We start from the raw sequence: 54635 nt of genomic DNA on the forward strand, positions 1-54635 counted from the left end.
CGCGCACCAGACCTGCCTTGCCCATCTCGCCCGCGACGTCGCCTACGTCGTCGAGACCAGCGATGATCCCGTACCCTGGCGTTTGCAGCTCTGGCTGCGATCCGTGTTCGCCCTGGCCGAGCACGGCACCGATCTGGCCACCTCGACGCTGGCCGCCAAGCGCCGGAGCCTGGATCGCCAGCTCGGCACCATCCTTGCCACGCCGAGCGGCTGCGACCTGACCCGCAACCTGCAGGCCAAGATCGGTCGGGCTCGCCATCAGCTCTTCGTCTTCCTCGCGCGCCCCGGCGCCGTCGAACCGACCAACAACGGCTCCGAGCGGCTGCTGCGCCCGTCCGTGGTCCAGCGGAAGGTCACCAACGGCTACCGCGCGATGTGGGCCGCCGAGGGCGAAGCCGACATCCGCACCGTCGTCGATACCGCCCGCCTCACAGGCAGCGGCCCCTTCAGCACCATCCTCAAAACCGTCGGCGCCTGAACCCTGCGGTCACACGGGTGGGTAATTACAATGAGAGCGCCGGTAATTCCATCACGCAAATTGCATCGCTACGATTGAGAGAGGATACCATTGAGAATTGCTTGATCAAATCCAAATGGTTGCGAGTCATAAATGATTTGAGCAAAGATCATTTCTGCCAAGCTCCATCAATGATTATAACTGACAAAGAAGTCTGCAATCATTCTTTCGATAGAAAGATTTCAAAGGCGCTGGCGTGATATTCCAGACCTTGAGATTCTTATGCTGTTAAGCCCTCAGAATCTGGGTATGAGAGCAGCCTTTGCGCAAGAAGCACGGCGGTGGGCGCATCGACCGCCGAAGCATCGGCACCGACCCGTTCGACGTATTCGGGATGCTCAAGGAAAACCGGTCCACCGACCATGACGCCGATTGAGGGGTTGAGCGACGCCCGTCGCACCGCACGGATCGAGGCAGCGAGTTGATCGAGGTGGCTCTCCCGACTCAGTGTTAGGCCCACTACGCCGAACAGTTCCGAACCTACGAGGTCGGCGATTTCCTCGGGACTGGAGGCAAGGCCGCTGGCTACATGCCAGCCGGCCTTACGCATGAACTGCTCGACAATCGCTAGGCCGAAGGTGTGGAGTTCGCCCGGTGCCCCCATCAGGAGGATACGGCGCTCGCTATCGTAGGGCGCGATGCCTCCATCCGTGCGGAACGTAGCCAAAAGGAACTGGAGTTGGGCGAGGCCGGCCGTGACCTCGATGAAGTCGCACAGGTCGTCATCCCACATGCGTCCCAGCAAGGCCGCCGAGGGCGCCAGCAGGTCAAGGAACAGGTCGTCGACGCAATAGCCCTTCCTCGTCAAGGCGGAGAAGGCACCCATGAGAGCAGTGACATCGTGCCCGAGGATCAGGTCCGTGAAACCCGCGACCGCTTCCGTATCCAGCTTCGGCAGGACGTCCGAACGGACCTGTCTCTCGCCGCGATCAAGCAACATCAGCCGGGGGATGATGTCCGTCTGGACGATGCGGCCGAGCGCCAGGGTTCGCTGTCGTGCCTCGTCAGCGGATCGTCGTCGTGCATAGTTCTCGCGGACATACGCAGCTTCAGCGATTCCCGCCGTGATAAGACCGGCCCACTCCCGGTGGGGTGATCCTTGATCCAGCATTGCCTCATCCCCATGGTCCGGGGTGGAATCCCCGTTTGGTGTTGACCGTCGTGCAGCGCGTTCAATGCGACAACAGAGACCCAAATGCCCGAGTTGTAAAGCAAGCGCCCTTCCCGTCGCGCTTGGCCGGTTTTTCGGCTCCTGGCAAGCGACGATGTTTCTGAGCGAACCAACTCAAGGAATGTACGATGTCCACAAAATGGCAGCATTCCTAACGTTGAGCGATAGCCGAAGCTGGCACGATCCAATCGTAAAGCGGACCGGCAGGTATCGACCCAACCTATATGGCCGCTGCGAGCAACCAACTGAAAGCCGTTAACGCGGTTAGCAGCCAAAGCCCTTGCGTGTATTGATGATCCTGACAGGTAAGAGACAACGAGCCGCCCGTATCCCACTCGCGGTCGCTGCGGCGACGATCGGCAATCCACGCACCCGGTGCCTTTCGCAACGCGCGTCGCGCAAACGCGTTCTGGCGACGTGTATGCGGATAGATCACGTCACCACAACGCCAATGACGGATCGGCTTGAGCCTACCCGTTGCTGGCCCGATCAGCTTCGCCCAAGCGAATCCAGCGGCCCCGAATCGAGTTGCTTGAGAATCCGCGTCAGTGCCGCGACATTGTTCTTGTCTTCAGTGCTTTCAAGCGCGTCCTGTAGTACCAGGCGAATGTCCTCGGCTTCGACCCTCTCCATGTCCCAATTCGGATAGAGACGCTCTCGCTGTTCCTCGCTTTGGTCCAGCGAGACGATGTCGTAATGGCGCGGATCGCCATGCAGGCTCGCGATCAGCTTCTTTACCCGGGCGGGCGGCCCCTCGATCCACTGGAAGAAGACGCCGCTGCCGAAAACCAGCACCCCGGTGATGCCGTGGGCGGGATTGTAGCGCTGGGCCGACTCGACGATGCGGCCGACCTCGGCGTCGTCGACGCCGTCGGCGGCGCGGCTGCAGTAGACGAAATGATAAAGCGCGGGCAACCCGGCTTCGTCCAACTGAGCGCCGCGGAAAAAGCCGTATTCGTCGAACATGGATGGGCTCGCTTCATTTATGCTAGGCAGGCCGTTCCGCCCGTGGCGTGAGCGGCAGGATAGCTCAACTGACCTGATTTGTAATCGAATCCGGTCGTTCAGGCCGTCGCGCGGACACTGAAGGTGCTGCTACTCGACGAGCCCACCAGCGCGCTCGCCCTCGGTCCGACCAATTCGGTGACGGCCATGGTGCATGCCCTCGGCACCATGCACGTGCCGTATGTGGACCCGCATTTCCGAGGTCGTCCAGTCCGTCACGCTGGCCGGCCAGTCCCCATCCCACGCCCAAGCGGCGATAGGGTAGTGACGATCTGCATCCTCACCATCATCGAACGCAACCTCATCGCTTTCCGACGGCTGTCGCGGAGGCAAGCGAAGGTGGACGGCTGCGGTGATCTCTTCCGACTGTAGGCCCAATCGCATCTGCTCGACGACTTGCATGGTTCGCGAGATGGGTCCTTCGACGCCGACGCGGTTGGGTTCCGTCGCCGCTGGAACTGGAGCGTCTACCCAACGCTCGCCGAACATCGCTTCCCCGAGGGATTGAAAGAACGCAGTGAGCGGTGTCGCCCCGAATCCGAGCTTCGCGTTGGGCTGGTCACGTTGGTTGCGGACGAGCTTCTTTGTGATCCGAATTGTCCGATCCCCCAAACATGAGCCTTCGTGTCCTGGCCCGCATGAGGATGTCGTGGCGGCGCTTAGTTGTGAAGCGCGTCTTTAAGGCAACCTGATCGCGCGCAGCGAGGGGCGACGCACAACCGGCTATAAGCGACACCCCAAACGGCACCCCAGTTCCAAAACGAGAAAAGCCGCCCAGAGGCAGCTTGTCATAAATCATTGATTCACTTTGATAAATTGGAGCGGGCGAAGGGATTCGAACCCTCGACCCCAACCTTGGCAACGCTAGGGCCCTGATCCATGATGCCGTCTTAGCGGCACGGCGCGCCTAGGGAAACCCTCTTTCCCCGTTCGATGCCGATCGCTCCCGTGTCGGCCCAAACCAACCCAGACACGGGGTTTCCAACCCGTTTCCGGCCCGGGCCCGGGACCGTCCGGAGAGCCGTTGCGTGGACGATATTCCGGAGAGCCGGCTGGAGCGGGTCGCGATGATGGAGGGCATCCTCATCGAGCACGCGACGGGCCGGTCCAGCGACGGCCACGTCTACGAGTACCTGCGCCGGGAATTCCTCGCCGACGACGAGATGAAGGCCCTGCTGCCGGCCTACGTGCGGACGTCCCGCACGCTCGACGTGTTCTGGCCCTTCATCAAGGAGAAGCTCGGTCGGTACCAGGAGCGACGCGCCTTCATCCGCGAATCCTTCACGCCGTTGATCGACCACCTCGAAGGCCACAACCGCGCCCCCGGGGACGCCGTCGTCACGGACGCGCTGGCGAGCTTCGATGCCGACGGGGTCCATGTCGTATGGGCCAAGGCCCTGGCGCGTCGGACATCCGATCCGGAGGGCGCCATCACCGTCGCCCGCACGCTGCTGGAGACCGTCATCAAGCACATCCTCGACGACCGGAGCGTGGCCTACGCCGAGAAGGATGACCTGCCCAAGCTCTACGGAGCGGTCGCGAAGGCGCTGCGCCTGGCCCCGGACCAGCACACCGAGGAGCCGATCAAGGCCATCCTCGGCGGCGCGATGCATCTGGTGAACGGGCTCGGGACCCTGCGGAACCGGTTCTCGGACGCGCATGGCCGGGGCGTGCCGAAGGAGACGGGCGCTCCGGTGAAGCCCTCCCCCCGGCACGCAAGCCTCGCGGTGAACGCCGCCGGCGCGGTGGCGACCTTCCTCATTGAGACGCACCTCGAACGCGGGAAGGCCTGAGGCTCAGGCCGCCGCGGCGCGCTGCTGGTACTCGACGTGATGATGCCCGTAGACCTCCAAAACCATCTTGACGGACATGCCGAGGTACTCGCCGACCTCATGCGGAGGGATCCCCGCCCTGAGCATGAGGGTCGCCCTGGTGTGCCTCAGCACGTGCGGCGTCGGCAGGCCCACGTCGTCCTTGGGGTCCGGGTTGCCGATCCGCATGGTCCCGTCGATCTCGCGCCGGTCCAGCCCGGCCCGGGCCGCGGCGAGGGCGAACCCCTTGCTGACCCGCAGGATCCGGCGCCCGTTGTCGTGGACGACGACGTCGATGCCCCGCGCCAGGTCCGCCTCGCGCCACTCCCGGAACAGGGGCAGGAGCCGATCGTGGATCCGGCACGGGGGCTCGCGCTTCCGCGTCTTCGGCTCCATCGGGCCCGATCGGTGGAGCGTGACGGCCGGGATGTCGACCCAGCCGTGATCGAGCGCACGGCTCCAGCCGAGGCCGAGGATCGCCCCGGACCGGGTGCCCGAATAGAAGCCGATCTCGATGAAGCGCGCCTGGTGCTCGCCCTCGTCGTCGCCACGGCCTGCGACGGGCGTCCACACGGGATCCCGCGTGGCGAGGATCGTCGAGGTCCAATCGAATCCCTGCGCGGCCTTGAGCAGCCGTTGGTGCTCGGTCTCGGTCAGCCAATCCGGGTGCGCCTCGGCCGCCGGCGGCAGGGTGACGACCGGCCGGGACGTGAGGGTGTATTCCTTGTGCCAGACGCCGATTGCGGCCGAGAGCGTCTGGAGCTCGCGCCTGGCGGTCGACGGTGTGATGGACTTGACCTTCGCCGATCCCGGCGCCGTGTACGTCTCGGCGCAGCGGCTCTTCACGTAGCCGCGGCAGGCTTGCCCGCGAACCTGCGCAAGCGACAGGCCCTTCCAGTGGCGGAGCAGATGCGCGATGTGCTGCCCGGCGAGGACGGCGTTGCCGGTCCCCTCCTGGCGCAGGCCATAGAAGGAGAGGCACGCGGCGACGCTGACGAGCTTCGGGTTCGAGTTCGTCGGATCGTCCGGGTCCGGCGTCTCCGCCTTGGCCTCGGCCTCTATCCGCGACCGCTCCGCGAGGTAGACGGCGAACTCCGCTTCAGCCGCGCGGCGATCCTCTCGGCCATGTCGTGTTCGGCGCTTCCACGGCTTGCCGGCGATCGTGTCGTGGATCGCCCAGACGCCTCTGTCGAGGTCGAACTTGATGCGGGCGGGGTCCTTGGGGCGTGCCACGAGTTTCTCCAATCGGTCAGGTGCTGGCGTGTGGTCAGGATGGCGTGTCCGGGCTGCATCGATTTGAGGCGATGGGGCTCCGGGGCGCGCGTCGCTGCCCGCAGCTGCACGACGGAGAAAACGGGTAGCCCGACGTCGTTCGCGACCTCCGGCGCCCATACGGCGACGTCGAGCGGGATGAGCGTGTCGGGCTCGGCACGCCGCGCCTTGGCGCTCGCGCCTTCGGACCAATCGAAGGTTCCGAGGAGGAACTGGAATGTCATGACGGGATTCTGAATCACCCGCTGTGCAGTCGCAACGGCTAAGGAAGCGCTCGGTTAACAGCGATGCCGGTTATCCACCTGGGCTGACCTTCGAGGTCCAGGGAAACTTCAACCACATCGACAGCATCGCCTTGCCCGCCGCCCGGGGCCCTGGCAGTCTTGCCGCATCAGGAGACCACCCGTGAAAATATTGCGCCCTCCCCGCCCGTCCCGCTGACCCCCGGAGAGCCGCCGCGCCTCCGATTTGGAGGCCGCCATGCGTACCTTTTTCACCGCCGACACCCATTTCGCGCACAAGGGCATCCTCAGCCCGAAGATGAACCGTCCCCGCTCGTTCGCCTCGATCGAGGAGCACGATGAGCGCGCGATCGCCCATTGGAACGACAGGGTGCGCCCCGAGGACGAGGTCTGGCACCTCGGCGATTTCGGCTACAAGGGGAGCGCGAGCTACTACCAGTCCGTGTTCAGGCGGCTCCACGGAAGGAAGCATCTCGTCTGGGGCAACCACGACCACGAACGCACGAAGGTGCTGCCGTGGTACTCCCAGCAGGAGCGCGCCGAGCCGGTCGTCGAGGGCGTCCGAATCGTGCTCTCGCACTATGCCCAGCGGACGTGGAACAGGTTCCACCAGGGGGCGATCCACGCCTACGGGCACAGCCATGGCTCGCTGCCCGGGACCGCCCGCTCGCTCGATGTCGGCGTCGACGATTGGCAAATGCGGCCGGTGACGATGTCCGAAATTCTTGAGCGCCTCGCGGAGAACGCCGCCCTGGAGACGGGGCCCGCCGCCGTCGCCGCGCTGGCCGAGGCCGCGTGATGCGCGGGGAATACCCCTACTCCGAGCCGCCGGCGGGAGCGGTGACGTGCCTCCACTGCGGCCGCGTCTCGATCGGAATGACCCTCGCCGAGACCGAGGCGGCCGTCGCGGCGATGAACGCCCATCTCCGGCCGGGGGAGCCCCGCGTAGGGGTCGACTATTTCCGGTGTTGCCGACGCCCCCGTTATCGGCTCGCCAGGCTCGGGGACGTCCCGGACGGTGCCACGATCTCGGCCGTGCTCTTCGAGGGCCTGGTCGAAGGGTGAGCGGCCTTGCGCTTCTTCGAGTTGCCCGGGACGATGAGGCCGTCCTCGACGGCGTGAACAGCCTCCCACCCGTCGAGGGACATCATCAAGCTTGAATTCGGGCCCGGCATGATGTTTGGGCATGACCGCGTCCCGGGCTCGGCGACGCCGGCGGCCGAGAGAAGCCGGCGAGCGTTGGCCACGGAGAGGCTCCCGTAGCCGACATGAATGCCGACGGACCTGGACACCGCCTTGGGTGTCGTGTGCTCCATCGAGGATGCGAGCCGTTCCCACCCCTCGTCGGTGGCCAGGTCGACAGCATGGTGCCATTGCCCGAGCGATCGCCTGCCACGGTCCGGCACCCACTCGGCCGTCAGGCCCGTGACATGCTCGACGCGGCGTACGAACGGCAGGTCGGCGCACGCCGGGGTGCTGAGATGGAGCTGCCAGATCCTTGGGGCCATCGGCGCCTGGAATGGACCTCCGACCCGGTGGAGCGTAACCGGGAACGCGATCGAACGCGGGCTGAAGGGCGAGTTTGGATCCCTCAGCGCGCCTAGGCCGGCAATGAATTCGGTCGCGATCCCGGAGGCGACAAGCCGTTGCATCGCGTCCGGCGGCGCCGGAGCCTCCCCCTCCTCCACGAAGGCGACGGCATCCTGGATAGGGAACTGGTCGGGGTGGATGTCGAACAGGGACGGCACCCTCCGGCCGCGGGTCGGCATGGGGATCCGCTGGGGGCCGGGGTAGAAGTCGTCGTCGATCAGCGAGGCGAGCGCTGGGCCGGGATCGGGGATCACGTCCCAGATCGTCATGGGGACAGCCTTCGGGGCGGAACGAGCTTTCACGTCGACTCTCCCTGGATGCGGGCTGCGAGGGCCCGGGCCGCGTCGGCGTCCCGGGCGAGTTGGTCGGCCTTCTCGTCGAGCAGGCGCACGAGGGCTGGGCCGACCCACGCCGGGATCGGGCGCCCCTTGCGCTGATCCTCGTGGGGACCGGCGGCCCATCGGAAGATCACTCGCGGATCGATCGAATCCCGGGGGCCGTCCGGGTGGTGCGGCCCGAGCATGCGGGCCATCGGCCGCTTCCACTCCTCGCCGAGCAGGAGCCGACCGGCCGCGGCGAGGGCTTCTGGCGAGACGGTCACCGCTTCACCAGGATGGCGGCGACGCGATCCGGATGTTCGCGGTCGTAGATGTCGGTGCGCTGACCGGTCAGCGATGCGAGCCGTCTGTAGAGATCCTCGACGCCCCGGATCGTCTCGCACAGAGCGGCCGCGTCATCGCTGTCGCCGAGCAGCGCCTCGAATGGGCGCTGTCCCCAGCAGGCCCTGAGCAGGTCGCGGAGGCTCGCCAGATCTCCGAGCCGGGGATCATCGGCACCGTCCGGTCCATGCACCGCTTCGAGCAGCGGAGCCGGAGCGGCCGCGCAGGCCTGCTGCTGCTGGAAAGGCTGGGCGACCATCTCGGGAGCGGCCGGGGCGGCCTTGGGCTCACGGGCCTTCAGCGCATCGACCTCGTCGTCGGTCGCGTCCCGGTGGTAGACGTAGCGGACGGGCTCGCCCTCCATCCACGGGTCGAGCATGCCGTCGTCCTCGGGGGCGCGGAAGATCTTGCCGTGGGATTCGACGACGACGACCCGGTCGCCTCGGCGGAGCGTCGTGCCGACGGCCGGCACCCGGTCGGCGAGTTCGATGAAGCGGCGGGCCGCGAGGGCGGCGCGCTCGGCTCCGCGGGCCTCCTCGGCGACGCGGGCGGCCTCGGCGTTGGCGGCGGTGATCTGCGCGCACCATGCGTTGATGTCGGCGACACGAGCCCCGAGGGCGGCGTGCGAACGGGCCGGCACGTTCCAGACGCGGCGGGCCTCGTCCCAGCGTGCGCCCGAGATCGCGCGCAGGACCTCGACGACGCGCGGGTCGTAGGGCGTGCGCACGACGAATTCCCCATCGAACCCGGGGTAGGTCACGAACCTGACGGCACCGGCGGCGATCGCCTGGCACGCGGCCACCAGCGCCGGGCGGGCGGCATCGGCGGCCTCGCGACGGGCCTTCGCCTCGGCGGCGGCCTTCTCGGCAGCCTCGGCCCGATCGGCGGCGGCCTGCGCGTCGGCCTTGGCCTTCAGCGTCGCAGCGCGCTTGGCGGCGGTGGCGGCCTTCTTGGCGACGGCGGCCTCGTCGGCCTCCCTGCCACCGCCGACCACCCAGGCCTCGACCAGCGCGACGGTCGCGTCGAGGTCCTCGATTGGGGTGATGATCCGCTCCTCGACGACACGGGACGGGAGCTTGATGCGCTTCACGAGCAGGGTCGGCACCAAGGCGCCGTCGAGGACGATCCAGGCGTTCTTCTTCCCCGAGGTAGCGACGAGCAGGCGGCCGTTGAGCCGACGGTCGACGATCGGCGCGGGGGGCTCGGCACCGCGCAGGAGGATGGCCGTATTGGTGATGGTGATCTGGGAGGCGTTGGGGTCGAACATGATCGAGGTTTCCCTTCGTGGATAAGCCGGCGTCGCCAGCTAGACCATCAATGTATGGTCTAAAATGGTTAACGTCAAGCCTGGTCGGCCGCCCTCAGAGCGCCAGCCCCGCCAGCGCGGCCTCGTCCTCGGCCGGGATGCAGACCTTGGCGTCGGCGGGCAGCACGGCGGGGGCGACCGGCGGGGGCGGCCCCATCAGGTCCTGGAGGCAGACGAGGACGCCGGGGCTGGTCCCTCGTTCGATGCGGAGCAGCCGCGTGCGCACGTTGATCAGGGCGTTCGCGAGTTCCTTCTTCCACGACTTCAGGTCGGACCGGCACATCGCGAGGCGCTGGTGCGCATCGGCGATCATCGGTGCGACGGCGGCGATCGAACGGTCGTGGCAGATCTCCGGAAGGCGCTGCCGCAGGGCGTGTTGATCGCCCGCCACGAAATCCGGGTTGTTCTTCACCATCTCGGCCACGACGGCCGCGATGTCGGCGTCGGCCCTGTCCCGAGCGTTGCGATCCAGCGTGGCGCGGAGACGCCTGAGCCGCTGCTCCTCGGCGTAAACCGCAGCCTGTTGCTCGGGCGGCAGGCCGCGGATGCGGATCGTCTGCCAATCGCGGCCGGGTCTCGTATCGATGACGAAGGACGGCTCCTTCCGGACACGGCGCCACAGGGGCTGGCCGTCCGGTCCGGCTTCCGTCGTGATCAGCTCGAACACCGCGCCCCAGTGCAGGAGATTTCCCATGCCCTGCCAGTGCGCCAGGATCACGGTACCCTCGGGGATCGATCTCCAGCCGCCGCGCAGGTCCTTATGGCGCATGAGCACGGCCCACCGGGGGACCAGTGCCTCCGCGTCCAGTGCATCGTCACCGCCGAAGAGCGCCTGGAGGTCGGAGTCGACGTAGAAGGCCCAGCGATCGCCCTCGCTACGGTACGTCGGGACGATGAGGGCGCGATCGAATGCGGTCTTCATGGCAGCATGGGAGGCCTCCGTGTCGAAGGCCTTGTGCATCGTCGTGTAGTCGTCGGGCATGGGTCTCTCCTTAGGTCGGGGGAACGGGACGGGCCGTCGGCAGCCGGCGCGGCGGGGGCAACCCAACGCGGGGCTCGCTCCTGGCGACGCCCTCGTCGTGCGGGGCCGGCTCCGGCCCGGTGGGGGCCGCAGCGAGGGACTCGTAGACCTCGATCGCCTCCCTCATCGCGGCCGAGACCATGACGTCGGCCTCGGCGATCGCGTCGCGCAGGGCGATGCTGGGGTGCGCCGCGAGGTAGTCGCGGACGGCGAGGCGCGAGGCGATGAGCCTGTCGCGCAGGGCCTGCCCGCGCAGCGTGGAGATGTCGGCCATGGGGCTTCTCTCCTAGAACGGGATGCCGTCGGGGGGCGGATTTGCGCAGTGAGTGCAGAGCGTCTGTTCCGGGTTGGCCCAGCCGCATCCCTCACCGCACGCGTCGCATTCGCTGCAGCCGCAGCGCAGGCAGACCGGTCCGAGCGAGGCCGGGAGACGCCAGGACACTCCCTGCAAGGCGGCGGTGACGCCCGCGGGTAGATCCCCGTTGCATAGCTCTTCCATGCTCAAGTCGTGTTGCGCCTTTCCGGCGCGGCACACGACCGGTGCCGTCCACTCGGCAAAGGCGGCCATCGTGCCGCCCACCATGACGCCGAGGGCGAGCTCCCCGATCCGGTCCCTGTCGGCCTCGGGCAGCGACTTCCAGAGGACCGCGAGGTCCAGGCGCTCGACGGACACGACAGGGTGCTTCACGCTCGGCACCGGGAAGCCGAGTTCCTGCAGCTCGGCGACCTCGGCTGCCGAGCGGAAGTCGTCCTCATCGGGACGGTCTTCGAATTCACGATCCGGGACGTCCATGTCCATGCCGCCGCCCATCACGCAGCCCTCCTGAAGGTCGAAAAGCCGGCCGAGACGCGCGGCTGGTAGGTCGTGCTACACAGACGCGCGTGCCCGGGGCACCACGACGAACCGGGCTCGACGGCATGGCCGCAGCAGGACGGGTCGACCCTGGGATCGCCGGCGATGTAGCGGCAGGAGCTCGCCCCAATCTCCGTGATCGCCACCCGCCGGGATTCGGGCAGCGTCGACGGGCGCGGGGCCGGCCGGGGCAGCGGCGCGACGAGCACCGGGACGGCCCGCGGCTTCGGCGCCGGCCTGACCTTCGGGGCGACCGTGCGCGCACGATCGGGGCGCACCTGGCCCTTCGTCCCGGCGGGGAGCTGAGCGGGCAACTCCGGCCCCTGAAACGACAGCCCCATCCTGTGCATTTTCGCGATCACGGACTTTCGCGAGATCGCAACCCCGAACGCGGCGTTGATCGCGTCGGCGACGTGGGCCGCCGACGGGGTGGTTGACCACATGCTCGCGGCCAACTCGGCGGCGGCCGGTTGCCAGTGCCCACGCGGGAGGGCCCCGGGCTCGCGCTTGATACGCCTCGTCACGCGCGTGCCTCCGATGCAGAAGCCCCGAACGGGTTCAGCGCGTAAGACGGCTCCATGCGCAGCAGGCCGAGCGGCCCGAGCACCCTCGGGCCAGGCTGGCGGGTCCCGCGCAGGACCTCACAGACGGTGGTCTCCGACACCGAGTTGGCGCCCGCCCACGCCTTCTGTCCGCCCGCCTCGGAGACGGACGCCCGCAGCAGGGCACGCACCTCCTCGATCGTCAGCCGCTTGAAGTCACCTTCCATTCGCCAGTCCTCCCGTGTCGTGGACCGGTAGTATTGGCCGACCGTAGCCCCGGTTCAAGGTTTTGCGAACCGGCAAATGGGCTCATTTGCTTGCCAATTTGTCGCGAGACCGTCTTAAGACTAACCCATCCATTCGGACTAGGCCAAATGGCCGGTACTTTACATTGGTTCTCCGATCCGCTTACCTTGAAGGACACCAGCCCGCGCGAGGTCAAATCCATGCCGCCCCTGAATTTCGGCTACGTCTGGCGCGATCGCGGCGAGCACCGTCGCTACGGGACGGTCATGGCCCTCTTCACGCCGACCCTGCCGAACGAGGGCCCGCAGGCCTTCTCCGACGCGTGGAAGGCCCTGAAGCCGGCGCTGGATGCCGTCGGGTACTCGTGGACGAGCGTCATCGAGCGGGAGGGCATCCAGCCGTGCTGGTGGCGGATCCCCGACCTCGCCCCGATCGACGTGCCGGCCCTGCAGGCGCGGGTCGACGGGGCCATCGCGGCCGAGGTCGCCCACCGGGAGAGGAAGGAACGGGACCGGGAGGAGCGCTGGTCCCGCGAGGTCGGCCTCCACGCCGAGCGCGCCGCCCCGATTCGTTCGGCCCTGGAGCGCGTGGTCGCCGAGCATCCCTGGCAGCTCGGCAGGAAGCTGGGCGAGGCCCGCCAGCTGCTCGCGGAGGCCGAGTGGGGCGAGTGGGCCTGCCGCTACGGCGAGCGCTACCTCGGCAACGCGGCGGGCAACGCCGAGCGGGCTCGGGAGCGTCTGGCTCGTCCATGGCTTGCGCAGTGGTATGCCCGGGCCGAGGATCCGGACGTCATCGCCGCCGCGCACGAGGCCTGCCGAGTGCTGTCCGCGCTCGACAGCGACTGGGCCTCGACCCGGAATTCCGAGGGGTGGAGCCAGGCGACTTGCTGGGGCGGGCACCTTCTGTCGGACATGGAACACCTCGACCGCGGACAGGCCGCCCACGCGCTAGCCCTCCTGTTCGGACACCGTCTCCAGCTCGATGACGCCCTCGCCATCAGGTGCTTCGGCGAGGCCCCAGTTCGGAAGGCGCCCCGGCGCGCACGGTTCGCCGCTGGTCCCTTGCTGGCCGCTGCGGGATCCTGATGGCGGGACACACAAGGGAGACAGGCCATGGACAAGGCGAAGAAGGCGGCACTAGCGTTGGCCGCGATGCTCGACCGGTTCTACGCGCTGATCGCGGCGATCGTGCTGGGGATTCTCGGCCTGGTGGGGATCGCGCCGAGGCCGACGGCGGCCGGCCTCGCGCAGGCCGTCCTAGACCAGGAGCCGCCGCCCACGCCGGAGGCTGCGGCCGAGGAGGAGGCCACCCCGGATCTCGGCTGGCTCGTGAAGGACCACGCCGCCCAGCGCGTGGGGCGTCGGCCCGTCGGCATGCCCGCCCTGGCACCCCTGCCGGCCGTCGTCGCAGCATGGCTGGACGGGCAGGACCCCGTCCAGCTCAGGCGCCTGGCAGGCCACGACCTCGCGGCGCGGCTGATCCAGCAGCACGTGCTCTCGGGGACCGGCGGCTGCCTCCCGAGCCTAGGCTATGTCCTCAAGCCCACGCGGTCGACGCCTCAGGCCCATGTCCACCGCGCCGGCGAGGGAAGCGCGGGCAAGGGGTCGATGAGGGTCGATCTCAACGACGTCCTGCAGGACCTCGGATATGCCCCCGCGGGCCCTCGCTTTCGCTGACATAGACCGGACCTACGCGGAGCCCGCCGGGTCGACCCGGCGGGCTTTCTCATGCGTGGATCGCCCGCAGGAGACGGGCGAGCGCGGCCTCGGCGCGGTCAGCCCGAGCCGCGGCATGGGAGATCTCCGCGGCAAGGGCGGCCGTCTCCTGGCGGGCCCGGCGGGTCTCGGCCTGTGCCTGTGCCGCGATCCGGCGGACCCGGACGAGCTCGACCGCCAGAGCCTCGGCAGCCCCGAGGTCGTCGAGGCGACGGGCCTCTCGGCGGGCTGCATGCTGACGTGCGGCCCCGATGAGGATGCCGGCCGCTTGAAGCCCCCTGCCGGCGACGTCCCCGGTGATGTGCGCGACGTGGTGGCTCATGGCGTCTCTCCGGGCTGGGCGATCTCTCCCCCTCAGAAGGCGCCTGGGCTGCCGGTCCCGTCAAGAATCCATCGGCCTGATCCCGGCCTGAAAGTCGGCTTATCCCTGGGCGTCGGTTAACGCCACGCGTCGATGTCTATACTTTGGATGACCGTTCCGACGTTCCCCCGTTACTCCTACGGACTGTAACGCCGTTCCCAAGTGACTGCGTCACGCATTCAACGGGTGTGCAGGGGGCGCTTGGGCTTCTCGAACAGGCGCCGCCTCAGCGCCTCGGCGACGGCCGCCCCGTTGTACGGCGGGGCATCCGGGTCGGCGTCCTTCGCCCGCGTGGCACGGAGGACCAGATGCTCGCGGGTCAGGTGAAGGACGAGCTTCGGATCGATCGGGCGCGAGACGCTGTCCTCGCAGCGCAGCAGGATGCTGCGGAGGGCGTCGACGATTGCCCGGTCGAGCAGGCCGGGGTCCGGCTCGCCTGCCTCGCGACGGCGTTCGCGGACGAGGCGCTGCCGGCCGGCGTTCTCTCGACGCGTCCGGGCGATCCGCCCGGATGCCGTGCTTCGGGTGTAGCGGACCCCGAGCGCATTGCGGTCGGCGTCGGGAGTGGGGATGAAGCTGTTCATACCCGATGATGCCATGGCCCCAAGCAAGGCACGGCATGACATGTCACGGCCTTTTGGCGGCGCGTCACGGCCTGGACCTTGTGCCTTGCCCTGTGCACACGATTCGGCACGACCTCGGGTCTACGTCGGGTCGGACCCCTCTCAGACGTGGACGCCGACGATCGTCATCGCCAACCCCACGACGAGCGGGCGGTTTGACCCGTTGACCATGACGCTGACCGTGTCGCCGGCGGAGAGGAGGCCGCCTGGTCCGGAGGGTGTCGCGACGGGGTTGCCCGCCGCCCATACGAATGACCCGATCGTCCGGACCGGCGATCCCGGCGCTGACGCCTGCGCCAGGATCGTCACGGTCCGTGCCACGCCCGGGGCCGGGTCCGAACGCGCGACCGAGCCGGCCATGGCCATGGGGATCGTCAGGGGGGCGCCGACGTGGCGCGTCGAGAGGTCGGCGGAGTAGACGAGGTCGTGCGTTCGCTGCCGCAGGGACACCGCGACCCACGACGGATTACCGTCGCCGTCGACATGGTCCAGCGCGGTCCCTGCGGGGAGGTCCGTCCGGGCGGCCGTCTGGACGAACGTGACCCCGCCGTCCGAGCTGACGAGGACGGCGTCCCCCTTCGCATACGCGACGGTGGGATCGTACGTACCGCGGGGATTGACGCCTCCGGCGGCGCCCTTCGCGACGGAGAGCCAGAGCCCGGCGGCCAGGTCGTCGGCGAACGCGCCGGCCTGATGGTCGGACAGGGAGACGTAGCTCCCCCGGTCCTGCGAGACCATGTCCCGGGCACGGTAGGCCGCCCCGGTGACCCAGGGGCCGGCCGTCTCGAACCGGCCGAGCGGCAGGTTGCGGGGCTGCTCGTCGGTCCCGTCCGTGAGCGGCATCGTCACGCTCTGGCCGTCGACCGAGACGACCAGAGGGCCGAGATGGGTGACCGCCCGGGCGCGGGATTCGATGGCTCGCAAGGCGGTGTCGAGCGCGACGAAATTCCCGTCCAGCTGCGCGGGCGTCAGCGGATCGGGCGTGTCGGTGGAGAGGACGACGTAGCTCACGATGCCCTCGCGACGATGACGAACTGGGCGCCCGTGGTCTGGGCGCTAGCGACGTCCGGGGCGTTGACGAGGAGAAGGTCCCCGGCCGCGAACGCGGTCTCGGTCAGCGTCGCGGTCCCGACCGTGGAGCCCGCCTTGAACAGCACCGTTCCGATTTGCCCGCCGGATCCGGCGGCGTTGAGCCTGGTGATCCGGAACGTCATGTCGGCGCTCGGCGCGCTGAAGGGCAGGTTGAAGGTCGACCCCGCCAGGTTGGCCGGGAGCTTGTACGGGACGCCCGTCAGCCTGTTGAGGATGTTCTGGCCGGCCGTCAGCTTCCCGTTGTTGTCGACCGCGATGTCGAACGCCCGGGACGGCTCGGTCACCGGCAGCCAGTGGGGGAACCCGGTAGCTGGATCGCGCGCGCCGGGTAGCGTCCCGGCCGGGAGGCCGCCGGTCGGAACGTAGACGACGCGCTGCACGGCGAACCCGGCCGCCGCGTAGAACACGCTATCCCCGAGGCTGTAGACCTTCAACGCGTTGAACGGGCCCGAGACCGCGAAGGGGTCCTTGCCCGCCGCGGCGACGACCTGCCACTTGCCGGCCAGGAGGTCGTCGGCGAACGCGCCGGCGACATGGTCCCCGCGGGCGACGTAGGACGACCCGGACACGGTCACGAGGTCCCGCGCCTCGTAGGGCGTCCCGATGACCCAGTCGCCGCGCGCCTTGAACATGGACGCCGGGAGCTCGATGGGCCCGTAGGTCTGGCCGTCCTCGTACGAGAACGTCACTTCCTCGCCGACGGCGTCCCACGACACGTCGGCCAGCGCGATGCCGAGGAGGCCGCGGGTTTCGATGTCCCGGAGCCGGCCGTCGAGGTCGCTGAAATTGCCGTCGATCTCGCCGACATAGAGCGGGCGCTGAACGTCGCTGCGGAGGGTGATCATGGCCGGTCCTACTTGGCGTCGCTGGCGCTGACGGTGACGGTGAGGTGGCTGTTCGGGTCGGCGTTCGCGGCCCCGATGTTGAGCTTGCCGCTGAAGCCGTCGGCCGGCGCGGTGTTGAAATCGCTCGGGGCGGCGCTGGGCGAGGTCCAGCCGACAAGGCGCTGGGACAGGTACTTGCGCTCGATGATCCCGTCGTAGAGCCCGCCGGTGACGCTGGGCGTCGGCCCCGGGTTCAGCAGGCCGATCTTGGGGATCGAGGGCAGGTAGGTGAACTCGGCGAGGACCGCCCGGGACTGGTACTCGCCCTCGACGCCGACCTGCGGCTGGAGGTTGTCGGAGCCCGGAAGGCCGGCCCGCGGGCGCGACCCGTTCTGCTTGTTCATGTCCTTGACGACGCGCTGGATCAGCGCGATCGCCTCGGCCGGTCCCCCGCCGAGCGGGTCTCTGTCTCCACTCACGGCTCGCCTCCGTTCGTCAGGTCGATCCCGCGGGGCGAGACCGTCAGCTGCGCGTGCGTCCTGTACTGACGCTCGATGTTCCCCTCGGTCCGCAGGGGACGCATCGCGACGTCGAGCGTGGTCGGGTAGTCCTGCGTCACGTACTCGGGGCTCCTGCCCGATGCGATGAGGGTCGGGACCCGCGAGAGCTGGTCGTTCGCCTCGTTGGAGATCAGGATGCTCAGGATCGCGTAGGCCGGGTTCAACAGCTGCATCGCGTTGATGGGCTCGAAAAGGGTGTCCGCGGTCAGGACGTATTCCGTGTCCCGTCCGACGGTGCCGACGACTTGGTATCCCGGGGTGCTGTCCGAGACGTAGGTCGGCTTGTTCGAGCCCGTGTACGCTGGTGCAGCATACCCCGATTCGGCGTATGCCTCGGCCAAGTCGGCGACGTCGTCGTCCCGTCCCGTGCCCAACGAGACGGTGATCGAGACCTCGATCCACGCCAGTCCGCCGCCCTCGATGACGCGGCGGATCTCCTCGACCTTCCCCCGGACGGGGATCGCCCTGAGCCCGTCCCGGACTAGCATGCGGACCTCATCGCGCAGGCCGATGTCGCGGGCCACGTGCCAGGGAAACACCTTCGAGACCCGCATGGCCTGCAGGCGCTTCAAGGCCGCCGCGCGGCATCGGTTCAGCGCCGTCGCGATGCTGCCCCGTCCGCGGTTCGTGTCGAAGTAGGAGGCCCTGCGCGGGTCGCCCATCGGGGTGCCGGCGCCGAGGTCGCGCCAGTACGGCGTCGTGAACGTCGTCGTGGGGACCCCGTTCCGGGTCGTCGTCTTGGAGACGTAGAACGCCACCACTCCGTTCGCCAGGCACTCGTAGGCGTGCCCGTGGATGAGCACGCGGTCGCCCTTGTTGTAGGCCGTCCCCTCCGCGTAGGGCAGGATCCCGTCGATGGTGTTGACATCGCTGAGGGTGATCGTTCCGAGGTCGAGGGTGTCTTCGTTCAGCGCGAAGGGCTGGCAATCGACGTCGAGCACGATGTCGACGACCTCGCGGCGGGTCTGCTGAAACGAGAAGGTCTTGTACCAATTCGTGTACCGGACCGTGTTGACGATCGCCTGGGCGCTCTCGGAGTGTTCCAGCTCGTAGGGCGTGCCGTTGGTCCAGACGGACGTCGCCTTCTGGGCCGATCCCTCGCCCGAATAGGACCAAGACATCCTATCCTCGCGGTACTGGACGACCCACGACCGCCCCGTCGGCCGCGGCACGGTCTTGTGCCGTTCGACGGTGAACTTCGGGGACATCGATCCCCAACCGAAATCCAGGTCGCCGCCGGACTGGCTCGGCGGGATGCCGTTCGACGGGTAGGCAAGGGACGTGATCCCGCCGCCGGCCGCGCCCATGACGAACGGCGAGATGTCCACGCGACCTGCCGCGAACTGGCTGTACTCGGCGATGAGCTTCAGCTTCACGTGCTTGACGGGGTTCTGGATCGTCGCCTTCCGCTCGGACGCGGCGTCGCCGAGGTCGCCCAGGTCGAAGAACCGCGCGCCCCGGGTGATATCGTCCTGGACGATCGCGTGGGTGACGGGGTCGACGTACCAGGTCACCGCCTTGCCCTCGATGGCCGCCGCCGACAGGTCGTCCCGGGCCCCGGGGAACAGCGGGTCGTAGAACGGCAGCCCGCCCGCGGTGAGGTCACCCGGCGCCACCGTGGCGAGGCCCGCCTGCACCAGGTTCAAGGACGCGAGGTTGATCGTGACATCGATGCGGCCGCCGGGCGCCTTGGACAGGCCCATCACCATCCCGCTCACGAACAGGACGCCGTTGCGCGGGTTCTTGTCGCCACTCACCGCGACGAGCGCGGCCGCCCCGTACCGTGCCGCGTCCCGCGCGGCGGGGTTGTCCACGATCGTCACGGTCAAGACGGCGTTCGCGATCGACAGGACCTGGTAGTTCAGGAGGGACGAGTACGGCGCGCGGACGAGGTCCTGCTGTATGAAGCTGTCGACCGCGAACGCCGTGTCCCGGACGGTCGCCCACGTCGCTCCGACCGCGCGCGCGAACGCCACCGCGATGACGCCCTGACCCGGATCGGGGACGGTCCGGACCACGAAGGGCGGGATGCCGGCATCGCCGATGCTGGCGTTCGCGATCGCCTTGAGGTCGCCCTTCCAGCTCGACGGGGCGCACTCCAGGTGGAGCACGATCGTCGGCCCGCCCAGGTCGTCCGGGATCCTTGCGATGCGGGCCCGGCACAGCGTGACGGCATCCGCGAGCAGCCCGGTCGGCGTCTCGACGACGGCGACGTAATCGGTCCTGAGCAGCGCCACGAATCCGGGATTGCGGATTTCGAGGTCGAGCGTCGCCGGGCCTCCGGCGAGGCCGCGCTTGAGGCTCTGCTCAAGGCGCAGCACCTCGCCGTCGCTGACCAGGTCGGCCTGGACGATGGGATCCTGCAGGCCCGCGAGGGAGACCAGGAAGGTCGGCATCAGTAGGGGGCCTTCTCTTCGGCGACCATCGTCCACGAGGACAGGCCGGAGATCTCCGCCGCGCGGGCGCCGCGGTCGGTCAGGTAGACGTCGTGGAACGGCAGGAATGACCCGTAGAGGTCGAACGGCGTGGGCGCCGCGAGCGTCACGGTCCGCCCGACAACCGTGCAGGGGGCCTTCACCTCGTCCCGGTCATCGGCCCGGAACAGCAGAACCCGCCCGTCGACCGGATCCCGGTGGAGCGTCGCGACCATGCCGCCGGCGGGGATGAAGAAGTCCAGGTGCTTGGTGCTGGCGAGCCGGAACGGGACCTTCTTGCTGAGGTGGCTGAACGCCGGCGACCACCGCACCGCCGGCCCCGAGGCCGACAGGCTGATCCGGTACAGGATCCCGTCGTAGAGCGGGCCGAGCGGCACGCCGGTCCCGTTGAGCGACCGGCGCAGCTCGGTCTTGTCGATCTCGGTCCGCTCCTCCTCGATGCCGATGAAGGAGCCGATTGGGAAAACGATGTCCGGCGACTTGGTGATCCGGGACTGCCAGGGGAACGGGGTCATGCGACGCTCCAGGAAGGCGGCGTCAGGCCGCGGGAGAGCTCGGAGCGCAGCGCCGACACGTCGAAGGCCGCGCCACGGAACGGGCGCTCGGTGCCGTCGCCCATGCGGATCGTGAACTCGCTCTCGCCGCCGAGGGCGGACTGCCTGCCCGGCGCCGGCGCGGCGGCAGGGGCGGCCAAGGGGGCCTGCTGGACCGGCGGGGTGTAGAGCGAGCTCATGGGGTCGCTGCCCCGCATCAGCGCGGACATCGGGTCGCGCATCTGCTTGCGCTCAAGGCGATCGGCCTCGCGTGCCCACTTCGACGCGCTGGCCTTGGCCTCCATCTGCATGGCGTTGGCCTGGGCCCGGCCGTCGATCCGGACCTGCTGCAGGTCGTCGGCGGAACCCGCGTTGTCGTTGGCGGCGCCGCCCGGGGCCCGGCCGGCACCCGCCTCGGTCGCCTGCCGGATGGCGGCGATGTCGACGCCGACCGGCTGCATCACCTCCTTCAGCTGGCGCTCGGCATCCGCCAGCGCGGTGTCCGCCTTCGAGTAGTCGGCGCTCTCCTCGGCCGACAGGCCCTCGGGCTCGGAGCCGTCGGACGCGTCGGACGCGAAGACCTTGTCGGCGACCTCGTGCTTGCCCTGCGCGCGGAGCTGGGCCTCCAGGGCCGCCTTCCGCTTTTCGTGATAGTCCTGCCCGCCGGACCAGATGCCGTAGGCGCCCCCGACCAAGCCACCGATGGCGGCGCCGCGGGCACCTAGCATCGAGCCCAGGCTCGCGCCCAGCGCCGCGCCCTGGATGCCGCCGCCGGCGAGCGCGTAGCCCTTGCCGGTACCGTGCTCGGGGTCCGCGTTCTTGCCAATCATGTCGCCGACGATCCCGCCGCCGATGCCGAGCAGCGCCATCAGGCCGGGGCTCGACGCGATCTTGCTGGCCACGCCACCGATCGACGTGCCGAGCTTGCCCCACAGGCCGGCGGAGGTGCTGGCGCGACGGCCCGCCTCCTCGGCCGCGGTGCCGGTCCGGACGAGCGCCCCGGCGAGACCGCCGGCCGCAGCGGCGCCGACGGCACCCGCACCGGCCGCCGCCGCCGTGCGGCCGAGGACGCCCCGCAGCGCGCCGGCCGCGAGCCCCAAGCCCTTGAGGCCGCCGAACACCACGCGCGTCACGCCGAACAGGGTGAGGAGCCCGGTCACCAGCGCGGCCGTGCCGAGATCCAGCTTTCCCGCCGTCAGCCGCTGGATCGAGCGGTCCGCGAAATCGTAGAAGCCCTTGAACACATCCCAGGCCTTCCTGGCCTTCTCGGCGAAGGCCTCAAGGTCAGCGGCGACGTTGGCAATCCAGGGAAAGTTGAACTTCTGCTGGCTGTCCGGGGTGCTGTCGAACACCTTCGTCAGGTCGTCCCACGCCTTGGAGGCGAGGTCCTTGTACTTGTTGACGGTGTCGATCATGCCGGCGAGCTTGGCCCCCAGCGCGGTCTCCGGGTCGAAGCCGTTCCAGACGTTCTGAAGGTCGGTCCAGGTCGTGCGGACGTCGGAAACGAACGAGCGCACCGCGTCGGCCGCCTTGAACAGGAACGGGAAGCGGGCCGCCTTGTCCTGGGGGCCGTTGGTGACCGCGGTCCAGGCCTCGGTGGCGAAGTCGCGGACCCAGTTGAACGTGGCGAGGACGCCCTCCCGGATGCGCAGGAGGAACGGGAATTCCTGCACGGCGCCGGTGTCGCCGCGGATCGTGGACCAGGCCTCCTTCGCGAACCGCCCGACCGTCTCCAGCCCGGCGCGGACCTTCAGGAGCCAGGGGTACTCGGTCACCGAGGCGTCGTCGCCGCGGATCGTCGACCACACCTCGCGGAAGAAGGGCAGCGTCGACATCAGGGCCCGGCCGGCGATCATGCCGGCCGCGGTCAGGTTCAACACCCACTTGTGGGCGGCGACCATGACCGTGGTGGTCTGGTTCTGCTGCTGGCGGATGGCGGCGTAGGCACGAGCGAACTCGGCCGGCAGCATGCCGATCCGGATGGCGGCCGCCGTGAGGGACACGACCCAGCCGCGGGCCTGGACCGTGAGCTGCTCGGCCGTGCGGCGCTGGGCCTGGATGACCGCGAAGGCGCGGTAGAACTCCGTGCCGAGCCGGCCGACGCCGACGGCGAACCGGCGGACGTGGTAGGCGCCGTCGAGGATGAACTTCGCGACCGATCCGCCGCGGACGTTCGCGTTGATGGTGTCGCCGACCTTGGCGCCGGTCTTGGCGACCTCGACCAGGCCGTTGGCCATGTCGAAGGCCGACCGGGCGAGCGCGGCGACGTTGAAGCGGTTCCGGGCGATGAGGTTCGAGAAGCGGTAGAAGCCGGCGATGATGTCGTTGCCGACCGTCCGGGCGATGGTCAGCTTCAGCCCGAGGAAGCTGTCCTTCAGGTCGTTGGTCGCCGCGTTGTAGGCGGTCATCCGGACATTGTCGTATGGCGTGACGATCGCGCCCTGCTCGCGCAGGCGACGCTGCGCCTTGCCCAGCACCTCCGTGCTGTTGGCCATGTTCCGGATGAGCGGCATCATCCGGGCGACGTTCTCGGGCCCGCCGAACACGGTGTTCAGCACGTTCCACTGCTCGCCGACCGGCAGGAGCTTCAGCTTGCCCATCAGCTGCTGCAGGACCATGCCCGTGTCGAGCATCGTGCCGTCGGCGTTCTTGGCGGTGACGCCGATCCGGACGAAGGCGTCGGCCAGCGCCGGGTCCTTGTCGATGTTGTAGATGGCGTCCTTCGCCGCGGTGGTTGCGGCCTGGAAGTCGCGCATGTCGACGCCGCTGCGCTTGGCGGCGCCCGACAGGGCCTGGAACCCGTAGAGCGACGCGCCCATCCCCTGGGCACCGACGTTCACGTCCCGGGTCGCCTCGACGGAATCGGAGAGGGACTTCTTGGCCGCGGCGTAGCCGGCGACGGCCAGCCCGCCGCCAGCGACGACGGTCCGGATGACGACGGTCTTGGCGATGCCGGCGACCTTCTTCGCGGCCGACAGGGCCGCGCCCCCGAGCTTGCCCAGGATCGACAGGGCGCCCGTGCCGAGGTGGATGGCCATGCGGCCGACCGCGAGCGCGGCCGAGGCCCCGATGCCGATGATGGATCCGGCGGCCTTCCCGGCCATGCCGATGACGCTGCCGAGGGTCCCGAACACGCCGCCGACGGCGGAGCCCGCCATCCCGGCGACGCCGCCGATGAGGCGCCCGGCACCACCGGCCACGCGGCCGATGGCACCCCCGACGACCGGCAGCGTGCCGCGGGTGACCAGGCGCTGGTAGAACCCGGGGCCGTTCCCCATCAGGCTCGGCAGGTTGCGCTGGATGGTGGTGAGGCGGCGCATCGACCGCTCCCACGCCTCGGCCGAGCGCCGGGCGGCCTTCTCCTGCGCGGTCGCGGCGTCCCGGGCCGACTTCTCCTGCGCGCGCTCTGCGTCGGCCGCGGCCTTGGCCACGCGGCGACCCACCTCGGCGGCGACGGTGGCCGAGCGCCGGGCGAGGGTGTCGAAGCGCTCGGCACGCGCAGCGGCGGCCCCGACCTTCGTCGCCTCGAACGCCTTGATCCGCGCCAGGTCTGCTGGGTTCGCGCCGGCTGCGGCCGCCAGGTCGATCGAGTTCCGGGCATGGTCGGCCGCGCGGACGACACGCTGCGCCGCCGCCTCGTACAGGGCCGCCCAGCGACGGGCGTCGCTCGCGGCGCGGGCGGGAGCGGCCATACCCTTTTCGAGCGCGGCCTCGCCGGCCTTCCGCTCGGCGAACCCAGCGGTGGCGCGACGCGCGGCCTCGCCGGCGCGCTCGATGGTGCGGGCCGCCTTCTCGCCCTCAGCCTCGGCCTCCTTCAGCTTCTTCTGGACCTGTGCCCAGGCATCGGCCAGACGGCGGGCCTCGTTCTCGGCGATCGTCAGGGAGCGCTGCGCGCCGGCCCTGTCGTCCTTCTCCTTCTTCGTGGCCTTGGACCCGGCGCCCTCCTTGGCGGCGATGGCCTCCGCGCGCTCGGTGTAGACCTTGGCCTTCTCCAGCACCTTCTCGGCCGCGGCCGCGTTGGCGGCCTGCAGCTTGCCGGGATCGCGCAGGCCTGCCTCGACCTCGGGGGCCAGGGCCTTGCGGGCGAGGAGCTTCTCGTAGGACTTGCGGGCGGCGACGGCCTCGCGGGCGGACTGGACCGCGGACTGACGCAGCTCGCGCGCCTGCTCGGCCGCGACGCGCTGGCGCTCGCGGGCCTCGGTCGCGATGGCGCGGGCCGCGTCCTTCGCCTGCTGGTCGCGGATCTTGGCGAGCTGCTTGGCCTGCTCCTTCTCGGCGATCAGCTCCTCGGCGAGGATCTTCTTGACCTCGGTGACGCCGCGCTGGGCGATCGCCACCTCCTCGGCCTTGGCCTCGCGGATGATCCGGAGGCGCTCGGCCGCCTCGCGGTCGACGTTGCGCAGGTCGAGTTCGGCGCCGCGCTTCTCCTCGGTGGTGGAGCGGTCGGCCCGGCGGTCGGCGAGCCGACGCTGGCGGATCTCGTCCTCTATCCGGGACGCGTCCTCCTGATGGTAGGGCTCGACCTTGCCGTCACGGTCCCGCGGCAGGGCCTTGAGCTCGGCCTGCTTGCCGACCTCGAACACGGCGCGGTTGCGCCGGCGCTCGGTCGTCTCCTCGTCGAGGTTGGCGATGACGTCCTTGATCGTGTTCTTGCGATCGTAGGACCGGTCGGATTCGGTGGCTTCGGCGCGCCGGATGGCCTCGGCGGTCGCCTTCTTCACGGCCTCCAAACGGGCGACGGCGTTGCGGACGTTGACCTCGGAGGCGCGCTCGACGCGGGCCTGGGCGGCGACGATCTCGGACGAGGATGCGGCCGAGGCGGCGGCGGCCTCCTTCGCGGCGTCGGCGACGGTGCGGGACTGGTCCTTGGCGGCGTTCGCGGCCGAGGCGCCGGCGCGTGCGGTCTCGGCGGCCGCGCGGGATGCCTGCGCCGCAGCCCGGCTGCAGGTGTCGAACCAATCGAGGGCGGCGCGCGCGGCCCCGCTCTGGGCGGCGGCGGCGGCCCGGGCGCCGGCGGCGATGGCGGCTCCCTGCGCGGTGGCGGCGGCGGCGGCCCGGGCCCCGGCGGTGGCACCGGCAAGCGCGGCGGCGGCGTTGCGGCCGGCCGCGGCGGCGACCGCATCGAGCCCCTTGGCGGCGGCGTTGGCGGCCTTCGGGACGCTGTCGGCACCGGCGACGCTAAACGTGGTCCGGAGATCCGCGATGTCGCGCTTCATGGCCACCGCGGTCCTCCTGTCTCCCTCACGGGGTCTGCCTCATGAACTTCTGGAAGGCCTCGTCCTCGACGCCCTCCTGGGCCGCGGCCCGCCAGACCTGGCCGTTGAACACCCGCTGATCCCGGAGGTCCTCGTCGTGCTCGCGGAGGTCGAAGAAGACCTTGGCCGGGGAGCAGTCCCGCCACGGGTTGCCCCCGAAGAGCCTCCGATGCTTCCGGAGGCCGATGATCAGGGCGATGACGTAGTTGCCCCGGGGGTCGTCGGGATCGGGAGCGGCGTCGTCCTGCCGATCCCGTCCCGCCTTCCAGGCCTCTAGCTCGCGTCGGAGCTGGTCTTCGCCGCCGTCGCCCCCCAGATCAGCGCGCTGACGGCGTCGGAAAAATCCGGCTGCTCATGGGTCAGGCGGTGGGCGATCTCGTGCATGGCGAGGAGCTTCGGGGAGCGGGCGAACCGCTTCTCGACCGCCTCGTTGCCCGGGAAGCCGGCGCAGACCGCGCAGAGGGCGGCCATGCTCTCGGGGCCGCTGTCGATCTGGTTCTCGACATGGGCCATGGTCTCCTCGACCGCGGCCTGCTCGACGGCCTCGCGCTCGGCCTCGACCTGCTTGGCCGACTTCACCTTGACGCCGTGCTCCTCGGCCTCGCGGTCGGCCTTGGCCTGGGCCCGGCCTTCCTCGACACCGTTGCGGGTCGCCCGCAGGAAGCGCTGGCGCTCGCCCTTGATCCGCCGGATGACGAACATGAGGTAGTCGCCGGACGAGGCCGGGCGGAAGGTGACCTCCATGCCCGGGTTGTCATCGGTGGGGGCGACGAGCTGGAAGGGCTCGCCGCCGCCGTCGTCCGACATGGCCAGGGCCTGCAGCAGGGCCTGTTCGCTCACTCGTGTCATGATGGATACTTCCCCTCCTCAGTATTCCTGGACGAAGCGCGGGATCAGTCGATCTCGCGCGCGGTGCCGCGCTCGGTGCCGAAGGCGGCGAAGTCGAACTCGACCTTGGCGTCGAGGGTGATGGACTGGATCTCGTTGCCGTCGTCCGAGAGCTTCTGGCCGCCGGAGGCGCGGATCGAGAGGACCGGCCAGTCGTGCACCAGGGTGCGGCCGAAGGCGTTGTTCTCGCGGAAGCGGGCGCGGTAGCGCTGCTCGCCCTGCTGCAGGCGGCGGTAGATGCCCATCTTCGCGGCGGCCAGGACGGCCGGCGCGGTGAAGGAGACGGTGGAGGCGACGGTGCGGTCGCCGATAACCTCGAAGGCGCCGCCCTTGGGGTCGACGATGATGCCGGCGGTCGCGGCGTCGGCCGGGGTCACGATGACGCCGAACACCTGCTTGCCGGTGTCGTCGACGAAATCGTAGATGTCGCCGTCCTTGGCGGTGGCGGGGATCGCGGCCTCGCCGTCGGCGATCGCGGTCTGGGTCCAGAACTCGCCGGCCGGGGCGCACATGGCGAGGGCGAGGATCACGCGGTCCATGGACCTCGCGGTGATCTTGAGGTCCTCGTTCTGCTTGGTCGTGACGGTCGCGAGGCGCGCCAGGCGCGGGTCCTCGGCGGTGGTGATGTCGACCATCTCGGTCTGGATGTCGCGCTCGACGATGACGTTGCCGACGTTGCGCAGCACCAGGCCGCCGACCGGGCCGAGCAGGAGCTGGCCGCGGGAGATCTTCTGGTCGATCGCCTTACCGGCGCGGAAAATGGTGGCCATGGCTCAGGGCTCCTGTTCGAACGAGACGTCGCCGTCCGGGCACACGACCACGGCGACGAATTGGATGGGGTTGTGCGCGATCACGCCCTTGCCGCCCGGCTGGAACACCACGCCGTCCTGCAGGAAGCGGAAGTCGATGAGCCGGGTCTCCGACGCGAGGGCGTTGCGCCCGGGCAGCCCGAGGCCGCCGGCGAGGGCCCACTCGCGCGTGAGCGCGGAGCGGATGACGACCGTGAGCTCGTCCACCGTGTCGTTGCAGGGCGGCAGGCCGTCCGCGAGATCGGGCTCGGGGCCGTCGACGACGACCTGGACCGTGAGGTGGTAGACCAGCTGCTCGGCGGAGAGCTCGTCGCTGAACAGCTCCGGATTGCCCTTCGACGCCTGGCAGTCCACGAGGATGACGTTGAGCTCGCCGTCGGCGACGACGCCACCGGCGCGACCGGCATAGATTTCGGTCACGAGCGAACCCACCCGCGACTGCAGGCGGGTGACGACGCTACCCCTGATGAGTTGCTTGTGGTGCACCGACGGCTCCTCGACATGGGGAGCGTGCCGGGCCGAGCGCGTGGAAAACACGCGCAAAACGCACGGGCGCGTCAGTCCGCGAGTGTGCAGTCCACCAGGCCGACGCGGGTCGACGTCACCACCGCGACCGACAGCCTCTCGCCGTCGACGATGACGTGGTCGCCACGGACCGGGGCCCGGGGCAGGTCCTCCAGCGAGTAGGTCACCACGCGCTGCTCGACCCAGTCCTGGCGGTCGGCGACCGTGACCTCGACGATCCGCTTCACCACAAGGGCCTTCAGCGGGCGGCCGTCTGGACGGGTGGCGACGGCCGCCTCGCCCTTCGGGACGAACGGGACCGGGTCCGTGTCCGCGAGCGGGGACCGGGTCATGGTCTTGGCGAGGAAGCGGAAGGCGCGGGGCGTTGCCATGTCAGGATCCCAGGATGGCGTCGACGGCCTCGTGGGTCGTGACGCTGCCGTCGGCGATCCCGGCGAAGGCGGCGGCCTGCGCCGAGAACACGGCCTGGAACGCGACCGATATCGCCAGCGCGACGACCACGATCGCGGTCGCGTCCAGGGTGATGAACCGGCCGGTAGGGAGCAGCCACGACGGGACCGTGTATGCGTCGCCGCCGGCGAGGGTCGTGGCCGTCGCGGCGCTGGCGATCGCGTTGCGGGTCGTGGCGTCGATCGGGAAAGGGAACGTGCCCGCGGCGATCGTCACCGGCACGATCCGGCCGGAGCCGCCGTTGACGCCCTCGGTGATCTCCCGGCGCCGCCTGTTCGCGTACGCGTAGAGCGTCTCGGCTCCTGGCTCCACGGATCCCGCGAAGGCCGGGCTTGGTGCCCCGTATGACTGCCCGAGAGCATCGACCCAAACCGTACCCATGGCACTCGCACCCTTAGCTGACGGTTAGGAAATCGACGGAAGCCTGGAACGGCGCGGCCGAGTTGACCCATAGGGCCGCGATCTCCGTCTCGCCGATGGCGACGAGATCCTGGAGCTGGAGCGAGGTGGCGCCGGCTCCGGTGCCGAGGGTCGCGGAAACGCTCGTCGTCGCCTGGAACCCGGACGCGTCTGCCTTGGCGACGACGCCGGATAGCGTGAGGACTCGGGTCGGCGCATTCGCGCCGGCGGCTCCCGACACGCTCGGCACGAGGATCCCGCGACCGTTGCCCGCCCCGCCGTCCTGCCGGGTGCGGACTGTGTGGAACTGCCCCGCGCTATTCTGGAGCGGATCCACGACGACCCAAGGCTGCCCGAGGGCCCCGGCCGAGCTTCCTGTCCCGCCGTAATTCACGAGGCGCTTGGGGAACGTATCCCCGGCGAGCGTGTCCTCGATCCCGACGAGAAACGACTGCGACGTTCCGTTGGCGCGAACGTTGACCGCGAACAGCGTGTCGGTGAGGTAGACGACATCGGAATATCCGGTGAGCGTGTCGCAGGGGAGGAACAGGTTCTCGGCGAGCGTGCGCGGGAGCGCGTTCGCGGTGTGCCGCACGAGGGACACGACCGGCTGGCCGATCCCGGTCGTCGGATTGATGCCCATCCCGACGAGGACGACCTCGCGCGGGCCGACTCGCTCCCACGATCCCGACAGGGATCCGGGGGCCCCTTGCCCGTAGCCATAGAGGGTGTTGCCGGCGGCGTAGCCCGGGGCCGCGGCATCCATGCGCCGTGCCATGAGGCCGAAACTCGGAGCGGCTCCGATGATGTCGTCGAACGGCATATGCCCGACGTGTATCCCGTCGGGCGTGACGTGACCGAGACGGCGCACGACGCCGGCCCCGATCCCCGCGAGGGGCGAGCCGGAGGCGGTGAGATCGGCGAACGACAGCGTTCCGGCAACGTCGTCCCAGGTGAATTGCCGGAGGACGTATGTCGTCGGGTTGCCCTTCATCGCGACGAGGAAAACCGCGTTTGCGGTCTCGATCGGGGTCACTCGGGATGCGGAGTAGACCCGATAGGTCGAGTAGGACGTGCCGGTTACGGCATCCAGGGGCATCGTGTATCGGGTCGTCGCCGTGAAGGCCGCACGGTCATAGTCGATGATGGTCAGGTTAAAGCGCGGGAGATAGGCAGAATAGGTGACGTTTTGCTGATTCCGATGGGTGATGATTGCGAGTCGGATGATCGAGGCGGATCGGAATAGGACGATCGGCTCGACGTAATGCTGCGATCCCGGTGCCGTGATCGCCGACCCGGATTCCGCGACCTGCGTAGGGAGCGCGAGGCGGCTCCGATAGGTGAGGGCGACCGGCGAGACCGTGCCGATGCGCGTATGGAGCGGGGCAGCTTCGGTCGAGACGTTTGTCACGCGCGGGAAACCGGCGGTTCCCTCAAGGCGCTGCAGGCGCAGGTCGACGGCGGCAGCGGCGACCTGGAGATTGGCGTCGTTCGTGTCGAGCTTGACGAACGCGGCCGGCAGGGGCTCCCCGGCACCGGTGGTGACGAGGCGGGAAATCGAGGGGGCAGCCATGGCGTCAGAATCCCGTGCTCGTCGTTGTCAGGCCATTTCCGGTCGTGGTCGTCGTGGTCGCGCGCGCCTGGAGCGCGGCGATCGCGGTCATGTGCCCCGCGAGCGTCGTTTCGTCCGCATTCCGGCTCGCCACGAGGGAGGCGATCGCCGCCTCGTCTGCGGTGCGGCTTGCCTTGAGGCCGGCGACGTCGGTCGAGAGCGTCCCGATCGCAGCCTCGTCTGCGGTGCGGCTCGCCTTGAGGCCCGCCACGTCGGTGGAGAGCGTGCCGATCGCCTGGGTATTGGCGACGATCGAGGCCTCGTCCGCGGTGCGGCTCGCCTGGAGCGAGGCGATGGCGGTCGCGTTCCCGGCGATGGCAAGCTCGTCGGCGGTACGGCTCGTCGAAAGGCTCACCACGGCCGCAGCGTTGGCGGCGATCGCGGCCTCGTCGGTCGTACGTGATCCCTGGAGCGAGGCCACGGCGGCGGCCACCGCAGCGGCTGCGGCCTCGTCCGTGACCCGTGATGCCTTGAGCCCCGAGACGTCAGTCTGGATCAGGGCGATGGCGGCCTCATCGATCGTCTTGGCTGCCTGAAGCGTCGCGATCGCGGTCGAGATCCCGTCGACCGTCGCCTCGTCGGCGACGACCTTCGCATGGAGCGCCTCGACCGCCGCCTCCAGGGATGCCGCCGCGTCGCGGTCGACGGCCTGCGCAAGATGCAGCGCGTCGATGGCGGCGTTGCTCGCGGCGATCGACGCCGCATGGGCATCGCGGGCCGCAACGAGGTCGGCAACGGTCGCACCAGTGTCGCCCTCGATCGGTGCGAGGCCCCAGTCGGCGATAGATCCGTCCGATAGGGACGCGACGAAGCGCCCGGCGACGACCCGGAGGGATTGGACACTTGCGACCGGAGGACCGCCGTTGGTGAAATCGAGGCCCATCAGAGGCCTGCCATCTGGGACTGGACCACACCGAGGATCGGCGGCGCGAGGCCGTCGGCCGCGTCCGGGTCGACCGAGACGAACACCTCGGTCGGGTCTGCGAAGGTCAGGGTGAAGGTGCCGCCCGGCGCCAGGGGGATCGAGACGTCGAGGTGGGCCGCGCGGGCATCGCCCTCTAGGACGGGTGCGGACTTGGAGTTCGTGTAGACGACCCCGGCGCGTGCCGGGAACACGTGGAGCCGGAGGGCGTGCGAGGCCTGAGGGACCCGATGCCACTTGCCGTCGTTAGGTACCGCGAACCGGGAGATCGCCCCTTCCGCGAACGAGGTGAGGCCCTCGCCGCGTGCGTCGGTGACCTGGACGGGGCGCTTCTGGTTCTGAGCCATGGCTCGCATGTCCTGATAAGGTGAGGGCCCGGGGCCCGAGAGCCCCGGGCCCCTTTCGCGGGCGGTGGGAGGGGACCGCGCCCGCGAAGCTCGCGGGCGGCGGTTAGGCGATGAGCGCCTCTTCCAGGCCGCGCGGATTTCCGTTGTCGTCATCGGTGATGCCGAGCTGCTCGGCGGTCAGGTCCTCGACGTTGTCGTAGACGCTGTCGGTGTCCTGCCCGTAGTAGCCGAGGGCCTCCAGGTCCGTGGTCGGACCGTGCTCGATGATGATCACGCCCTCGTAGCGCTGGTTCCACGAGATGAAGTTGGTCTGGCCCTTGATCTCGACGAACTCGTTGTGCGGGTCGACGAAGGGGGACAGGTAGACCGGCGCGCCGGGCTCGTTGATGCTGGTGAGGGTCTGGGCCGGCGCGAAACGGCGCTGGAACAGGTTCTCCGCCTGGGGGATCAGGACCAGGGCCTTGGTCGGGAAGGCGAGCTTGTTGGTCCGCGGGATGAGCGCGTTCCGGTAGACCTCGACCTTCACGTCGTCGCAGATCGTGAAGGGGCGGGCGGTGTTGTCCGCGCGCAGGAAGGCCAGGCTCTCGAAGCCCATGTAGGTCTTCTGGACCGACGGGTCGTAGATGACCTTGTCGTTCATCGGCTTGTCGCCGAGCAGCGTCCAGCCGGTGATCGGGTAGGCGCCGAGGGCCTGCTGGGCGAGCCACTTGGCGCCGTTGATGAACTTGAAGAAGTTGTCGCCGGAGCCGAAGTTGAACTGCAGGCGGAGGGGCTGGCGCTTCAGCTTCTTGCGCAGGTCGTACCGCACGTTGCCGTTGCGATCGAGGATCACGCCGAAGAGGAAGCCGCCGATGCCGGCGTATTCCCAGTTGAAGTTCACCGACCGCTGCCAGGTCTGGAAGAAGCGCGCCTGGCGATCCTCCGTCATCTCGAACTCGGTCTCGGAGCCGAACTGCCTGCGGGCCCGCACCTCGGTCGCCCGGATGGTGAAGCCGTGGGGGTAGTGCGGGATGGTCAGGCTCTCCATCGCGTCGGTGTCGGCCTTGCCGAGATCGACCTGCGAGTGGCCCGAGTTGTAGGCGCGCTCGTCGATGAGGTCGAAGGTCTCGTTGCGGTGCTCGACCAGCACGGTCGTGGTCTGCACGCCTTCCGAGTGGATCGGGAGGGAGTTGATCTGGGACGGCACGTACGGCATGCGCGAGAACGCCTCCGTCAGGGTCGCCATCGTGTAGGCATCGGAGGTGCCCGGGATCAGGAGAGGCATCGGTTTTTTCCTTGCTCGATGCGGGTTGCGGGCGCCTTAGCGGACGATGATGCCGAGGGCTTCCAGGGCGGCGGTGTCGGCGGCCCGGAGGGCAGCCTTGGTCGCGCCGAAGGTCGTCCCGGCGGTGAGGCCGAGGTCGGAGAGCACGCCGGCGTCGCCGGCGATGACGATGTCCCCGCCCGAGGCGCGGACGATCCGGAGCTTGCCGTCGACCACGGAGGCCGAGACGCCGAGGACGGCGCCGGTGATGGCGGTGGCGACGGCGGCGAGCGCGGTCCCGTCGGCGATCGCGACGACGACGCCGTTCACCGAGAGGTTGCCGGCCGGGCTGACGGGGCCACCGGCGCCGCCGAGCAGGACGGTCGGGGCCGACTGGCGCCAGGCCACCCGGTCACCCTTCACCTCGACGTCACGGGCGTCGTAAGCGAACAGGCCGTTCTCGTCGGCGTAGCCGTACGTCAGGCCCTTGAGCGGGGACGAACCGTCGTAGGCGACGAACTTGCCGGCGGCGGCCATGATCATCACGGCGGGCGCCAGGAGGTTGATGAAGGCCGGGGCGGCGATGCCCTGCTCGCGGGAGCGGGTGCCCTTGGCCTCGGAGATCAGGTGGGCGCCTTCGCGGGCGCGGCTGTAGAAAGTCATGGGGGCGTCTCCTCAGGCGCGCTTGTTGATCATCGAGTACCAGGCGCCGACGACGCCCTCGGTCAGACCCTGGCCGACGGCGTCGACCTTGTTCTGGACCTTGGTCGCGGTGACGGGCTTGGCGGCATCGGCGGTGGCGGCTGCACCGAACACGGCGGTGCGCACGGCCTCGACCGGCGAGCCGGCCTCGACGTACTTGTTGAAGATCGCCATGACGTTGTTGGTCTCGGCGAAGGTCTTCACCTTGGCGAGGCTCTCGGCGTCGCGCTCGGCGGGGGTCTTCTCGACCACGACCTTGTTCTCGACCTGCTCGACGACCACGGCGGCGGCCGGGGTCCCGAGGCCCTTCACGGTCTCGGTCAGGGCGGTCAGGGAGGCCGTGATGGCGGCGAAGCTGGAGGCGATCTCTTCGGGCTTCATGGTGTCCTCGGTTGCTGCGGCCGCCTCTGCGAGCTGGGCCTTCACGGCCTGCACGAAGGCCTCGGGCGCACCCTTCAGGGCGGCGGGATCGAGGGCGGCCAAATTCTGGATTCGGGAGGGTTCGAGCACGGTGTCGGCGAACCCGGCCTCGACGGCCTCGGCGGCGCCGTAGTAGGTCTCGGCCGACATGGCGGCCGAGATCTCCTCGACCGACATCTTCCTGTTCTTCGAGGCGTAGGCGGCCACGATGGTCGCCTTCATCCCGATCAGGCTCTCGATGACCTCGCCGAGCTGGCGGGCGTTGCCGCTCGCCGTGACCGACGGGTCATGGATCATGAACATCGCGTTGGCCGGCATCCGGACCTCGTCGCAGGCCATGAGGATGACCGTGGCGGCGGAGGCGGCGATGCCGTCGACGATGCCGACCTTCCGGCAGGTCATGCCGGAGATGATCCCGTAGATCGCCGCCGCGGTGACCGAGTTGCCGCCGCACGACATGATGCGGATCGTCAGCTCCTCCAGCGCCGGGAGCGCCTGGACCTCGCGCAGGAAGGCCTGCGCCGTGATCCCGCAGGGGTCGCCGTAGTCGTCGTAGACGCCCTCGCCGATGTCGCCGTAGAGGGCGATCTCGGCCCGGGCCGGCTGGCCGAACGTGGCGTAGTTCTTGACCTCCCAGAAGCGACGGACCTCGCCGGGCGCGGCGGCGGCGCCGGCCCGGTTCGTGATCGTCAGCATCTGTGCGGGGCGAACCGTCACTTCGGGATCTCCAATTCCAGGAGGGTGCCGGGCCGAGCGCGTGGAAAACACGCGCAATCGACGCGTCACTTGCCGGCGTCGTCGGGCTTCTTGGCCGGGGGCTTCCGCGCCGGCTTGGGGGGCTTGTCGCCCTTCGGCTTGTCGTCGGCCTCGGGGGGAGCGGGCTCGCCGGAGCCGTCGTCGGGCTCGGGCTGCGGCGGCGGTGGCTCCTCGACGCCGCCGACGTCGGCGAGGCGCTGGCGCAGGCCTTCCTCGACCTGGGCCCGGACGATGCCCTGGATGAGCCCCTCAAACATGCTGCCGACGGTCGCCGTCGCGCCGCCGGGTGCGCCGCCCCCGAGCGCAGGGGGCACGTAGGACGAGTAGTTGAGGCCGTAGCCCTTCGCCCGCTCCAGCCCCTCGGCATTGCGGCGGTCGACCTCGGCCGGATCCTCGCCCATCTCCTCGACGGCGGCGTCGCGGCTCTTCAGGCCCGCCTGCACGGCGAGGAGGATCGCGTTGTACTCCTGGTACTGGTTCGGATTCTTCGCGCCCGGCCAGGACCAGCGGGTCTGGTAGATCTCCCACGGCTTCACGCCCGGGGGCGGGCTCCACTGCCCGGTGGCGATCGCGAGGTCGACCAACACCTTGTAGAGCGGGTTGAGGAACTGCCGCTCCAGGCGGTCGCGCTCCTCGTCGGCGAAGGCGCGCATCGAGACCTGCGCGGCCCGCCAGGTGCGGTCCGAGGCCCCGCGCCAGTCACCGGTGAAATCCTCGTACGACGCGTCGCAGCAGGCCGCGAGGTACATGAGGGCGAACCGCACGTAGGGCTCGTACGACGTCCCCGTGTCGGGCGGGGTGTTCCACTTGAGCTCGGTGCCGGCGGGCAGCTCGGCGACGATGCCGGGCTCCAGGGCCAGCTCGGTGAGGGCCTTGTTGTACTCGGTCTCCTCCTCGCCCGGCAGGCGGGTCCCCTCCTCGCCGGGCTGGCGGGTCAAGGTGCCGACGAACATGGTCGACACGTTCTTCCGGGTCGCCTCGTTCAGGTCGTAGGACGAGAGGTTGTAGAGACGGACCAGGGCGGGCAGCAGCGAGCTGTCGCCGCGCCACGAGTTGCCCCGGACCGACGAGAACACGTGGAGCACGCTGGTCGCCGGGACCGGGGCGGGGGCACCGACGTTGCCGGTCACCGCCTGCATCAGGCCGTCGAGCGGGTGCTCAGGGTACATCCAGTAGGCCACCGGCCGGCGCAGCGCGTCGATCTCGATGCCGGTGATGATGGGGTTGCCGTTGTCCCCGGGATGGGACCAGTCGTAGGCGACCTGCTCGGTCTCGATGAGCTCCAGCTGCAGCGGCAGCACGTGCCCGTCGGACAGCCGGCGCGGCCGGAGCCGGACGAAGCCCTCGCCGTCGATCCGGTCCATCAGGAGAAGCGTGCGGTTGAAGTGGCCCCAGGACAGGCGCCCGCGGCTGTCGGCCGAGGGCAGCCAGGCGCGGATGATCTCCTGCAGCTCGGAGAACCGGCTGCACGGCAGGGGACCCGTGCCGATGATGTTCGACACCACCATCCGCATGCCACGGCGCATGTGGCCGTTGTTGCGGTAGGCATGGCGGGCGAGGCCGACGACGGCGCGCGAGTACCGGGCATTCTGCGACGGGCCGAGGGACGCCGTGGCCGGCATCTTCATGCGGGGGTCGAGCGCCTCGATCGGCGCCGTGACCCGGCGGTTCATGAAGGCCATGTCGCCCTGCATCCGGACGCGGGGGACCACGCCCGAGGACCTGGTGATGGCCGGGGCCGAGGCGGGTGTGACCGACGTCGCGGTGACGGGGGCGGCCGCCTTGTTCGAGGCGAGGCCGAGGATGCGACGGATCACGGCACGTACCCCCACCCGCCGGCGGCACCGGGACGGGAATACCCGAAGGTCCCGACCATGCGGATGAAGCGCGGGTTGTTCTGGACCTGGCGGAGGAGATCGTCGTCGCCGGTCAGCTTCGCGTACTGCACGTAGAGCTGGCGCAGGCGCATCTCGGCATCGACGCGGGACAGCGTCGCGAGGTCACCCGCGTTCGGGTACGAGATCGTCTGGGCGGCCGTCGCGAGGCCGTCCTCGATCGCCTCGATGGCTTCCTTCAGCCAGGCGACGCGCTCGCCCGGCGCGCCGCGCGTGTAGCCGTAGGGAATGGGCACTGGGCGTCTCCGTGAGACACCAAAAGGCCCATGCCCCGCGCGTGGAAAACACGCGCAATCGTCACCGGCGCGTCACCAGCGCGGTCGGATGATCACCGGCTTGCGCGGCGGCCGGGGCGGTGGGGGTGGCGCGGCAGGGCCCGGCCCGGGTCCCTGGGGCATCGCCGAGACATGCCTCGGCGCCACGCCGCGGACCTTCGCCGGCGCCCGCGGGGCGACGAGGTGCGACATGGCCTGCGTCCGCTCCGCCTGTAGCGACATGTCGATGCCGCGGCGCATCTCGGCGTGCTCCTCGGTGGTCATCACCCGTTCCGGATCCCGGGTCATGGCGACGAGCACGTCCCGCCATTTGGTCTTGGCGTACTGCAGGGCGGCGTAGCCGTAGACCCAGGTGTCCTGCACCTCGTTGCCGTCGAGGTCGGTGTAGTGGATGCGGCCGCGGTCATCCCGCTTCCTGCGGAAGGCCGTGAACGAGCGGGTGAAGCCGGTCCCCACCAGGCTCTTCGGCATGTGGATGACCTCGGGTCCCGACACGGCGGCGAGGCGCTGGCGGAAGTACAGGGTCTCCTTCGCGGAGTGGGTGCCAAGCTGCCAGTAGGTCCGATTCGTCGCCCCGTGCCGGGCCTTCTGGCTGTCCGAGATCAAGGGCGTCTTCGAGCCGACCTGCTCGTTCTTGCCGACCGCGGGCAGGATGATGCCGCCCCGCATCTGGAGGTGCTTCCGGACCTCGTAGGAGGCGAAGAAGTTGAGGGCCTTCTGCATCTGGTAGTTGATGTCCGGCACCCCGGCGATGGCCCGCAGGGCGGTCCCGTCGCGCTTCGTCCAGTCCCGGCCGATGAGTTCCAGGATCTGCCTCCCGGCCTCGGCCGAGAACGGCTCGTGGTCGTCGAGGACATGGTGGGAGAGCGGCCAGCACTCCTCCTGGTAGCCCCACCCCCAGAAGGTGAGCTCGTGCCGCGCGGGCTTGCCCCCCTCGTCCACGGAGGCCTTGTTGCCCTCCTGGCTGTCCATGCCCCAGGTGATGACCCTGACGCCGTCGGGGACCTCGGCGGGGTACGCCTCGGCACGGTCCTCCAGCGCCTCCACGGCGATGGTAGAGACGGCCTGCCGCTGCCACGGGAGGGCCAGCCACTCGTTCTTGAAGACCTGCCGCTTCGTCGGGTCGTGGAGGCTCTCAAGGTGCGCGGTGGCGATGTGCCACCAAGTCGACTGCGGGTCGAAGACGTGGATCGACCAGATGGAGAAGCCGATGATGCCGGGACGGGACGGGGTGTTCCGGGAGACCGCGATCGCGCGGTCCATCATCCATCCCTTCGAGCGCTCCCGGATGATGCGCGGCTCATCGGCACCCTCGGCCCCGGGGCAGTCCTCGTTGGCGCAGAGGTACCACTGGTCGGTCACCCGATTGGCGACGGGGTCGACCACGTATTTCAGGCCGGGCCCCTCCTTGTTGCCGACGACGGCGAGGAGCTCTTGCATCATCTCGCAGTGCGGGCAGGGCATCTCCAGCACGCGCTGGTCGGAGCGGGCGTATTCCGCCGAGATGACGCAATCGTCGTCGGTCGGCGTCGAGGCCATGATGACGACGGTGTCGACGTACTGGCGGCCGCGGCCGAGCACGCGGTCGGCCTTGGATCCGGAGCCATCGGACCGCCACTCCTTGGACGAGACCTCGTCGCAGAACAGGCGCCGGCCCTTGATCTGGCGCATCGATCCCTCGGTCGATGCCGAGCGGAGCTGCCAGGACGCGCCGTTCTTGAAGATCTTGTTGTGCCACTTGTCCTTGACGCCCTCGCCCTCGGCGCGGACGAGACCCTCGAACGCCGGGCTGTCCAGCATCGGGTGAAGGTACTTGTCGTGGAAATACTGGGCCTCGTCGTCCGTCCGCTCCCAGAAGATGCAGTCGGATCCCTCGTGGGCGGTGTAGTAGCCGATTCCGATGGCGTAGACGGTGGACTTGCCCGCCCGCGGCGGGGTGCGGATCGCGATGATCTCGGCGCCCGGCTCCTGCATCGCCTCCAGCCACATGCGCTGGTACGGGATCAGCCGCAGGGCGCCGTCGCGATCCGAGGTCGTGGCGGCCAGGCGGATCTTCTGCTCGCCCCAGTCGGCGATGTTCACGGGCCGGTTCGGGATCAGGGAGAGCGCGGCCTCGCCGAGACCCGCCTCCATGCGGGCCTTCCCCGGGGCCGTCAGGGCGGCCTTGTCGAACAGGCCGTCGAGGCTGAGGGACTGCTGGTCGACGGTGAGGTCGAACATCAGCGGGCCGCGTCCGCAGCGTCCTTGCGGGCCTGCGCGATGAACGCGGCGACCGCCCGGGATGCCTCCTCAAGCGCGTCGGCGCAGGCGGCCGACGTCTTGCGGTGGAAGGCCTTAGTCTCGTCCACCCCGAGCCCCGGGACGAGCCTGATCACCCGGTTCGGCAAGGCCATCACGGATTGGCGGATGAGCCCGTAGGACCGCTCCCAGAGGGATTGGACATCGTCGGTCAGGACGACTTCCTTCTGGTCGTTGAGGAGGGCCACGGCGAGCCGGGCGACCTTCATCCGCTTCTCGGGATCCTTCAACAGGTCGTCGGCGACCCCCTCGTCATCGCCGGGATCCGATGGTCGCGCCGCCGCCTTCCGGGCCGCCGCGACCTCGGTGGCGATGCGCCACTTCACGACCTCGGCCATGTCGAGGACGTACTTGTCGCCATCGCCTGGCGTCGCGGGCTTGGAGACGGTCGGGCAGCCGGCGTCGATCCAACCCTGAACGGTGTTGCGACCGGCGCCGAGTAGCTTGGCGACCTCGGCCGCGGACTTCAGCCGGGCCTTGCGGGCGTCCGGCTCCGCCGCCTTCGCGGCCGCCTGGGTGCGCCGGGGCGCCTTCGATTGTGTCATGGGTCCCTCCGGGTCGGAGAATCCCCATGGGTGGCGCGTGGAAAACACGCGCAAAGCACCCCCCAGGGTGGTTTCGGAGCAGGTGTCTCGCGCGCGCGCGCGTTGGACCCCTCAGTTGGGGGGGGACCTGCTGCTGCTGCTTCGACCCTTTTCGAAAATTTTAGAGGTAGCGACATGCCGAGCCGCTAACGCAACCCCGCACGTTCTCGACGGCCCAGGGGACCCCGCCATGGGGGGTCTACCCCTCCGAGAGGCTTGGCCCCTGCACTCCGTGCATGCCGACCGCACCGGACTGGATCAATGGAAGCTCACGGTACGGCCGCCAGAACGGATGGTTGGCGACGATGCCGACACGCTCGTCGGCTGTCAGGCGGGTGTCCGTCAGCTTGTCGATGAACCACCGCAGGCGCACCTGCGAGACCACGACCAGGTCGGCCTTGGCGAACCACTCCAGGACCTCGTCGCCGGTGGGGGAGTATCCGACGAGGTCTCGGGACGGCGCATCGAACGCCTCGGCTGCGGCGCGTGCGTGCTGGGTCGGCGTCGTCATGGCCCTTACTCCCCTCTGATCCGCACGTCCCCGATCCGGGACGTCCACGATCCCGCTAGGCCCCCGAGACGATGGCCGGCCCGGAAGGCAAGGGGCCTCGTGACCGGAGACAGCACGAAGGCCAGGACGACCCCCATGCCGATGCCGACCCACATCTGCGCCGTCGGATCGGGCGGTGGCGGCGGGGCGCTTGGAACATCTGACTGGGTCGATGCCCATAGTATGAAGAGTGCGAGCCAGCCCATGGTCAGCGCTTCCTGGCGAGGTGTTCGAGGCGATCGACGAGCTCGGCCTGCAGCCGGTCGGCCATCGTCAGGGCGGCCGCCTTCATCTCGCGATCCCATGACGGCGTGGCCACGGGCTCGTACCGGGCCTGCGGCGTGGCCAGGAACAGAAGGCGCGGCGTATCGAGGTTCACCACCCGGGGGACGGTGACCTCGATCCCGTTACGGCGGTTGAACGTGGTCGTCGGCGCCGAGGCCTTGCCTGCCTTGATCGCCTTGGCGAGCCGCTTGCGGCCTACCGAGGCGACCGCACGGGCGGGACGGGCCCAGACGCCGGGCCGGTGGGCGTAGCCGGCGAGGGCCCGCGTGTCGCCCGGCTTCACCTCGAACACGCCCCACGTGCCCGATCCCTTCGTGCCCCCGGCGGTGTTGCGGCTGTAGCCGGCGGCCGCCTTGAGGGCGATGGACTTGGCGTCCCGGGGCGAGAGCTTGCCGGAGGGCGTGGGGGAGCCGAGGCCGGTGTAGCTGATGTTCTCGTTGACGGGCACGCGGATCGAGTTCTGGTCTGCGAAGTACGCCTCGATGCCGGTGTCACCGGCGGGCCGGACATGCGTGCCGTCGCCGAAGCTGTACTTCAGCCAGGTGGACTGCTGGTCCTGGATGAACACCGCGGCCGAGGCCTCGCCCACGCTGGCGATCCGGCCGAGCGCGTCCTTGTCGACGACGTAGCGCAGCGCGTCGCGGGTGCGCTTGTTCGGCATGTTCCAGATGTTCGGAATGTCCTCGCGAAACCGCCGGACGCCGTCGATCGCGACGCCGGTGAGGGCGAACTGGACGGCACGCGGGAAGCGGTCGACAGCAAGCGCCTCGAAGGCCTGGGCGGCGTCACGGACCGCGCCCGCTAAATCGACCTTCACGCTGAGACCGGCCAAGGGATGATCCTGAATTCGAGGTGCGGACCCGGTCCGGATTCGGACGCCACGTCACCGTCGAATTCTACGTCTCCCGTGGTCAGGGACAAGCGCGTGGCCCTGAAACCAAGAAAGCCCCCGAGGTTTCCCTCAGAGGCCTTCCAGGTGTGATGCACTGCCAGTCCCAGCCGGCATCTGTAAGATAGCTCGACACCATGAAGGGAACAAGCGGGTAACCTCAGTACCCTTGCGAGGCGCGGCGATATTCCTCGGCGGCCTGCGCACGGTCCACGGCGACGGCGCGACGGCGCTGAGGGGCCTTTCCCACGGAGCGCCTGGCACTGGTGGCGAAGGCGGTGGAACTTGCCAGACGGGCTGCCCTAGCGGCGACGTGGTAGTCCTCAGGCACGTCGACGTAATCGCCGTCGAAGCTTAGCGCGGTCACATGGTGCCAGTACGTGTCGTCGATCACCCGGATGACCCAAAACCCGGTCGTAGGCCCGGTCCGGTACTCGGTGGAGACGTCCGAGATCCTGCGGATTATAGGCTTGTCGTACAGCACCGGCGCCGGTGCCTTGACGACCGGTGCCTGAACCACCTCCGAAACCTCCGCCTCGGTCCGATCGGCAGGGCTGGGGCAAGAGCCCCCGATATAGCGTCCCGAAAACCGACCGGCCTTTTCGATGCTCTCCGACACCACCGGAGCGACCTCGACCACCGCCTCGACGGGAGCCGCTTTGCCGGCATCGCGCACCGCTTCCTTGCACCACGTCACGCCCATGTCGAACAGCGCTGCGAGGGTCGCGATCGTCTCGGCTTTCGTCCTGCCCTCTGCCAGCATGGAGAGGCCCTGACGGCCTGCCTCGGCCTTCGTTTCCGCACGCGTGCCTTGAGGGATCGCGCCGTCCTTGATCCGCTTCTGTGCCGACCGCTGCGTCGACGTCAGGGCGAGCGTGCCGGACGGCCTGACGCTCTGCATCCCGGCCTCGGCGCAGAATTCATCCGTGAGGCCCAGCAGCTCGGCCATCGTCGATCCGCGATGGTGGAACAGGGGTGACCAGGCCGTCCCGCCGTGGTCCGAGGTCTCGCCGGACAGGTGACGATCGTGGCGCCGCCCGAGGCTCGCCAGGCTCGACCGGACGTCGTCGACGCGAAGGCCCGCCAGCGGAGCCAGGGCGGACGCCCAATCCGCGACCGTGCCGCCCTTGGCGTGCGCCATGGCATTGGCCGTCAGGAACACCCACAGGTGCCTCTTGCCCTTGGGGACGAACCCGAGGTGCTCTCGGTAGCGGAGCAGGTCGACCAACCTGCGATCCCACACGCCGGCCTTGGGGCTGTAGGACCAACCCGCCTTACGGGGCTTGGCGGGCTCGACGTCCTCGATCGGGGACGTGGCGGCCTTCTCGGCCATGCGGGCCTTGAAGGCGTCGTTCGTCAGCGGGAGGACCGCATCGGCGAGCTGGTCGACGCGGCACCGCTGGATGTCCTCGGAAAACTCGGGCCACAGCCGCTTGCACAGAAGTCCGCTCTCGGGGTTCACGCTCCCCCACAGCCTAAGGATGCGCGCCGAATCCTTCGTCTGCTGATCGAGGCCCGCATCGCGGAAAAGGCGCCATATCGGGGCTAGGCGGGCTTCCTGCAGGTCGCGATCCGGATCCGAGCGCTTCCTCGCCGGGACCGTCCCGTCGTCGTTCAGCGTGGGCCCGTACAGCTCCTTGAGGATACGGGCGACCTTCGGGGCGGCGCGGCCTGGCAGCGCCTCGCAGACCCAGACCGCATGCAGGCCCCGGCCAGATGCCGTCCAATATGAAGGTGCCGGCAGGCCCGCCTCGGCGATCGCCTTCGCCAGGATAGCCATGAGCGCCTCGGGTGCCATCCCGCGGTAGGGCAGAGCGTTCCCACGGGCATCGTCGGCGTAGGGGTCGAAATCGAGCCACACATGGCCGACGCTCGCGAGCAGCTTGCCCATCTTGCGGCGCATGAACCTGTTCATGCTGACGAACTGCTTGCCGGCGAGCTCGAACCGCTTCAGGGGCTGTCCGGCACGGTGCGAGGTCTCGCGGTAGTTCCCGCCGACCTTGCTCGCCAGTGTGATGCAGCCATCGGAACCACGGGGGTGCAGCGTTGCGATGTGCCTCGCCATCTCGACCCAATTCTCGACGGCGGCGCGGCCGTGCACCGCCACGTGAGCGGCGATCTCGCGTTTCCAACTGTCGGTAACGGAGGGGCGGCGGTTGCTGAGCATCGACCGGGGTTCTGGGACTGCAGGAAGCGCAGGCATCACTCTGCGCAGGTCGAAGGTAGATCCCGGCCATGCACGGCACAAGGGACCGGTTGATCTTTCCTTTCCGCCCTAGGGCGGTCGCCTCGCGAGGGGACGTTTCCCGGGCCTTGGACCGGCCGCCAGGAGTTATCGGACGGCCGCACGGCGCGAATCGGCAATTCGACCCGGGTCGCCATCGGCGGGCCGGCGACGTCTCTCCGGTGCCGGCCCGGGGCGGGCCCGTCCATTCGGGCAGGTGACGATCCCCGCGATCCACCTAACCTACCGGCCTGGTTCGCTTTTGCGCGGTAATTACCGGGCAATCGACACGCCGCAGCGGTTTGCGGGTGTTTTTCCTTTGTTCCGCTCTTCACGAATCCAGCGTTCGTGGCAGCGTAACTTTTATGGAACCCCATCGCCACGAGCGCGTTGCCACCGCCCCCCAGCCTAGCCGCGGGGGAAGCCATAAGCGTCGCGCGGACGTCGAGACGCCGTTGCGGCTGGCCCTCGCCCGGGCGCTGGCGCCGGTGGTGAACAAGCTCTCGACCGAGGCGATCCGGATCCGGATCGGCGACAGCCAGGGGAGCATCGGCCAGCTCAGGACCGACCTCGCCGACATCAAGGCGCACCGGGTCGACACGCTCGGGATGAGCCGCCTTCTCTACATCTGCGAGTGCATGGGCATCGATCCCTGGGCCGCCATCGCAGCCGCCGCCCCGCGGAGGCTTGCGTCATGAGCCGCCTGATGCCCCGCTTCGACTTCACCCTCGCCAGGATCGGCGAGTGCGACGTGAAGGCTGTCGAAGGCGGCCACGAGCTGTCCATGACGGTCTGGGTGCCCCGGATCGTCGGCGAGCGCCTCTCCCACTTCGCGGCCGCCGCGATCGTGCGGGAGACCTACGCCGGCTGGGAGCCCGAGGATTTCCAGCGGGCGAACCTCCGGCTGCACCGTGCCGCCCGGGACCGCCTGCGCGAGCTGGCGACCCAAGCCCAGAGGGATGCCGACTGATGCGCCCTCGCACCGCCCTTGGCCTGCTGGCCATCCTCGCGATCGGGGTCATCCCCCTGTGCAACCGCCGTCTCCCCGGTCGCCGCCAGCAGGCCCCTTCCTCCCCGGCCGCCATCGAGCGCCGGCCGCTGACCCCCGAGGAGGCGATCCGCCTCTGCCGGGGACGCGCGGTCGTCGATGCCCCCGTGACCGTCGGCTGGCGCCTGTCGCCGGAGGACGCAGCCAGGGTCGCCATGGCGTGGCCGGCCAACACCCACCCCATGCCCGAGAGGCTCCAATGATCGCCCTGTCCGAAATCCGGGCCCGGATCCGGGCATTCGAGGTCCGCAAGATCGAGAACTTCGACAAGGTCCTGAAGCGCGCCTGGAGCGTCCGCTTCCTGATCCTGGCGACGGTGATCGACGGCGCACAGGCCGGCTGCGGCTTCTTCAGCGGCTCCGACCTCGTCCGCCCCGGGACGCTGACGGCCATCAACATGAGCCTGATGCTGGCCGCCCTCGGGGCCCGCCTCGTCGCGCAGGAAGCCGTGTCCGGCCCCGCCTTGCCGGGAGAAGCCTGATGCCCTTCTCCTTCTCCCGGCTCGCCTCCGCCTTCCGCCGCCCGGCGCTGGCCGTGGCGATCGCCGCCTCGCCCATGGCCCCGGTGCACGCCGCCCCGATCCCGGTCGCGATCGTGGCCACGGCCGCCCCCCGCCGGAAGGTGTCCGGTCGCCTCGTCGCCGGCACCGCGCTGGCGACCCTGTGCTGCGGCACGCTGCAGACCTTCGAGGGCACGAAGCTCGAAACCTACCGCGACGTCGTCGGAATCCCGACGGCTTGCACCGGCGAGACGAAGGGCATCCGCATGGGGATGCGCTTCACGCGGACCGAGTGCGACGCGATGCTGCTGAAGCGGCTGACCGAGGATTTCGCCCCGGCCATGGAGCGCTGCGCCCGGCAGCCGATGGGCGACGACCTCTACGCGGCCCACCTCTCGCTCGCCTACAACATCGGCACGGGCGGCTACTGCAAGTCGAGCGTCGTCCGCCTTTGGAACCAGGGCGATCGCCGGGCGAGCTGCCAGGCCTTCATGCTCTACGACAAGGCCGGCGGCCGCGTGATCGCCGGGCTCGTCAAGCGCCGCCAGGCCGAGCGCGCCATGTGCCTGAAGGGGGTCTGAGCGATGTGCTCCGCCCTCGCCCTCGGCGCCATCGCGGTCACCCTGTCCGCCACGCCCGTCCCGACCCCGATGTGCCCCCGGCTCGATCGCATGGCGCCGCTCATGGCCGCCCTGGTCGGTGACGCCCGCGTCCAGCCGGCGGCGACCGATCCCCAGTTCGAGGCGGCGATCCGGGCGATCCACGCCCCGGCCCCGAAGCCGACCAAGCGGAGGCATCGCCGGTGACCGAGCTCGCCCGTTCCATCATCACGACCTGGTTCGGCATGGGCGGCGGCATCGTCGCCTTGGCCGCCGTGCTGGTCCTGATTTTCGTCCCCGTGCTGGGACGCCGCATCGCCACGGTGCTCGCCCCTATCGTCCTGCTCCTCCTCGCCCTCGGGTACGTCGAGCGCCTGCAGGACGACCTCGCCACCGCGCGAGCGGATCTGCTCGCGGTCACCGCCCGAGCCGAGAAGGCCGAGACCGATGCCAGCCACCTCGCCGACGTGGCGAGCGGGAACGCTCGCACGGTTCAGGTCCAGGCCGAGAAGGCGCGAGCGGATGCGCTCGCATACGACGCCGACGCCGTCGCCAAGGCGTCCGACGACAGCCGGATCGCCCTCGCGCTTGAGGCTGCGAGCATAGCCGCTCGCGCCACCGCATGCCCGCCCGAGGGCCGCGCCCGCGTGTCTGAGGATGACCCGCTGCCGGGCAGCCTCGGCGCCGCGATGGATGCCCTGCGTCAGGGGAGTTCCCGATGATCCAGAGAACCCTCGCCTGGGGCATGATCCTGCTCGGCGCCGCCATGGTGCTCGGCGGGCTCGGCGGCTGCGCCAAGGAGCCGCCGCAGGTCACCTACGTCGACCGCCCCGTCCTGGTGCCGCCCCCGCCGGTCGCGCCGACCTTGCTCCGGTGCATGCCCGAGCCGGAGCCGCTCGCGGCCGACGCCCGCCAGCGCGACGTCGCCCCGTACACGCTCGCCCTGGCCAAGGCCGGCGCGGACTGCCGGCGGAAGCTCGGCACGGTCCGCACGCTCCTCAAGGAACCCACGTCATGAACGCCGCATCCGCGCTCGGATCGGGAGACGTCCTCGCGGCGCTCCTCGTCATGGCGATCCCCCTCATCGCCATCGGCACGCTCATCTGGCGCCAGGCCGACCGTACCCGCGGTCTGCAGGCCTCCATCGAGAACGCCGCGGAGAAGGCGGCCACATCGTCCGAGGGGGTCAAGCGGATCGAGGCCAACGTGGCCGCGATGCGCGACGAGCTCCATCGCGACTACGTCCGCCAGGATGCCTTGAGGGAAACCGAGAACCGCATCTCGAAGCGCATGGACGACGTCGAGCACGTGGTCCGCAACACCGCCACCACCATCATCTCGGCGCTCTCCGGCGTCGAGCCGCCGCCCCGCCGTCGGAGGCGTGCCGCATGACCCGCTTCGCCGCCATCCTCATCCTCGGGGCCATGGCGGCGACGCCGGCGTTGGCCGAGCCCACCTGCCTTCCGGTCCCGGACGCGATCGCCATGCTCCCGGCCCCCTTGCCGGACCGCGCCGTCGTGCGCCGGATCGGTCGGGACTCATCGACCGTCATCGCCGCCTGGCTGGAGAGCGAAGGCGTCCCGGGCGCCGCGGCCACCGACTACGTCCAGGTCGTGGGCGACCGGGGCATCGGCCTCGTCCCGATCCGGGCGGGCCGGGTCTGCGACGGGACGGCGGTGCAGCTGGACCAGGGGAAGGCTCAGGAACTCGCCGCCCTGGTGCGCCGGTACCACGACATGCGCGGCACGAGCGGCGAGGTCGACGCGTGAGCATCGCGGTCTCCCCTCCCACGCACATCGCTCCGGCCGAGGTGGAGCTGCTCGCCACGGCCATCCTTCTGCGCGCCGGCCTCTACGCGCAGCCGATCCCCGCCTATCGGCCGACCGAGAACCCGAAGGCCATGCCGTACGGATGGCGACGGGTCTGGGGCCGCGTCGGTGGCTGAAGGACCGGCCAAGCGTTCCTATCGTGCCGAGGACTGGGACGCGCGCCTGCGCTACGTGCCGACCCCGGCACAGGTGCGCCGGCTCCTGGCCAGCAACGGCGTCGAGGCCTGCCGGGAGCGGTGGGGCGGCGACTACCCGTCCCACCTGATCCGCAAGGCGGAGCGACCGCGGCGGGGCACTAGGGTCTCTGCTTAGGGTCCACGTCCTCGACCCTATCGTACGAAATCACGACCCGCTTGCCGTCGGCGGCCAGATCATATCGTAGCCCCATCCCCATCATCGCACCCATCACGGAATGCAGGGCGGCGATCGTCCCGCGGCCCTGCTCGACGCTGATCAGCGTGCGGACGGAGACGCCGGCGAGCTTGGCCATCTCCTCCTGCGTGAGGTTCAGCAGGGATCGGCCGGCGCGGAGTTCGGTGGGAGTCGGGTACATGCAGACGATTCTGCCATCCGCGCACGGAAATATCTAGGGCTCGATGAAACCCATTTGCAGATTTGCCAGCATATGGTATAGATTCGAATGCACCCCTCGATCCCCGAGGGGGCCACCGGCAGCGCCGGAACGCTGCCGATGGCGATCGAACATGAAGGTGGACGCTCCATGCCCGACTCGAAACACACCGGTAGCACGATCACGTCGGGTGCGCTCGCCCCCGATGCGACGTCCACCGCAGATATCGCCGGCTTGCAGGAGAAGCTGCGCATCGCCGGCGAGATCGTCGCCGAGGTCGATAACCTGTCCAACATCGCCGCGCTCGGGATCCGCGATCCCGAAACCGCCTGCGACGAGCTCGTGCGGTACTTCGATTTCCACTGCGCGTCGCCGCCGCACCTGGCCGACCTGTACGACGCGATGATGGATCTCATGACCCGCCGGGCCGACGATGCGAAAGCGCGCAACCGCATCGGCGTGGCCGCCAGGGCGGAGGTCCCCTCAGCCGTCCGGGAGGCCGCTCGGTGCGACGACTTCCGCAAGGCGCCGAGCTCTTACATCCCCGGCGCCGTCCATGCCGAGCGACTCGCCGCGATCGGAGGGCCCGCCTCGGTCGACGGCTTCATTGACGTGGGTGGCGTCGTCAGCCCTTGGGTGTTCTCGGCCAGCGGCGTCGGCAAGGGCGGCGTCTTCGAGCTCGGGCAGGCGATGATCGCCCTCGGGTTCGACCACGGCTACATCGTCGGCACGTACATCCGCGACGGTGCCACGATCCCCGCCAACATCACCTACGTCGAGGTGAAGTGATGCCGGTCCGCAACCCCGTCCCCGCCCTGCCGGCGCCCATCGCGCCGGTCCCCGTGGTCGTTGCAATCGACGGCCGGCTGATGACCGACAGCCGCAACGTCGCGGCGATGTTCGGCAAGCACCACCGCAACGTCCTGAAGGCGGTGAGGGGTCTGCTCAAAAGTGAGCAGACCCCCAGGGAGTTCTTCGTCGAGAGCTCCTACGTCGATCCGTCGAACGGGCAGAGCTACCCCTACTTCAACATGAGCCGGGATGCGTTCAGCATCCTGGCCATGGGCTTCACCGGCGCCAGGGCCTTGAGGTGGCAGCTGGACTACCTCGCGGCCTTCAACGCGATGGAGGCCGCCCTCAAGGCGCAGATGCCGGCGCCCTTCAATGCGGACGACAATGCAACCCTCCGTCGGGTCCTGCTCGGCAAGCTCGACGACATCGACGTGCTCAAGGCCGTCGTCGTGGAGCAGCGTGAGGCCCTGGCGATCGCGGGCCCGAAAATCGACGCTTTCGATGCGTTCATGGACGACCGGGGGCACGCGAACCTCAGGTCTGTCGCCCGCTTCCTGAACGCGGAATCGGGGGATTTCTTCGCCTGGCTCCGCGAGCGGGAATACGTGTTCGAGGAGGGCGGCGCCCTTCAGCCCAACGCCGATCTCCGGCGGGACGGCTACATGCGCGTCGTCCCGTACGAATACGCCACGGGGAGGTTCAAGCCGCAGACCTTCGTCACGGCCCCGGGGCTGCGCTGGCTCCACACCAGGTGGGTGGCCCGGAACCGCTCCATCGCCAAGGCCGCCTTCCGCGCCGACGAGCAGGCCCGCTCGCTACGCCTCCCAGGTGTCTGAGCCGCTACAGTATCCCCCGCCCAACCAGGCCCCCGGCTCGATGCCGGGGGCCTTTTTCGTGGCCGGATCGCCCGTGCACGAAAAGGATACTCAAGGCCGATTGGCTTCCTCCGCCTAGGGGACGGGCCTTGGTTTTCAGCCGACCTTCGGACCGGTGGCGACCTCTTCCTCGTCGGGGACCTGCGCATCGAAATCGACGACGGGACGGCCTCGCCCGCGGCGTCCGGACAGCACCCGGTCGAGGCGCTCCTCCTTCTCCGGGCGCGCGCCGCCGAGGATGAACAGGGTGTTCTCCGACAGCGCCCATCCCTCGCCGCTGTGGACGATCGGCGTGGTCGTCAGAAAGACGTTCCCCTGCCAGGGGTGGCCCCAGCACAGCCCGAAAAGGCCGTCGTGCCTGACCTCGAAATCATCCAGGAAGGGGGCGGCGTCGATCTGTTCAGGCGTCGGCTTCCACGGGGCGTCGATCCGCGACAGGGCCTCGCGCACGGCATCCCGGCGGGCCTCGACGGCGGCGGTCTCGGCGGCGGTCAGGTCTCTCAGGCGCACGGTATTTCTCCTTCTGAGGGCACCTTCGCTCCGGGGCATGCCACCTACAAATCACGGGGCGATCTCGACCCTATGCGGGCAGCCCGGGACGTTGGACGTCCACGTGCCGCCATCGACTGCCAGGCGCAGCGTGAAGACCCGGCCGGGCAGCTGGATCACGTCCTCGCCGCCCTCGACGCGACCGATGACGACATCGCCCCTGACCGTCGCGCTGCCCCATGAGGTACGCGAATCCGTACCTGCGGCCGGCCCCGAGACGAGGCACTCCAGGCGGAAGCGGTGGCCGTCGCCGACGCGGCGGACGTAGAGCGTGCCGTCGACCGCGAGGCGGCCGTCGACATCATCATGGACGGTGACCGACCACAGGCGGTCCGGGGGGATGCCTCCGGCGAAGCATGGGACAGCCCCGAGCAGGGCGGCGGCGAGGACGAGGGCGCGCATCACAGCTTCCTCCGCTTGGTCGCGTGGCAGGTGTCGCAGAGGATCCGGACCCAGCTCCCCTTCCGATATGACCCGGGGCCGCCGCACATCTCGCAGACGACCGTCGAGAAATACGAGGCCGCGTCGAGGATCGCGCTTGCCTCGCCCTCGGTCGCCTCGGGCATGGACTGCGTGTACCAGCGGAGCTCGGCGAACTTCTGCTTCACCTGGGTCGACACGACGCCATCGAGCACAGCGTGCCCGGCCAACGTCTCGGCCGCGGCCCGGGCGACCTCCAGCCACGCGACGTCGATCTCCAGCGTGCCCTCGGGGAACAGGCTCGCGAAATCGCGCTCCAGGCCCTCCGAGACAAGCGCGCACGTCGTCGGGACGAGCCCGGCCGGCAGGGCGTACCGGGCCGAGCGGATCGCGACGTAGCGCTCGGCGATCTCCACCGCGAGCACCATGCCGTCGAGCGTGTCCCGGCGCCGGGTCCGCGCATCGAGATCGGCCGGCAGGGCCAGCGGGCGCTCGACTGTGACGTCGAGCTCGACGCGGTTCGGATGCGGCGGCCGCGCCGGCATCGGGTCGATGGCGATCGTCGCCTCCGGCCCGAACAGGCGGGTGAGGAAGTCGGTGAGCTCGCGCGCGGCGCGGCGTTCTCGGGGCGTCATGACGGGCTCCAGGTTCGGGTGCGGGCGGGCGGCAGGATGGCGATCGACGCGAGGAATCCCGCGGCGGATCGGGCCTCGCGCAGGGCGAGCGTCGGGTCGCGGTCGCCGTCCTCGGCGAGGCGTAGGAGCGAGACGGCGTAGGCGTAGACGCCTCGGCCGAGCGTGGGCTCGACGGTGCCGTCAGTGACCTGGCCCTCGACGTGGTCGCGGAGGGCGCGCAGCTGGTGGATCGTCATGGCCTCGCCCTCAGTGCGCGAAGCGGCGGTCGGACCGCAGGCCGACGAGGTGCTCCACCGCCCTGCGCAGGGGCCGGATCGAGCCTCCGCGCCATGCCGCGAGGGACGCCGTCTCGGACGCGTCGAGGTCGCCGATCCATCTCGGGTCGGACACCTCGGCCCTCATCCCGTCGAGGATGCCGCGGACGATGACCGGGAGGTCCTGGCGCCGCGGGTACGGGATCGGGACCGTGACGAACCGGTCGGCGAGGGCCCCGCGCAGCGGCTCGACCGAGTTGGCCGTCGCCAGGAGCGTGACGCCGGAGAGATCGACCGTCTGCTCGATCCCCACGTCCCAGTAGGCCCGCCGGGACGTCGGCTCGGCGACCGCGAGGATCGCGTCTCGGACGGACCCGTTGTGGCCGCCTGGCGGCGGCGCCTTGTCGATCTCGTCGAGGATGACCGCGCCGTTGCCGCTCTCCGCGCCGACGAGCAGCGACAGGAAGACCGACGGCCGGGCGGTCGACCAGGCGGCTGGAGTGCCGGCGATCGTGCCGTCCTGGACACCCGCGCAGGGATAGACGATCGACGCCAGGCCGAGCTCGGACACGAGGGTCCGCGCCAGCTCGGACTTGCCGCAGCCCGGTTGCCCGACGAGGACGACGTTGGGCAGCGAGGCGTAGGGCCGGCCCATCGCCATCCCCACGATGCGCGAGATCGCCGCCTCGGCCCACGGCATCCGTTCGACCAGCCGGGCCCCGACGTCCGTCAGGTCCGGCATCGGCACGCAAGCGAGCCGACGGCCGGCGATCGCGCTGGGCTGCCCCTTGGGCTTCTTCCCGTCCTTCCCGGCCGGCAGGACCAGGATCGAGGGCGCCTCCTCGGCGGTCGGCAGGTCCGCGAGCCACGACATGTCGAGGCCGGGCTTCGCAGCCGCCGCCGGCCGCTCCAGCGGCTCCGGCGCGACGACCGTCGTGGCCATCATCTCCAGCAGCGTGTGCGCGGCGACCCGCTGGGCCCGGCGCTCCATGATCCACATCGGATCGACGTCGCTCTCGGTCTCGGCGATCGCGCCGGGCTCGCGCCGGCAGCGGCTCGCGAGGGCGATCAGCGTGATCGAGATCTCGCGCACCGGCGCCGGGTCGCTGCCCGCCACGGTCGCGTAGGAATGGAGCGTCTCGAGGCAGAGCGCGACGGCGCGGGCGATCGCGTCCGGGTCCCCCATCTCGGCGAGGTAGAGCGTCGTGCGGTCCGCGATGTCGCGCAGTGCGTCGAGCGTGTCGAACGAGCTATGCGGCGGCCGGCAGCCGGCGTCGGCATGGCGGAGCGCCAGGTCCTCCAGCCGTAGGGCGGTGAGGATCCTGGGGTCATCCCGGAACTCGGCGACGGCCTGCAGCACGTCGTCCGGCAGCGCCGGGGACGGCCGCTCACCGACGGCCGAGGTCCACGCCTGGATGTCCCGGTCCATGTTCCCGTAGGCCCACGGGTACCCGACGAGCAGGTCCTCGATCGTCGGGATCTGGGATTGGGGGCGGCCGTGGCGGTCGGCCTTCAGCCGCTCCTCGCTGTCGGCATACGTCGCGATGCGCGCGGCACGGCGCGCCCAGCGGGTGGGATTGTCGGACATGGGAAATCTCGCAGGGATAGGAAACGGACGCGCGAAGGGCGCCGAGCTCGGGGCTCAGGCGGTGGCGGCGGTCGTGCGTTTCTCTATCGAGCGAGCGGTCATGGCGAAGGTCGGCTCCGTGCGAGTCCCCAAGATGCACAAGGGGACGCCTTCTGTGAAGACGGCCCGAAGGTATCGATGAGAGGTTGGTTTAAAATCCCCTGGCCGGAGTCAGTAAAGGCGAGGCAAGCCCTCTCAGAATGTGCGCTATAACGAACATTTCGGCGGTTTCGGCCCGGAATGCACGCTATGGCACACATTTCGGGGTGCCCATCATCCTGTGGACAACCCGCGCCCGCGACGGGGCCCGCATCCGTCAGGGGACCCCTCGACTCAGCGGCTGCGCGATTTTTTGGCCAGCGTCCAGTGCGAATCGTTCGATCTTGGCACACTGCGCATCTGTCCGGATTCGCAGGGGGAAATTGCGTGCGGTACTACGACGAGCTTACCCACGCCGCCCGGACGACGTTCCGCATCAAGGCCACGACGTGCAAGGTCGGAAGCCGTGAGGAAGAGGCCTTCGCGGCCCTCGGGATCAAGGGCCTCGACATCCTCGTCGCCCTGCCCGACTTGTTCGACCGGGTCGCCTACGCCCTGCAGGGTCTGGAAGGCGAAGGGCCGTCTGCGGTCGCCATGACGCTGTTCGGCGTCGACAACCTGCGGGAGGTCCTGAGCCTCGCGACCGACGTGTTCGATGAGACCGAGTACCTTCACAAGGGGCGCGAGGACCGCATCAAGGTTCGCATCGCCGCCGGCACCCACACGCCCGCCGACGTCGACTTGATCAAGGCGCGCGCCGTCGAGATGAGCGACGAGGTCATGCTCGACATAAACCCGTTCGACGGCGACGAGACCGAGACCAAGGTCCTTTCGCGCGACGTCGTCCGCGGCCGGGTCGCCCACACCTGCCACTGGTCGCGTCTGACGATCCCACCGGGCGAGCGTCACCTGGTCATCAAGGAGGTGGCCGAGGGCAAGTTCGTCACGACCCGGCACAGCATGCTCGCTGTCTACCTCGACACGATGGGCGAGGACCCCGGGCTCGCCGCGCACCTGGCGCCGAAGCCGATCGACGAGGTGGCGGCATGATCCTCCCCCGCGAGGTCATCCCCGAGCACATCCGGGCGCCGCTCCACAAGCGGTTCCCCAAGGCGCCGCGGTGGTTCCCGCCCGTGCCCGAGACGCCCTGGAGCATCATCGAGGACGTCCTCGTGCAGGGACGCCGCGACGG

64 protein-coding genes (1 of these 64 running past the window's edge) are annotated in these 54635 nt (G+C 69.5%); 21 read left to right on the forward strand and 43 right to left on the reverse strand.

The window, feature by feature from the left end; genetic code table 11:
* On the forward strand, positions 1–478 hold a 478-nt coding region (locus ACFE86_RS00795), incomplete at its 5' end, for a transposase (protein WP_375453420.1).
* Positions 479–737: 259 nt separating this feature from the next.
* Here the strand turns inward: ACFE86_RS00795 and ACFE86_RS00800 are convergent.
* Positions 738–1628 carry a B12-binding domain-containing protein gene (locus tag ACFE86_RS00800; RefSeq protein WP_375453421.1) on the reverse strand — a complete coding sequence of 297 codons (891 nt, stop codon included), beginning with the start codon at positions 1626–1628 and terminating at the stop codon, positions 738–740.
* 549 nt (positions 1629–2177) lie between these two features.
* Entirely contained in the window at positions 2178–2654 is a 477-nt protein-coding gene (locus ACFE86_RS00805) for a BLUF domain-containing protein (protein WP_375453422.1), read from the reverse strand.
* Between the two features lie 1067 nt (positions 2655–3721).
* Between ACFE86_RS00805 and ACFE86_RS00810 the strand changes: the two genes are divergently transcribed.
* Positions 3722–4486, forward strand: coding sequence for an abortive infection family protein (locus tag ACFE86_RS00810; protein WP_375453423.1), 765 nt, complete (start codon positions 3722–3724; stop codon positions 4484–4486).
* Positions 4487–4489: 3 nt separating this feature from the next.
* On the opposite strand, the gene ACFE86_RS00815 is transcribed toward ACFE86_RS00810, so the two are convergent.
* Positions 4490–5737, reverse strand: a complete 1248-nt coding sequence (locus tag ACFE86_RS00815; protein ID WP_375453424.1) for a tyrosine-type recombinase/integrase — start codon at positions 5735–5737, stop codon at positions 4490–4492.
* Between the two features lie 519 nt (positions 5738–6256).
* On the opposite strand from ACFE86_RS00815, the gene ACFE86_RS00820 reads away from it, so the two are divergent.
* The gene (locus ACFE86_RS00820; protein WP_375453425.1) at positions 6257–6817 is read left to right on the forward strand and encodes a metallophosphoesterase family protein; all 561 of its coding nucleotides are present in this window, start codon (positions 6257–6259) and stop codon (positions 6815–6817) included.
* Between the two features lie 184 nt (positions 6818–7001).
* Here ACFE86_RS00820 and ACFE86_RS00825 read toward each other — a convergent pair whose 3' ends face one another.
* The 8 genes from ACFE86_RS00825 to ACFE86_RS00860 form a co-directional block, all read right to left on the reverse strand.
* Complete coding sequence (locus ACFE86_RS00825) at positions 7002–7877, reverse strand: hypothetical protein (protein WP_375453426.1); 876 nt, start codon at positions 7875–7877, stop codon at positions 7002–7004.
* 29 nt (positions 7878–7906) lie between these two features.
* Entirely contained in the window at positions 7907–8209 is a 303-nt protein-coding gene (locus ACFE86_RS00830) for a hypothetical protein (RefSeq protein ID WP_375453427.1), read from the reverse strand.
* Complete coding sequence (locus ACFE86_RS00835; protein ID WP_375453428.1) at positions 8206–9534, reverse strand: hypothetical protein; 1329 nt, start codon at positions 9532–9534, stop codon at positions 8206–8208. Before ACFE86_RS00835 ends, ACFE86_RS00830 begins: the two co-directional genes overlap by 4 nt.
* Positions 9535–9628: 94 nt before the next feature.
* Positions 9629–10555, reverse strand: coding sequence for a hypothetical protein (locus tag ACFE86_RS00840; RefSeq protein WP_375453429.1), 927 nt, complete (start codon positions 10553–10555; stop codon positions 9629–9631).
* 10 nt (positions 10556–10565) lie between these two features.
* Positions 10566–10868, reverse strand: a complete 303-nt coding sequence (locus ACFE86_RS00845; protein WP_375453430.1) for a hypothetical protein — start codon at positions 10866–10868, stop codon at positions 10566–10568.
* A gap of 12 nt (positions 10869–10880) precedes the next feature.
* Positions 10881–11405 carry a hypothetical protein gene (locus ACFE86_RS00850; protein ID WP_375453431.1) on the reverse strand — a complete coding sequence of 175 codons (525 nt, stop codon included), beginning with the start codon at positions 11403–11405 and terminating at the stop codon, positions 10881–10883.
* The gene (locus tag ACFE86_RS00855; RefSeq protein ID WP_375453432.1) at positions 11405–11971 is read right to left on the reverse strand and encodes a GcrA family cell cycle regulator; all 567 of its coding nucleotides are present in this window, start codon (positions 11969–11971) and stop codon (positions 11405–11407) included. Before ACFE86_RS00855 ends, ACFE86_RS00850 begins: the two co-directional genes overlap by 1 nt.
* Complete coding sequence (locus ACFE86_RS00860) at positions 11968–12216, reverse strand: hypothetical protein (RefSeq protein WP_375453433.1); 249 nt, start codon at positions 12214–12216, stop codon at positions 11968–11970. The genes ACFE86_RS00855 and ACFE86_RS00860 overlap by 4 nt, the downstream gene beginning before the upstream one ends.
* Before the next feature lie 147 nt (positions 12217–12363).
* Here ACFE86_RS00860 and ACFE86_RS00865 point away from each other — a divergent pair, with 147 nt between their 5' ends.
* Positions 12364–13320, forward strand: a complete 957-nt coding sequence (locus ACFE86_RS00865; protein WP_375453434.1) for a hypothetical protein — start codon at positions 12364–12366, stop codon at positions 13318–13320.
* A 27-nt stretch (positions 13321–13347) separates the two neighbouring features.
* The gene (locus tag ACFE86_RS00870; protein ID WP_375453435.1) at positions 13348–13911 is read left to right on the forward strand and encodes a hypothetical protein; all 564 of its coding nucleotides are present in this window, start codon (positions 13348–13350) and stop codon (positions 13909–13911) included.
* A gap of 49 nt (positions 13912–13960) precedes the next feature.
* Here the strand turns inward: ACFE86_RS00870 and ACFE86_RS00875 are convergent, their stop codons facing one another.
* The 26 genes from ACFE86_RS00875 to ACFE86_RS01000 all read right to left on the reverse strand — a co-directional run bounded on the left by ACFE86_RS00875 (position 13961) and on the right by ACFE86_RS01000 (position 43649).
* The gene (locus tag ACFE86_RS00875) at positions 13961–14272 is read right to left on the reverse strand and encodes a hypothetical protein (RefSeq protein ID WP_375453436.1); all 312 of its coding nucleotides are present in this window, start codon (positions 14270–14272) and stop codon (positions 13961–13963) included.
* Between the two features lie 218 nt (positions 14273–14490).
* On the reverse strand, positions 14491–14895 hold the full coding sequence (locus ACFE86_RS00880) for a hypothetical protein (RefSeq protein WP_375453437.1): 405 nt from the start codon (positions 14893–14895) through the stop codon (positions 14491–14493).
* A gap of 141 nt (positions 14896–15036) precedes the next feature.
* Entirely contained in the window at positions 15037–15945 is a 909-nt protein-coding gene (locus ACFE86_RS00885) for a hypothetical protein (RefSeq protein WP_375453438.1), read from the reverse strand.
* Positions 15942–16871 carry a hypothetical protein gene (locus ACFE86_RS00890; RefSeq protein ID WP_375453439.1) on the reverse strand — a complete coding sequence of 310 codons (930 nt, stop codon included), beginning with the start codon at positions 16869–16871 and terminating at the stop codon, positions 15942–15944. Before ACFE86_RS00890 ends, ACFE86_RS00885 begins: the two co-directional genes overlap by 4 nt.
* Positions 16872–16879: 8 nt before the next feature.
* The gene (locus ACFE86_RS00895) at positions 16880–17329 is read right to left on the reverse strand and encodes a hypothetical protein (protein WP_375453440.1); all 450 of its coding nucleotides are present in this window, start codon (positions 17327–17329) and stop codon (positions 16880–16882) included.
* The gene (locus ACFE86_RS00900; RefSeq protein WP_375453441.1) at positions 17326–19806 is read right to left on the reverse strand and encodes a hypothetical protein; all 2481 of its coding nucleotides are present in this window, start codon (positions 19804–19806) and stop codon (positions 17326–17328) included. Before ACFE86_RS00900 ends, ACFE86_RS00895 begins: the two co-directional genes overlap by 4 nt.
* Positions 19806–20360: a hypothetical protein gene (locus ACFE86_RS00905; protein WP_375453442.1), complete on the reverse strand. Its 555-nt coding sequence runs from the start codon at positions 20358–20360 to the stop codon at positions 19806–19808. The genes ACFE86_RS00900 and ACFE86_RS00905 overlap by 1 nt, the downstream gene beginning before the upstream one ends.
* Positions 20357–25594, reverse strand: coding sequence for a hypothetical protein (locus ACFE86_RS00910; RefSeq protein ID WP_375453443.1), 5238 nt, complete (start codon positions 25592–25594; stop codon positions 20357–20359). Before ACFE86_RS00910 ends, ACFE86_RS00905 begins: the two co-directional genes overlap by 4 nt.
* A gap of 312 nt (positions 25595–25906) precedes the next feature.
* Positions 25907–26482 (reverse strand): hypothetical protein, encoded by a 576-nt coding sequence (locus tag ACFE86_RS00915; RefSeq protein ID WP_375453444.1) that lies wholly within the window; start codon positions 26480–26482, stop codon positions 25907–25909.
* Positions 26483–26526: 44 nt separating this feature from the next.
* Positions 26527–27291 (reverse strand): hypothetical protein, encoded by a 765-nt coding sequence (locus ACFE86_RS00920; protein WP_375453445.1) that lies wholly within the window; start codon positions 27289–27291, stop codon positions 26527–26529.
* Positions 27292–27294: 3 nt separating this feature from the next.
* A complete protein-coding gene (locus tag ACFE86_RS00925; RefSeq protein ID WP_375453446.1) occupies positions 27295–27816 on the reverse strand; it encodes a hypothetical protein in 522 nt (173 codons plus the stop codon).
* A gap of 71 nt (positions 27817–27887) precedes the next feature.
* Positions 27888–28226, reverse strand: a complete 339-nt coding sequence (locus ACFE86_RS00930) for a hypothetical protein (protein WP_375453447.1) — start codon at positions 28224–28226, stop codon at positions 27888–27890.
* A gap of 1 nt (position 28227) precedes the next feature.
* Positions 28228–28617 carry a hypothetical protein gene (locus tag ACFE86_RS00935; protein ID WP_375453448.1) on the reverse strand — a complete coding sequence of 130 codons (390 nt, stop codon included), beginning with the start codon at positions 28615–28617 and terminating at the stop codon, positions 28228–28230.
* 82 nt (positions 28618–28699) lie between these two features.
* Positions 28700–30277 carry a hypothetical protein gene (locus tag ACFE86_RS00940; RefSeq protein WP_375453449.1) on the reverse strand — a complete coding sequence of 526 codons (1578 nt, stop codon included), beginning with the start codon at positions 30275–30277 and terminating at the stop codon, positions 28700–28702.
* Positions 30278–30281: 4 nt separating this feature from the next.
* A complete protein-coding gene (locus tag ACFE86_RS00945) occupies positions 30282–31199 on the reverse strand; it encodes a hypothetical protein (protein WP_375453450.1) in 918 nt (305 codons plus the stop codon).
* Entirely contained in the window at positions 31199–31585 is a 387-nt protein-coding gene (locus ACFE86_RS00950; protein WP_375453451.1) for a hypothetical protein, read from the reverse strand. The genes ACFE86_RS00945 and ACFE86_RS00950 overlap by 1 nt, the downstream gene beginning before the upstream one ends.
* A 103-nt stretch (positions 31586–31688) precedes the next feature.
* The gene (locus ACFE86_RS00955; protein ID WP_375453452.1) at positions 31689–32849 is read right to left on the reverse strand and encodes a major capsid protein; all 1161 of its coding nucleotides are present in this window, start codon (positions 32847–32849) and stop codon (positions 31689–31691) included.
* 36 nt (positions 32850–32885) lie between these two features.
* The gene (locus ACFE86_RS00960) at positions 32886–33491 is read right to left on the reverse strand and encodes a flagellin hook IN motif-containing protein (protein WP_375453453.1); all 606 of its coding nucleotides are present in this window, start codon (positions 33489–33491) and stop codon (positions 32886–32888) included.
* A 12-nt stretch (positions 33492–33503) separates the two neighbouring features.
* A complete protein-coding gene (locus ACFE86_RS00965) occupies positions 33504–34646 on the reverse strand; it encodes a head maturation protease, ClpP-related (protein ID WP_375453454.1) in 1143 nt (380 codons plus the stop codon).
* Between the two features lie 86 nt (positions 34647–34732).
* On the reverse strand, positions 34733–36523 hold the full coding sequence (locus ACFE86_RS00970; protein WP_375453455.1) for a phage portal protein: 1791 nt from the start codon (positions 36521–36523) through the stop codon (positions 34733–34735).
* Positions 36520–36837, reverse strand: coding sequence for a hypothetical protein (locus ACFE86_RS00975; RefSeq protein WP_375453456.1), 318 nt, complete (start codon positions 36835–36837; stop codon positions 36520–36522). Before ACFE86_RS00975 ends, ACFE86_RS00970 begins: the two co-directional genes overlap by 4 nt.
* A 72-nt stretch (positions 36838–36909) precedes the next feature.
* Positions 36910–39096, reverse strand: coding sequence for a terminase gpA endonuclease subunit (locus ACFE86_RS00980; protein ID WP_375453457.1), 2187 nt, complete (start codon positions 39094–39096; stop codon positions 36910–36912).
* Positions 39096–39767: a hypothetical protein gene (locus tag ACFE86_RS00985; RefSeq protein WP_375453458.1), complete on the reverse strand. Its 672-nt coding sequence runs from the start codon at positions 39765–39767 to the stop codon at positions 39096–39098. The genes ACFE86_RS00980 and ACFE86_RS00985 overlap by 1 nt, the downstream gene beginning before the upstream one ends.
* A 190-nt stretch (positions 39768–39957) precedes the next feature.
* Complete coding sequence (locus ACFE86_RS00990; protein ID WP_375453459.1) at positions 39958–40269, reverse strand: hypothetical protein; 312 nt, start codon at positions 40267–40269, stop codon at positions 39958–39960.
* Between the two features lie 247 nt (positions 40270–40516).
* Positions 40517–41425, reverse strand: coding sequence for a hypothetical protein (locus tag ACFE86_RS00995; RefSeq protein WP_375453460.1), 909 nt, complete (start codon positions 41423–41425; stop codon positions 40517–40519).
* Positions 41426–41642: 217 nt separating this feature from the next.
* A complete protein-coding gene (locus tag ACFE86_RS01000) occupies positions 41643–43649 on the reverse strand; it encodes a hypothetical protein (RefSeq protein WP_375453461.1) in 2007 nt (668 codons plus the stop codon).
* A gap of 512 nt (positions 43650–44161) precedes the next feature.
* Between ACFE86_RS01000 and ACFE86_RS01005 the strand changes: the two genes are divergently transcribed.
* From ACFE86_RS01005 to ACFE86_RS01060, 12 genes are read left to right on the forward strand one after another with little or no spacing between them, the layout of a single operon-like run.
* Positions 44162–44404, forward strand: a complete 243-nt coding sequence (locus tag ACFE86_RS01005; RefSeq protein ID WP_375453462.1) for a hypothetical protein — start codon at positions 44162–44164, stop codon at positions 44402–44404.
* Positions 44401–44676 carry a hypothetical protein gene (locus ACFE86_RS01010; RefSeq protein WP_375453463.1) on the forward strand — a complete coding sequence of 92 codons (276 nt, stop codon included), beginning with the start codon at positions 44401–44403 and terminating at the stop codon, positions 44674–44676. Before ACFE86_RS01005 ends, ACFE86_RS01010 begins: the two co-directional genes overlap by 4 nt.
* A complete protein-coding gene (locus tag ACFE86_RS01015) occupies positions 44676–44957 on the forward strand; it encodes a hypothetical protein (protein ID WP_375453464.1) in 282 nt (93 codons plus the stop codon). Before ACFE86_RS01010 ends, ACFE86_RS01015 begins: the two co-directional genes overlap by 1 nt.
* Positions 44954–45235, forward strand: coding sequence for a hypothetical protein (locus tag ACFE86_RS01020; RefSeq protein ID WP_375453465.1), 282 nt, complete (start codon positions 44954–44956; stop codon positions 45233–45235). The genes ACFE86_RS01015 and ACFE86_RS01020 overlap by 4 nt, the downstream gene beginning before the upstream one ends.
* Positions 45235–45834: a lysozyme gene (locus ACFE86_RS01025; protein ID WP_375453466.1), complete on the forward strand. Its 600-nt coding sequence runs from the start codon at positions 45235–45237 to the stop codon at positions 45832–45834. The genes ACFE86_RS01020 and ACFE86_RS01025 overlap by 1 nt, the downstream gene beginning before the upstream one ends.
* 3 nt (positions 45835–45837) lie before the next feature.
* A complete protein-coding gene (locus ACFE86_RS01030; RefSeq protein ID WP_375453467.1) occupies positions 45838–46059 on the forward strand; it encodes a hypothetical protein in 222 nt (73 codons plus the stop codon).
* On the forward strand, positions 46056–46574 hold the full coding sequence (locus tag ACFE86_RS01035) for a hypothetical protein (protein WP_375453468.1): 519 nt from the start codon (positions 46056–46058) through the stop codon (positions 46572–46574). Before ACFE86_RS01030 ends, ACFE86_RS01035 begins: the two co-directional genes overlap by 4 nt.
* Complete coding sequence (locus ACFE86_RS01040; RefSeq protein ID WP_375453469.1) at positions 46571–46870, forward strand: hypothetical protein; 300 nt, start codon at positions 46571–46573, stop codon at positions 46868–46870. The genes ACFE86_RS01035 and ACFE86_RS01040 overlap by 4 nt, the downstream gene beginning before the upstream one ends.
* Complete coding sequence (locus ACFE86_RS01045) at positions 46867–47244, forward strand: hypothetical protein (RefSeq protein ID WP_375453470.1); 378 nt, start codon at positions 46867–46869, stop codon at positions 47242–47244. The genes ACFE86_RS01040 and ACFE86_RS01045 overlap by 4 nt, the downstream gene beginning before the upstream one ends.
* Positions 47241–47621 carry a hypothetical protein gene (locus ACFE86_RS01050; RefSeq protein WP_375453471.1) on the forward strand — a complete coding sequence of 127 codons (381 nt, stop codon included), beginning with the start codon at positions 47241–47243 and terminating at the stop codon, positions 47619–47621. Before ACFE86_RS01045 ends, ACFE86_RS01050 begins: the two co-directional genes overlap by 4 nt.
* Positions 47618–47797 (forward strand): hypothetical protein, encoded by a 180-nt coding sequence (locus ACFE86_RS01055; RefSeq protein ID WP_375453472.1) that lies wholly within the window; start codon positions 47618–47620, stop codon positions 47795–47797. The genes ACFE86_RS01050 and ACFE86_RS01055 overlap by 4 nt, the downstream gene beginning before the upstream one ends.
* Positions 47790–47993 carry a hypothetical protein gene (locus tag ACFE86_RS01060; protein WP_375453473.1) on the forward strand — a complete coding sequence of 68 codons (204 nt, stop codon included), beginning with the start codon at positions 47790–47792 and terminating at the stop codon, positions 47991–47993. Before ACFE86_RS01055 ends, ACFE86_RS01060 begins: the two co-directional genes overlap by 8 nt.
* On the opposite strand, the gene ACFE86_RS01065 is transcribed toward ACFE86_RS01060, so the two are convergent.
* Positions 47977–48234: a helix-turn-helix domain-containing protein gene (locus ACFE86_RS01065; protein WP_375453474.1), complete on the reverse strand. Its 258-nt coding sequence runs from the start codon at positions 48232–48234 to the stop codon at positions 47977–47979. The two genes, ACFE86_RS01060 and ACFE86_RS01065, sit on opposite strands and share 17 nt — an antisense overlap.
* A gap of 138 nt (positions 48235–48372) precedes the next feature.
* Between ACFE86_RS01065 and ACFE86_RS01070 the strand changes: the two genes are divergently transcribed.
* Both ACFE86_RS01070 and ACFE86_RS01075 read left to right on the forward strand, forming a co-directional pair.
* Positions 48373–49041: a hypothetical protein gene (locus ACFE86_RS01070; RefSeq protein ID WP_375453475.1), complete on the forward strand. Its 669-nt coding sequence runs from the start codon at positions 48373–48375 to the stop codon at positions 49039–49041.
* Positions 49041–49880: a Rha family transcriptional regulator gene (locus ACFE86_RS01075; RefSeq protein WP_375453476.1), complete on the forward strand. Its 840-nt coding sequence runs from the start codon at positions 49041–49043 to the stop codon at positions 49878–49880. Before ACFE86_RS01070 ends, ACFE86_RS01075 begins: the two co-directional genes overlap by 1 nt.
* Before the next feature lie 135 nt (positions 49881–50015).
* Here ACFE86_RS01075 and ACFE86_RS01080 read toward each other — a convergent pair whose 3' ends face one another.
* From ACFE86_RS01080 to ACFE86_RS01100, 5 genes are read right to left on the reverse strand one after another with little or no spacing between them, the layout of a single operon-like run.
* Entirely contained in the window at positions 50016–50429 is a 414-nt protein-coding gene (locus tag ACFE86_RS01080) for a hypothetical protein (RefSeq protein ID WP_375453477.1), read from the reverse strand.
* 51 nt (positions 50430–50480) lie between these two features.
* Positions 50481–50870, reverse strand: coding sequence for a hypothetical protein (locus ACFE86_RS01085; RefSeq protein ID WP_375453478.1), 390 nt, complete (start codon positions 50868–50870; stop codon positions 50481–50483).
* Complete coding sequence (locus tag ACFE86_RS01090; RefSeq protein WP_375453479.1) at positions 50870–51523, reverse strand: hypothetical protein; 654 nt, start codon at positions 51521–51523, stop codon at positions 50870–50872. The genes ACFE86_RS01085 and ACFE86_RS01090 overlap by 1 nt, the downstream gene beginning before the upstream one ends.
* The gene (locus tag ACFE86_RS01095) at positions 51520–51759 is read right to left on the reverse strand and encodes a hypothetical protein (protein ID WP_375453480.1); all 240 of its coding nucleotides are present in this window, start codon (positions 51757–51759) and stop codon (positions 51520–51522) included. The genes ACFE86_RS01090 and ACFE86_RS01095 overlap by 4 nt, the downstream gene beginning before the upstream one ends.
* A 10-nt stretch (positions 51760–51769) precedes the next feature.
* Positions 51770–53365: an AAA family ATPase gene (locus ACFE86_RS01100; RefSeq protein WP_375453481.1), complete on the reverse strand. Its 1596-nt coding sequence runs from the start codon at positions 53363–53365 to the stop codon at positions 51770–51772.
* Positions 53366–53830: 465 nt separating this feature from the next.
* Here ACFE86_RS01100 and ACFE86_RS01105 point away from each other — a divergent pair, with 465 nt between their 5' ends.
* Positions 53831–54493, forward strand: a complete 663-nt coding sequence (locus tag ACFE86_RS01105) for a hypothetical protein (protein WP_375453482.1) — start codon at positions 53831–53833, stop codon at positions 54491–54493.
* Positions 54490–54635, forward strand: partial view of a hypothetical protein gene (locus ACFE86_RS01110; protein WP_375453483.1) — the 5' portion only. It continues 79 nt past the right edge of the window; only the first 146 of its 225 coding nucleotides appear in the window; it begins with the start codon at positions 54490–54492; its stop codon lies beyond the right edge, outside the window. The genes ACFE86_RS01105 and ACFE86_RS01110 overlap by 4 nt, the downstream gene beginning before the upstream one ends.

This window comes from uncultured Methylobacterium sp. (assembly GCF_964244095.1).
GTDB lineage: Bacteria > Pseudomonadota > Alphaproteobacteria > Rhizobiales > Beijerinckiaceae > Methylobacterium.

Coding starts and splice junctions, on each gene's coding strand:
- ACFE86_RS00800 (WP_375453421.1), bottom strand. CDS start 1,628: ATGCTGGATCAAGGATCACCCCACCGGGAGTGGGCCGGTCTTATCACG.
- ACFE86_RS00805 (WP_375453422.1), bottom strand. CDS start 2,654: ATGTTCGACGAATACGGCTTTTTCCGCGGCGCTCAGTTGGACGAAGCC.
- ACFE86_RS00820 (WP_375453425.1), top strand. CDS start 6,257: ATGCGTACCTTTTTCACCGCCGACACCCATTTCGCGCACAAGGGCATC.
- ACFE86_RS00825 (WP_375453426.1), bottom strand. CDS start 7,877: ATGACGATCTGGGACGTGATCCCCGATCCCGGCCCAGCGCTCGCCTCG.
- ACFE86_RS00835 (WP_375453428.1), bottom strand. CDS start 9,534: ATGTTCGACCCCAACGCCTCCCAGATCACCATCACCAATACGGCCATC.
- ACFE86_RS00840 (WP_375453429.1), bottom strand. CDS start 10,555: ATGCCCGACGACTACACGACGATGCACAAGGCCTTCGACACGGAGGCC.
- ACFE86_RS00845 (WP_375453430.1), bottom strand. CDS start 10,868: ATGGCCGACATCTCCACGCTGCGCGGGCAGGCCCTGCGCGACAGGCTC.
- ACFE86_RS00850 (WP_375453431.1), bottom strand. CDS start 11,405: ATGGGCGGCGGCATGGACATGGACGTCCCGGATCGTGAATTCGAAGAC.
- ACFE86_RS00860 (WP_375453433.1), bottom strand. CDS start 12,216: ATGGAAGGTGACTTCAAGCGGCTGACGATCGAGGAGGTGCGTGCCCTG.
- ACFE86_RS00865 (WP_375453434.1), top strand. CDS start 12,364: ATGGCCGGTACTTTACATTGGTTCTCCGATCCGCTTACCTTGAAGGAC.
- ACFE86_RS00870 (WP_375453435.1), top strand. CDS start 13,348: ATGGACAAGGCGAAGAAGGCGGCACTAGCGTTGGCCGCGATGCTCGAC.
- ACFE86_RS00875 (WP_375453436.1), bottom strand. CDS start 14,272: ATGAGCCACCACGTCGCGCACATCACCGGGGACGTCGCCGGCAGGGGG.
- ACFE86_RS00880 (WP_375453437.1), bottom strand. CDS start 14,895: ATGAACAGCTTCATCCCCACTCCCGACGCCGACCGCAATGCGCTCGGG.
- ACFE86_RS00890 (WP_375453439.1), bottom strand. CDS start 16,871: ATGATCACCCTCCGCAGCGACGTTCAGCGCCCGCTCTATGTCGGCGAG.
- ACFE86_RS00900 (WP_375453441.1), bottom strand. CDS start 19,806: ATGCCGACCTTCCTGGTCTCCCTCGCGGGCCTGCAGGATCCCATCGTC.
- ACFE86_RS00905 (WP_375453442.1), bottom strand. CDS start 20,360: ATGACCCCGTTCCCCTGGCAGTCCCGGATCACCAAGTCGCCGGACATC.
- ACFE86_RS00910 (WP_375453443.1), bottom strand. CDS start 25,594: ATGAAGCGCGACATCGCGGATCTCCGGACCACGTTTAGCGTCGCCGGT.
- ACFE86_RS00915 (WP_375453444.1), bottom strand. CDS start 26,482: ATGACACGAGTGAGCGAACAGGCCCTGCTGCAGGCCCTGGCCATGTCG.
- ACFE86_RS00920 (WP_375453445.1), bottom strand. CDS start 27,291: ATGGCCACCATTTTCCGCGCCGGTAAGGCGATCGACCAGAAGATCTCC.
- ACFE86_RS00930 (WP_375453447.1), bottom strand. CDS start 28,226: ATGGCAACGCCCCGCGCCTTCCGCTTCCTCGCCAAGACCATGACCCGG.
- ACFE86_RS00940 (WP_375453449.1), bottom strand. CDS start 30,277: ATGGCTGCCCCCTCGATTTCCCGCCTCGTCACCACCGGTGCCGGGGAG.
- ACFE86_RS00945 (WP_375453450.1), bottom strand. CDS start 31,199: ATGGGCCTCGATTTCACCAACGGCGGTCCTCCGGTCGCAAGTGTCCAA.
- ACFE86_RS00950 (WP_375453451.1), bottom strand. CDS start 31,585: ATGGCTCAGAACCAGAAGCGCCCCGTCCAGGTCACCGACGCACGCGGC.
- ACFE86_RS00955 (WP_375453452.1), bottom strand. CDS start 32,849: ATGCCTCTCCTGATCCCGGGCACCTCCGATGCCTACACGATGGCGACC.
- ACFE86_RS00960 (WP_375453453.1), bottom strand. CDS start 33,491: ATGACTTTCTACAGCCGCGCCCGCGAAGGCGCCCACCTGATCTCCGAG.
- ACFE86_RS00965 (WP_375453454.1), bottom strand. CDS start 34,646: ATGCTGACGATCACGAACCGGGCCGGCGCCGCCGCCGCGCCCGGCGAG.
- ACFE86_RS00980 (WP_375453457.1), bottom strand. CDS start 39,096: ATGTTCGACCTCACCGTCGACCAGCAGTCCCTCAGCCTCGACGGCCTG.
- ACFE86_RS00990 (WP_375453459.1), bottom strand. CDS start 40,269: ATGACGACGCCGACCCAGCACGCACGCGCCGCAGCCGAGGCGTTCGAT.
- ACFE86_RS01000 (WP_375453461.1), bottom strand. CDS start 43,649: ATGCTCAGCAACCGCCGCCCCTCCGTTACCGACAGTTGGAAACGCGAG.
- ACFE86_RS01010 (WP_375453463.1), top strand. CDS start 44,401: ATGAGCCGCCTGATGCCCCGCTTCGACTTCACCCTCGCCAGGATCGGC.
- ACFE86_RS01015 (WP_375453464.1), top strand. CDS start 44,676: ATGCGCCCTCGCACCGCCCTTGGCCTGCTGGCCATCCTCGCGATCGGG.
- ACFE86_RS01020 (WP_375453465.1), top strand. CDS start 44,954: ATGATCGCCCTGTCCGAAATCCGGGCCCGGATCCGGGCATTCGAGGTC.
- ACFE86_RS01025 (WP_375453466.1), top strand. CDS start 45,235: ATGCCCTTCTCCTTCTCCCGGCTCGCCTCCGCCTTCCGCCGCCCGGCG.
- ACFE86_RS01030 (WP_375453467.1), top strand. CDS start 45,838: ATGTGCTCCGCCCTCGCCCTCGGCGCCATCGCGGTCACCCTGTCCGCC.
- ACFE86_RS01040 (WP_375453469.1), top strand. CDS start 46,571: ATGATCCAGAGAACCCTCGCCTGGGGCATGATCCTGCTCGGCGCCGCC.
- ACFE86_RS01045 (WP_375453470.1), top strand. CDS start 46,867: ATGAACGCCGCATCCGCGCTCGGATCGGGAGACGTCCTCGCGGCGCTC.
- ACFE86_RS01050 (WP_375453471.1), top strand. CDS start 47,241: ATGACCCGCTTCGCCGCCATCCTCATCCTCGGGGCCATGGCGGCGACG.
- ACFE86_RS01065 (WP_375453474.1), bottom strand. CDS start 48,234: ATGTACCCGACTCCCACCGAACTCCGCGCCGGCCGATCCCTGCTGAAC.
- ACFE86_RS01070 (WP_375453475.1), top strand. CDS start 48,373: ATGGCGATCGAACATGAAGGTGGACGCTCCATGCCCGACTCGAAACAC.
- ACFE86_RS01075 (WP_375453476.1), top strand. CDS start 49,041: ATGCCGGTCCGCAACCCCGTCCCCGCCCTGCCGGCGCCCATCGCGCCG.
- ACFE86_RS01085 (WP_375453478.1), bottom strand. CDS start 50,870: ATGCGCGCCCTCGTCCTCGCCGCCGCCCTGCTCGGGGCTGTCCCATGC.
- ACFE86_RS01090 (WP_375453479.1), bottom strand. CDS start 51,523: ATGACGCCCCGAGAACGCCGCGCCGCGCGCGAGCTCACCGACTTCCTC.
- ACFE86_RS01095 (WP_375453480.1), bottom strand. CDS start 51,759: ATGACGATCCACCAGCTGCGCGCCCTCCGCGACCACGTCGAGGGCCAG.
- ACFE86_RS01100 (WP_375453481.1), bottom strand. CDS start 53,365: ATGTCCGACAATCCCACCCGCTGGGCGCGCCGTGCCGCGCGCATCGCG.